We start from the raw sequence: 56,668 nt of genomic DNA, 5'->3' as shown, positions 1-56,668 counted from the left end.
GTGATTTACCTAAAACACCAGCGATTAAGCCTTGGTCTTCCTTCATTTCATCTACGTAATGACCTTCAGTGTAAAGTTTCTTGTAGTTATGAGTCATACTGTGCATCCCAACGTAGTGGCCTTCAGCATCTTCGCGTTTTACAAGATCAGGGAAAGCTTTTACGTTTGAACCAATTAGGAAGAATGTTGCTTTTGCATTTTCTTTCTTTAACATATCTAAAAGCTCAGCTGTGTATTTTCCAGGACCGTCATCAAATGTTAAATAAGCGACTTTTCTAACTTGCCCGTTATAATGTTTTGGAGCTTCTTTCGGAGCAAGAGATGTTTGAATCTCACTTACAAGTTGAACAGATTTTGCTTCATCCTCTGTACTAGCTAGAGCAGTATGTACTGATCCAAAAGCCACTTCGTATGTGAATAATACCCCCGCACAAACTAACATAGCCCTTTTTACTAAAGTTGTCATTCGAATTCCATTGTGCATAATTTTCCTTCTCTCTATAAAAGTTCTACTCTACTATATTAGCAATTATAGGTAGGGAAATGCAAAAAAACTTTTTTACAAGTGTAAAAAAGTTTACTCAAAAGTATGCAAGATTTTATATCAATTGCAGTTTTGAAAAATAGAATGAATTGAAACTTTATTATTTAAACTTTCAATCACCAAATCATACTTTCGTATCACTTCGTTTTCGTTCCAAATATTAATTCGAATATTTTGATTTTTATTAAAATATTGACAAAGAAACAATTACATGAAAAAAGGAGCGGGAATATGAATAATTATATTGGCACTACATGTGAAGTACAGTATTCCGAAAATGAAGAAGCACCTTCTCGCTGTAAAATTTGTAATCAGGAAAGGCCATATGTTAATCAAATTGGGCAGTCATGGATAACATTAGAAACAATGCAAAATAGCAATTTATACTAAAGTCCTATTGTTTATTAACTAATAGGTCTTTCAACTTAGGAAGCTCACACTAATGAGGGATGTTAAAGGGAATATATGTAACTTATACTAATTACTATAAAGCTTTGAAAAATGAAAAGGAGGAGAATTGCATGAAGAATTGGGTTCAATTTAGAATTGCAAGACCAACAGATAAATTTGAAGAAGTGATCAGTTTTTATGAAACAGGATTAGGACTAAAACGTATAGGGGAATTTCACAATCATGAAGGATATGACGGGGTTATGTTTGGATTACCAGATGAAGAGTATCATTTGGAGTTTACTACACATGTTAATGGAAGTCCATGTCCGGCACCGACAAAAGATAATTTACTAGTTTTTTATATGCCTAATAAAGATGAAATTGAAAAGATAGTGAATCGATTAAGTAATATGGGCTATCATGAGGTGGAACCAGAAAACCCGTATTGGATAGAGAAAGGAACCACAATAGAGGATCCAGATGGTTGGAGAATTGTGCTTATGAATGCATCTGAATAAGGAAACTATTTTCATATGAAATAGAGTGTAGCAAAATGATTTAGACATAAATCCCTACAGCGTTTGTAGGGATTTTTATATAAGAAAATCTTATTGAGAGAATTATTAAAATGTAGAAAGTATTTTGGTTAAGAATAAATGTAATCAATATCATTTATGCAGGAGGTATAGAAGTATGACATTAAAACATTTGTATGAGTTTTCTAAAAATGTCGGGAATACACCTCTCATTAAATTAGAATGCGAAGAAACGAAGAACCTTTCTATCTATGCTAAATGTGAATGGCATAACCCTACAGGATCAATTAAGGATAGGGCAGCACTTGGAATGATTAATAAATATTTACAAGAAGCGGACGAAAAACAAAATATTTTATTCTAAGGAAAATTGTTACCATCAAAAAACTGTACATGTTAAACATACAGTTTTTTGATGGTGTAGCTGTGCGATGTTTAGAAATTTCACATACCGTACTTTCAAAATAAATATAGGAAAACCAAAAAGTAATGTAGAATATATCGTACATACATATATACAGTCAACATAAAAGATAAAGAGGTGGGTATATGTTACTTGAGGAAGTAATGCAGCAACTAGAGGAATATGGAACAGAACAAAATCGAAAAACGTATAAAAACCACGGAGCGAAAGAGCCGTTATTTGGAGTTAGTTTTGCGAATTTAAAATTGTTAAAAAAGAAGATAAAAAAAGATCATGATTTAGCAGTTGGATTGTGGGAAACGAAAAATATGGACGCAATGACATTAGCAACTTATATTTTAGACCCGAAAAAAATAACGACAGAACAGCTTAATAGTTGGATTCAGGATGTTGATTATTACTGTTTGATGGATGTTCTTATGAAATCTATATGTACTTCGCCAATTGCAATAGAAAGAATGGAAGAGTGGACAAAGTCTAATGATGAATGGATTGGAAGAGCTGGCTGGTCTTTATTAGCAAATATAGCGATTAAAAATAAAACGTTACATGATGATTTCTTCTCTCCGTACTTAGAAGAGATTAAAGAAAATATACATAATGAAAAAAATAGAAAAAAAGAAGCGATGAATAGTGCTTTAATCGCAATAGGAATTCGTAATGAAGACTTAGAGCGACAAGCGATTGAAATTGCACGTGAAATTGGAAAAGTAGAGGTTGATCACGGTGCAACGTCATGTAAAACACCAGATGCAGAAAGCTATATAAAAAAAGCGAGAGAAAGAGCTGAAAAAAGAAAGTGAAATAAGAAAAGAGGAACAGTTATGAAACCAATTGAAGCAGCACAAAACATAATTATATCACAATTTCCGAATTGTGATGTAGCTTTACTCGGCGGAAGCGTTGCACGAGGAGAAGCGACAAAAACATCTGACCTTGATATTGTAATAATCGATCAAAGTTTAACTTCTTGCTATAGAGAATCTTTCTATAGTAATGGATGGCCTGTTGAGGTGTTTGTTCATAATTTTGAAACATATAAAACCTTTTTCAAAATGGATTGTGATCGAGGGAGACCGTCTTTACCACAATTAGTTTCAGAAGGGATTGCATTAAAAGGGGAAAAGGAAATTATTGAGAAATTAAAAAAAGAAGCGAATGATTTACTACATAAAGGACCAGCTAAATGGTCCGAAGAAACGATTAAGCAGAAGCGATATTTTATTACAGATACTTTAGATGACTTTATTGGTGCAACAAAAAGAGAAGAAGAATTGTTTATCGCTAATTTATTAGCGGATTTAGTACATGAATATGTATTAAGAGTAAATGGTAAGTGGCTTGGGAGTTCAAAATGGTTTATTAGAGTGCTAAGAAGATATGATGAGCAATATGCAAACAAATTTGTAGCCGCTTTTGATCATTTTTATAAAACGGGAGAGAAAAATGAATTAATTCATTTTATAGAAAAGACGTTAGAACAGTATGGTGGAAGAGTGTTCGAAGGATTTTCTATTGGTAAATAAAAAGGGGCGAGAAAAATGAATGTACCATATGTTCAATTAAGAGAATTGACACTAGATGATGTAGAAGATCGCTATCAATGGTCATTAGATAGAGATGTAACAAACCATTTAGTCGTACCAGATCAATATCCTCCGTTCACTCGTGGAGATACGAGAAACTGGATTGAAGCTTGTATAAGCCGAAAAAATGGTTATGAACAAAGGGCAATCGTTACTGAGGCAGGTATACATATTGGATGGGTAGACCTTAAAAATTTTGATAAAACAAATAAAAATGCTGAACTAGGAATTGCGATTGGAAATAAAGACTATTGGGGTAAAGGATTTGGAATGGCAGCTCTAAACAGCATGTTACAAATAGGTTTTTCTCAGTTTGAATTGGAGAAAATTTGGTTACGTGTAGATGAAGATAATACAAAAGCTAAAAAGAGTTATGAAAGTGCCGGATTTGTATGCGAAGGGTTAATGAGAAATGATCGATTGAGACAGGGGAAGTTCATTCATCGCAATCGTTACAGTATATTAAAAGAAGAGTATGAATCAAAAAAGTAGCCTATAAAAATATTATGTAAATTAAAAAGGGGAAGATAAAATGATTCGATTACTTACAAAAGCGGATGCAAAACAATATTGGGAGTTACGTTTACAAGCATTACAAGTAAATTCAGAAGCATTTATAACGACTTATGAAGAAGCAGTACGTCAAGAAAATCCTCTTGAACGAGTTGCTAGTAATCTTTCATCCAATAGTAGTTTTACATTTGGTGCTTTTAATAATGAAAATCGTTTAGTTGGGGTTGTTACTTTATTAACAGAAGAAAAAGACGCATATAAGCATAAAGGACATATCGTTGCAATGTATGTAGATACTGAAAATCGAAGAAGTGGTCTTGCACGTGATTTAATACGTAAAGCAATTGAAAGGGCAAAAGAGATGAAGCTAGAGCAATTGAATTTAGGGGTTGTGTCAACGAACGAACCAGCCAAACGATTATATGAATCAATGGGATTTAAAACATACGGAATTGAAAAAAGGGCTATAAAAATGAATGGTGTGTATAGTGATGATGAACATATGGTGTTGTTCTTTTAAGAGAGGAAGTTTTGTATGAAAGATCTCTATTTAGAAAGAAATATGGACCCTCAAGTAGCGATTTTGTATGCGACGGTTGCTGATACGTTTAATAGATTGCAAAGGTTAGTCGAAGGTACTGAAGAGAACGAACTATCCTATAAAGGGTCTGAAAATAATGAAAATAGTATTGGGCAGTTACTTCAGCATTTAGCAGTTGTTGATTTACATTGGGTGTATCGTTTCAAGGGAGAAGATGTTCCGCCAGCATTTGAAAATAAATATGGTCCTATGTTAAATGAAGTAGGAGAATTACCAAGTTTAAGAAAAAACACATTGCAAGAGTTAATGCAAGATTATGAAGCAGTGCAAAAATTGTTTTATGAAGAATGTATGACACTAACAGAAACTGATTTAATGCTGGAAGTTTTGTATGAAAAAGGGGAAACTGCGACAATAAGATGGGGAATATGGCATATAGCAGATCATAATCGGTATCATCAAGCCCATATAAATCGATTGAAGAAATTATACAGAGAATATAAACTACATATTCTTTAATTTTTGAATGAACGAACGCCCCTAAATAATAATTAAAGGAGGCGTTTGTTTTTATTCGTTCGCTTTTCTTCCCAAGCTATCATTAAATTTTTATGATAATCTTTTGGTTTCTCAATAGAAAACCAGTAAATTGAATGTGCAATAGTTGGTAGCCATCTTTTATAGCGGATGTGTATATTTTCATGGTGAGTATAGTGGGTCGAGATTAAAGTAGATTTTGACCCTTGAAAATTTTGATATGTAATGGCCTCGATTTCATACCAATGCACTTTATTCCCATGTAAATCTACTACAATTCCTTCATCATCCCAAAGTGAAATGTAAGTTTGTATGTAGATTTTTCATCGCGTATACTAAAATATATGTCATAGAGATTAAAAATTAAATACAAGGGGTTTTACAATGAAAGCAATTGTTATAGGGATATTGGCATCCTTTTTCTTTGCCTTTACTTTTGTTTTAAACAGGGCAATGGACTTAGAAGGTGGAAGCTGGATTTGGAGTGCATCATTACGGTATTATTTTATGGTTCCAATGCTATTACTTATTGTTATGTATAGAGGGAACTTAAAGCAACTCTTTCAATATATGAAAAACAATCCGAAAGAATGGTTAGTGTGGAGTATCGTTGGATTTGGTCTCTTTTATGCACCGCTTAGTTTTGCTGGAGCGTTCGGACCAGGTTGGCTTGTTGCATCAACATGGCAAATTACAATCGTTGCAGGGATTTTGTTAACACCATTTTTTGCGGTGGATCCACTACATAAAAAACTTCCGATGAAGGAATTAGTTATGTCGGGCATTATTTTATTCGGTGTTGTTCTTATGCAAGTAGAACATGCTTCTTCATTAGGTATTCGTGAAACCGTTTTATGTGTAGTTCCTGTACTTATTGCAGCATTTGCGTATCCTCTTGGAAATAGAAAAATGATGCAAGTTTGTAAAGGGGAATTAGATGTATTTCAGCGAGTACTTGGTATGACATTAGCAAGTTTACCATTTTGGTTTTTATTATCTGGTTACGAAGTATCAACAGGTGGATTACCGTCAAGTAGCCAAGTTTTTCAATGTTTTATTGTAGCAGTTAGCTCTGGGTTAATCGCGACAGTATTATTTTTCTTTGCAACAGATCTTGTGAAAGATGATCCGCAAAAATTAGCAACAGTGGAAGCGACGCAGTCTGGTGAAGTTTTATTTGCGCTAGTAGGAGAGCTGATCTGGTTATCTGCACCAATTCCGTCATCATTATCTTGGATTGGTATGAGTCTCGTTATTATTGGAATGATACTTCATAGTTATGTGGCTGTCGTTGTAAAAAAAGAAGAAAAAATAACGGCGTAATGAGATTAGCTCTTTTTATTAAGAGCTAGTCTTTTTTCATAGAAAGGGATGAAAGTATGAATATACATCGCGTTGAACAAATTGAAAAAGATTCAATATTAAATGTGCTACAATATGCCGTCGGTCGAAATGAAATAAGCTTAAAGAAGGCAATAATATTTTATCAAAGTAATAAAGGGACTTTGTACAAATATGAAGAAAAAGCTTGTCTAGGTATTGAAATAATCGGAGAAACTAAAGCACGAATATGTCATATAGCAGTGGCGCCAAATTATCGTCAAAAAGGAATTGCACTACAAATGATTAAAGAGATTGTAAGAGTATACCAATTGACTTATATAGAAGCGGAGACAGACGATGGGGCGGTAGAATTTTATAAAAGAATTGGTTTTCAAGTTAAAAGTTTAGGAGAAAAATATCCAGGGATAGAAAGATTTCATTGTTACATGGAAAAATAGCATGAAAATATATAATTGTACATATTGAATATAGTTTGAAAAAAATAATAATTTCATTATATAATATAGGTATCTGGAAAAATATAGATAAAAGAAGATAGGTGTATAACACGTGAGAATGGAGAAAAGTAAGTTTATAAAAATAGCTACTTCAATAGGGGTGTCATCTTTTTTATTAACAGGTTGTGGTGATTATGAAGAAGAAACTGCTCAGCAAGAAAGTACAGCTGTTAAAACAGATGGTGCAAAACAAAGAAATGAACAAGAAACATTAAATTGTGATGATAAAGCCCCAACCAATGAAAATGTAGAGATAGATGAGTTATGCAAGGAAAATAATCCGTCATTTTCATCTTATCATGAAAACTCTAATTTACCGATACTTCCATTTGTAGCAGGATATTTATTAGCGAGTAGAACTTCAAATATGAATTATACAGCAAAACCAAATTTAATGAAGAAACCGTATGCAAATAATGTTATTCCATATCGTGAAAAAGATGAGCGTAGAACAGGTGGCGGTAGTAGCGGTGGTTATTCTGGTGGTTCTAACGGTAACAATAATACTTCCAATAAAGTAGATTTAAATAAACAGCAGCCAAATCCATCCAATAAAGTAACACCAGATACATATACGCCAAAATCATCTACTACGCAAACACCGAAAGTAAACTCTGGTTCAAGTGGAATTGGAAACGCAAAAGCGCCAGCAGGATCCTAAAACGAAAGGGTAATGGAGTAATGTATACAGAACGAGAGCAAGAAGAGTATATGAAAGTATGGTTTTCACTTGCAGAAGAGGCTAGTAGGAATGGTTTCACTTGGCCTAGTCTGTTAGAGAATGAAGAATGGAATCAATATATGGCAACAGGGATGTATCGCATGCCAGCAAAAACTTATACTGCTATCTCAAAAGCGACAGAAGAAATCATGTATGTGTTATATAGAACGTATCAATATATTGTAAATACGACAGAAGATTTTCAAAAACTCGGATTCCCAGCTGAAGCGTGGGAAATGGCGAGAATGAAACATAATGGTTTATTTTCATATTTTACAAGGTTTGATTTTATCGTAAATGGTGACGATATAAAATTAATAGAAGTAAATTGTGATACGCCAACAGGCTATTTAGAACCGTCTGTCGCAAATGAAGTGTTATGCCGTTATCATGATGTAAATCACCCAAACCATATAGAAGAGCATATTGTACAGGCATGGGAACAAATTAAACATGACTATCATATAGGCCCTGAAGAGACGATATATTTTACTAGTTATGATTGGCACGATGAAGATAGTCAAACGGTTCAGTTTTTAAGAACGTATTGCTTAAATCAGTCAACGGACTATGTAGGAATACAAGACATTGTCGTTGCGGAAGATGGTATATATACGCCAAGTGGAGAAAAAATAAAATATTTATATAGACTGTATCCAATAGAGTATTTAGTAACGGACGTTGATAAGAATGGAAAAAGGATTGGTTTGCAATTTTTAGATCATATTGCGCAAGAAAGAGTGAAAATTATTAATCCGCCAGCCGCGTTTGTTATGCAAAACAAAAGTGTACTCGCACTAATTTGGAAGCTTTATGAAGAAAGTGTTTTCTTTACAGAAGAAGAGCAAGACATTATTTATAAATACTTTCTACCAACATATTTTTCAAATAAGCGATTTCTAGAAAGACATGAATCATACGTTTCAAAACCTGTATTTGGTCGTGAAGGTGGCGGAGTATCTATATACGAAAATGATGAATTATTAGCTGAAGATAAAACAGAGTATTACTTTGAACAAAGGAAGATATACCAGCAATACATAGAAATGCCTGACTATACCATTGACACATGGGATGGTCCATATACTGGTAAACTATTAATTGGCTCTCACTGTATAAGTGGAAGAGCAGCAGGCTTATTTTTACGTGTAGGTGAGAAAATAACGGGAAACTTATCAATGTTTACTGGGGTTACAATTGAAGGATAAAATAAACAAAGAGCTCATCATTTGTGATGAGCTCTTTCGTCTATGTATAAAACAGCTTTTTATGGTGGGGATGTAAAATCTTCACTTTCTTTTTGTGTTTTAAATCTGAATATCATAATTCAAATATTTTTTGTGTAATAATATTACTATTTTTTATAGATGTGAAAAATGATTAAGTTAAAAATTAAGAAAAATATGATAATATATTTATATAAAAGTTTAAATTTACGTAGCTAGTGGGGGAACCAATATGAAAATGAATGAAATAGTAGCAAGTACACAATTTCCAAATACAATTGAAACAATAACAAAAGATTTAAAAGCATTAGGAGTCGAAAAAGGAATGACAATTATCGTTCATTCATCACTAAGTTCTATCGGGTGGATATCTGGTGGTGCGGTTGCTGTAGTAGAAGCATTAATGAAAGTTGTTACGGAAGAAGGAACGATAATAATGCCAACGCAATCTTCGGATTTGTCCGATCCGAAACATTGGTCAAGACCACCTGTACCGGAAGACTGGTGGCAAATTATCCGAGATAACGTCCCAGCATTTGATTCACGTATAACCCCAACAAGGGGAATGGGTGAAATAGTTGAATGTTTTCGTACATATCCGAATGTAGTACGTAGTAATCATCCGTTAGGAAGTTTTGCTGCATGGGGGAAACATGCAGTAGAAATAACAATGAACCATTCGTTATCAATGAGCTTTGGAGAAGAATCTCCATTAAGAAAAATATATGATTTAGACGGGTACGTATTATTAATTGGTGTTGGATATGATTCTAATACGTCTGTTCATTTATCTGAGGTGCGTTCTGGTGCATGTGAGTTAATACAAGTAGGAGCACCTATTATAGAAAACGGTGAAAGAGTGTGGAAAGAGTTTTTTGAAATGGATTACGAATCTGAGAAGTTTGTAAAAATTGGTGTGGAGTTTGAGCGAAAAGGAACTGTAAAAAATGGGAAGATAGGGAATGCAACGTGTCGTCTAATGAAACAGCGTGATATAGTTGACTTTGGAACAGAATGGTTTCGTAAGAAAAATTAGTAAGGGATGGTTACAATGAAGGGGAAAAAGGTATTAATTACGAGCGGTGGTTGTCTAGAAAAATGGGATCAAGTACGCGGGCATACGAATATGGCCAAAGGTACAATCGGAAGGATAATCGCAGAAGAACTTCTAGCTAAAGGGGCACATGTTATATATTTACACGGTTATTTTGCGGAAAAACCGAGTGATGTACATAGAGGGTTAGAATTACATCCATTTGAAGGAATTGTTGATTTACAAGATAAAATGAAAAGTATCATATCACATGAAAAGATTGATGCAGTCATTATGGCAGCGGCTGGATCAGATTGGATTGTGGAGAAAATTTGTGATCAAGATGGTAATGTTCTTAATATGAACGGAAAAATTTCAAGTGATATAGCACCGATTATTCACTTTCAAAAGGCTCCAAAAGTATTAAAACAAATAAAAGAATGGGACCCAGAAACAGTACTTGTTGGTTTTAAACTTGAAAGTGATTTAAATGAAGAAGAACTGTTTGAAAGAGCAAAAAATAGAATGAAAGAAGCAAGGGCGAATGTAATGATTGCGAATTCACCACATTCTTTATATTCGCGCGGAGCTGTGCATTATGTAATTGGACAGGATGGTAAAGGGAAGTTGTGTAATGGGAAAGATGAAACAGCGAAAGAAATTGTCAAAAGCTTAGAGTTATTATGTAATCGTGTCACTGCTTTTTAAAATTAAGTTTTTAGATGAGAATGAATCCGCATAGTAATAAGTAAGCGAAACTTTAATTGGTGGGAATTTTACTTTTACACGAATGTGAAGCGTATACCAATCAAGAGCTATACACAGAATAATTGGTGAGGAGTGGATTCTATGGAACATTTATTAAAGCAAGCTATTAAACTTAGAAACGAAAAGAAATATGTGCAGTCTAAAGAGATGCTTATAGGATTAACAAACTTTACAAAGGATGCAGAAGTACTGTATCAGTGTGCGTGGATACATGATGTAATGGGGCTAGAAACAGAAGCAGTTCCGTATTATGAGCAGGCAATCGCAAATGGACTTGATGGCGAATCGCTTTGCGGTGCTTATATTGGTTTAGGAAGTACATATCGTTGTATAGGGGAATATGAAAAGGCAATTACAGTATTAGAAGCTGGGGTGAAAAAATTTCCAGAGAACGCTCCGATGAAAGTATTTTTATCATTAGCAAAATATAACGTAAACGATCACGAATCAGCGATGAAATTATTACTTGAAACTGTCGTGAAAGTAGAGGAAGTAAAAGAATTTGAACGTGCCATTTCATTTTATAAAGACCATTTAAATGAGGTTTTTAAATAAAGGAGTGAACGTATGGAGGTTACACTATCACGAAGGCGAAAAGGTGTTTGGATTGGACTCGTCTCTTTAATTATGCTATCAAACTATTTATTGTATGCCCTTCCAATTGTACCAGTTGCGCTTGGGTCATTATTAGATTGCATGTTTGTCATTCCAATCATCACGTATTTCTTCATTATTCGAAAAAGATACTCGTTAACGTATATAGTTCCTGTTGTAATAGCTGGTTATATTTTTGCAAGATTTATTATTCCAAGTGACTATTTACAAGCTTTTTCATTCATCTCTTATATTATTGTTGCGGCTGAAATTGCATTTGTAGGTCTAGAATTATTCCTTCTCTATAAAATTGTTAGAGTGCTTCCTAAAATAATAAAAAAATATAAAGAATATAGAAGAGAAAATTATTCCTTTTCTTATGCAATTGATGCAGCGTTTGACGCTACTATGAAAAGAAGTAAGTTAGTAGATGTCATTCTAACAGAGTGTAAGTTAATCTATTATGCGTTTTTATCGTGGCGTGAAAAAGTACCAACAGGTAAATCTGTATACTCATATCATAAAAAGACTGGTGCTATAGGTGTGTATATCATGATTATTCATGCAACAGTAATTGAAAGCATTGGTTTTCATTATTTACTACATCAGTGGAATCCAGTAATAGCATGGATTTTACTTATTTTAAATGTATACGCGATGATTTATTTTATAGCTGAAATACAAGCGATGCGCAAAAATCCCCTTGTCGTAACAGAAGAACAAGTAATCATTCAAATCGGATTAGGAAAGAAAATTGTTATGCCATTTACACAAATTGATAGTATTGCGTTCTACAAGGGGGAATTGCTAACGGCAAAAGAAGGGAAACAGGTATTGGATGCAACTGTTATGGAGTTCATAAAAGAACCTGCTACTTTTGAAATAACATTAAAAGAGCCAGTGAAAGCGCAGTTGTTATACGGCTTTTCTAAAACAGTAAGTCGTGTTTACTTAAATGTTGATGAAGAACGAAAATTTTATGATGCGGTTAAGGAAAAGTTAAAACATGAGTAATAGTGCTGTTAGTTACATAAAAACAAATGAGCTTCCGTTAGAAGTGAAAAAATATGAAACATGGATAGTGAAAAACTCTTTCTAAATAAGAAGGAGTTTTTATTATGTACTTGTATAAATCATCATATAAAAAACTACGCACTTCTTTATCACTACATAAATGGATATAATTGAGGATAGAACTAGCATAAGGGGAAACAAAATAATGAATAAGTTACTTACATCGAAAATTGAAATTATAGAAAGAAAAATCCGGTATAACTCAACAATAGTAGATCACAATTGCTTATTACTTGAAAAGCAATCACAAAGTATCGTTTTATTTCACGAGGTGCAGTATTCATTTACAATGACTGCAAATGATACTAAGTTAATAATCCCAAAAGGGAGTTATACAATCGCATATTACTGGAAAGATCGTCCGTACAATTTATACGTATGGAGAGATATAAAAGGAAAGTATTTAGGTTCCTATTTTAATATCGTAAAAAACACACAAATAAAAGATGAAGTGGTTTCCTTTGAAGATTTAATCATCGATATTATGGTACTTCCAAATGGAGAATACTTCATATTGGATGAAGATGAATTACCAGAGCCATTAGGAAATTTCGAAGGTGGTTATGTGAGGAAAGCTCTTTATGGATTAAAAAAAATCATTCAAAAAGAGCTGCCACCAATAGTTTTGGAGACAGCCAGGGTGCAGAGGAAATAAAATTTAATTACATAAATATTTTGAATGGGAATGAGTAGTCTCAAGTTATATAATCTAACTTTTTTAATAAATCTAAGGTTAGTAGCATATTTCTTGAAATTACTCTTTTTTTTGTAGAAATTTCGTCGCTTAGTTATTAAATCCCATCAAATGCATTTAGCGTGTGAGTTTTCTTATTGGTTACAGTGGATTAAAGATCAGAAAAAATAGTAAGTAAACGATATCGTTTAAATAAACAAAAGTAAAATGTTCAAACAAATCATATGTATGTTTTAATAAAACCTAGTTGACTTATCGGAAATATTTGTATAATATGTACTTAATTCCATAACGTATTGCTGATTGGAGAAACCAAAGGCATTTTATCAACAGATAAAATGCCTTTGGTTTTTTTATTGCACAAATACTGAATCTGTTCATTTATATGAATCATTTTAAGGAGGGGAAGAAATGACTGTTTCAATTGATGGGGTATCAAAATATTTTTTAAAACAAACTGGTACGGTTCAAGTGCTAGAGAATATTAATTTTCAATTAGAGAAAGGGGATTTTGTTACAGTAATTGGTCCGAGTGGGTGCGGAAAAAGTACATTACTAAAAATTGTTGCAGGTCTAGATAATGATTTTGAAGGTGAAGTTATTATTGACGGGGAGCCTATCTTAAAAACGAGCAAGAAACAAGGTTTTATTTTTCAAGAACATAGGCTTTTTCCATGGTTAACAGTTGAAGAAAATATAGCGGCAGATTTATCGTTAAAAGATAAGTATGTGAAAGATAAGGTAAGAGAATGGGTTGAAATCGTTCGGTTAGATGGCTTTGAAAAATCGTATCCGAAAGAAATTTCAGGCGGGATGTCACAACGTGTTGCGATAGCGAGAGCGTTATTAAGAGATCCAAATGTATTATTACTTGATGAACCTTTTGGAGCGCTGGATGCTTTTACTCGAAGTCATTTACAAGAAGTATTGCTAAATATTTGGGAGCAGAAGAAAACAACAATGATATTCGTTACACATGATATAGACGAAGCGATATATCTTTCAAACCGAATCATCATTATGAGTGCAAAACCAGGGGAAATACATAAAGTGATTGAAAATAATTTGCCTTATCCGCGAAATAAAACTTCTCAATCGTTCCAACAACTTCGAACGAAAGTATTACAGCAGTTTGAATATGGAGGGTTGATTCAAACAAGTATATAGGAAAAGGGTGATTTTATATGTATAAAAAATTAAAAATTCTTTCTTTTGCTTTAGCTATATCAGTATGTTTGTTAGGATGTGAAAAAAGTACAGCAAGTAGTAAGAAAGAAGATGTAACAATACAAATTGGTATACAACAAGGATTAAGCCCGCTATTACTAGCAAAGAAAAAGGGGTGGTTTGAAGAGGAGTTTAAAAAAGAAGGAGTTAAAGTGAAATGGACAGAGTTCCAAAGTGGACCTCCTTATTTTGAAGCAATCGCATCAAACCGATTAGACTTTGGTGAAGTAGGGAATTCTCCAGTCATTTCAGCGCAAGCAGCAGGTATTGGATTTACCGAAATCGCCAATACAAGTTATGCGAGAAAAGGAACTGGAATTCTCGTTCAAAAAGATAGCAAAATTGCGAGTGTAAAAGAGTTGAAAGGTAAAAAAATTGCAGTAGCAAAAGGAAGTAGTGCTTTTAATTTATTGTATCGAGCACTTGATAAAGAAGGTATTGATGCAAAAGATGTAAATGTCATTCAATTACAACCAGATGAAGCTCAGCCTGCATTCGAATCAGGATCAGTAGATGCATGGGCGATTTGGGACCCTTTCATATCATTACATACGTTAAATAAAGGTGCGAAGGTGATTGCAGACGGTGAAACATTAAATGTCTCTTCACCAGAATTTTTAATTACGAGAACAAAATTTGCGAAAGAACATCCAGAATTAGTTGAGAAATTCCTCAAAGTTTATGAGAAAGCACGTGTATGGCAAGATGCTAACTTAGATGAAGCAATAAAAGTATATACTTCTGTAAAAAAGATAGATGCGAAGATCGTAAAAGAAGTGTTTAATCACGACAAACCAATTTTAGTTCCAGTAACGAAGGAAATAATAGCAGAACAACAAAAGACAGCGGATTTTCAATATAAGCTCGGTTCTATAAAGAAAGAAATTAAGACGGAAAAAGTTGTAGATAATTCTTTCGTAGAAAAAGCATTGAAAGCGAAGTGAAAAGAGGTTTTGTAAAGTGGAAAATACGAAAGCTGTTATTAAACCAGCGAGTATAACGATTGAGAAAAACAACGTCAAGAAGGTGCGAAAGTTAAATGTAAAAGTTTTAGTAAGGGCGATTACTATACCGGTTATTATATTAATAATTTGGCAGTTAGCTGGTGTATTCGGTCTTGTTTCTAAAACAGTTTTACCAACACCATTAGATATTTTTCTAGCTTTCCAAGAGCTTATTAAAACAGGAGAGTTATTCGGCCATTTAAGTATTAGTGTATTTAGGGCTGTGGCTGGTTTCTTTATTGGTGGGGGCTTAGGAATCATTTTAGGAACGATTGTTGGATTTTCAACGAGAAGTGAGCAATATTTAGATCCATCTGTGCAAATGTTAAGAACTGTACCTCATTTAGCTGTTGCACCGCTTTTCGTATTATGGTTCGGTTTTGGTGAAACATCAAAAGTGTTATTAATTGCAGATGGTGCATTTTTTCCTTTATACGTAAACGCATTTTTAGGTATTAGAGGTGTGGATTCAAAGTTATTTGATGTTGCGAGAGTGTTAGAGTTTAGTAAAAGAAAATTAATCACGAAACTAATTTTACCAGCTGCATTGCCTAACCTTTTACTAGGAGCAAGGTTATCGTTAGGTGTTGCATGGGTGAGTTTAGTAGTAGCAGAACTTATGGGGTCTACAGAAGGTATTGGCTATATGATTATGGATGCAAGGCAATTTTCAAATACAGATATCGTATTTGTCGGCATAATTATATTTGCATTTGTTGGGAAGTTTTCTGACTCTCTAGTACGTTTACTAGAAGTGAAGTTTTTAAGATGGCGAGATAACTTTAAAGGTGAGACAGGGAATTAACATATAAATTATTAGGGGTAATTTATATAGAATGTGTTAGTATACGATTCAAAATAAATAAGGGGTGTGTACAGGTATGGAATTATTATGGTTTATTCCGGCTTATGGAGATGGTCGATATTTAGGAACGACAAAACGAGGAAGAGCAGCTGAATATGGTTATTATAAGCAAGTTGCTGCGGCAGCTGATTATTTAGGATATACGGGTGTTTTACTTCCAACTGGTCAAGGATGTGAAGACCCTTGGGTGTTAGCTTCAGCTCTTGCTGCTGAAACAGAAAAACTAAAATTTTTAGTAGCAGTGAGACCAGGACTAATGTCCCCTACAGTTGCAGCGAGGATGGCATCTACATTTGATAGAATTTCACATGGGAGGCTGCTTATTAATGTAGTAGCTGGAGGAGATCCAGTTGAACTACAAGGAGATGGATTATATCTTGATCATGATGAAAGATATGAAGCAGCGGATGAATTTTTAAAAGTTTGGAAATCGACATTGCAAGGTGAAATGATCTCTTTAGAAGGAAAACATATTAAAGTTACAGATAGTAAAGTTGTCTTCCCACCAGTTCAAACACCATATCCTCCTATATATTTTGGAGGATCGTCAGCTGCTGGAAAAGAAGTAGCAGCTGAACATAGTGATGTATATTTAACGTGGGGAGAGCCGCCAGAGCAAGTGAAAGAGAAAATAGAAGAAGTAAGAAAACTTGCAGAAGAGAAGGGGCGTACAGTGCGATTTGGCATTAGATTACACATAATTGTAAGAGAAACAGAAGAAGAAGCATGGGAAGAGGCAGAACGTTTAATTCAATATGTGGATAATGAAACAATTGAGCTTGCTCAAAAGACATTTGCAAGATATGATTCAGTTGGTCAAAAACGGATGACCCATTTAAATAAAGGTACGAGAGAGTCGTTAGAGATAAGCCCTAATTTATGGGCTGGAATCGGACTTGTAAGAGGTGGGGCAGGTACTGCACTTGTAGGCGATCCGCATACAGTAGCAGAAAGGATAAAAGAATATGAATCGTTAGGAATTGATACGTTTGTTTTATCAGGATATCCGCATTTAGAAGAAGCGTATGAAGTGGCAGAATTGTTATTCCCATTATTGAAAGACGAGAAGAAAGAAGAAAATAAAATTGTTGGTGAAATGATTGCTGATGCATATGCATTAAAAAAATAGTGAGAAATAAAGTTTCACTTATTTATTGCTTCATTTTGTTTACTGCCTGTTAACACGAGATAAAAAACCCGCAAGTTATTCGCTTGCGGGTTTTCATCGTAAATTATTAGAAAATATGGTAAAATTAAAGGGTAACTTAAGGTGCGGTTGGTTGTTCAATTATCACTTCTCCGAGTAGGAGGGGGGTGATAATACGTGAGTGAAATAGCGTTGCTACTGCAGGGTGGACTGTTTCTCGTTGCATTGTTAACGTTCGTCGTCGTTTTAATAGACAAGCTCAAAAAATAACAACCCACCTATGCCTATAGAATGTGGGTTGTTTTGTTTGTAAGAAACAAATAGGATAAATGAACAATCCAATCTGCTAAGTTACGTGGACTAGTGTGTAGCCGCACACTAGTCTTTTTTATTTATATACAATTTATAATTGGTTTATGTGATTGTATTGTTCTTTTCATACTCATTATAACACAGTGTCTTTTCATCAAGAAAGGAGACCGTATGTTCTGGTCTCTGTTATATAGTAGGTGCTTTTTCTTTAAACAGCCCATCCATATACTGTTTTAAACTTTGGACATAAAATTTTTGTGTATTCACATTATTTACACCGACAATGGGTGATGGAAGGTCAAATCTTTTTTCTGATAAATGAACGACAACATCAAAAATGTCAAACAAACGAATGAAGCAAAACAGACCGTCTTTATCGCTAAGTAAAATAAAGTAATGATTTTCACTACTTGTATTTAGCGTATTCCATAAAGAACTTTTGCTTAAATCACGTACAATGCTTTTTTCTTTTAGTTCCACGAAATCTGCATTTGAGAGAATGGTAGAGATATCAATCGCATCTTGATCTTCAAAGTAGCCATCAACTGTTTGTACAGCGAATGTATAAGCCATTTTTAATATACTCATTTTATATTTACGGTTATCCAATAGCAATTCACGTTGAATAGAACTGGCTACTTTCGTTACACGTTCCTCTTTCCAAATTTCATTATGTAAGGAAATATCGTGCTTTTTACATAGTTTCATAATTAATGCATTAGAATAAAGAATTTCGTCGCTTACTTCGACAACATCAGTCTCAGCAGCCGCAAGTTCCTCACCGTGCTCATTCGTATAGAGTGGGGAATCAATTTGTCTTTTCATTTGTTCAATCTTAAATTGACTCAATTTATGCCTAATTAAAGGACGATCAATATTTGTTGTCATTTGTTCATGACAAGTATCACAAATTGAGTTTGTGAAATAATATCCACATAATATTTCTGGAATGACATATTGTTCACTAAGTTCTTTCGTATCTTTTCTGCAAATGATGCATTGTGTCATTTTTATCACCTTTACCTGCAAATTTGTATATAATCTCATTGTAGTGTATTTATTGGTATTTTGGAATATTGTAAAGGAAAATATTATGTGAAATTCATACTTATTTTGGTACAATGAAGAGAAGTGCTAGTTTAAAGGAGGCCATTTTTTTGAAATCAAAAGTGCACTTTTGGACATTAGAAGTGCTAATGGTTGTAGGAATCATATTTATTTGCACAAAAATATCATTTTTATTTCAACCGATTGGTATCTTCATATCAACATTATTTTTCCCAATCTTAATCGCGCTTTTTTTATACTTCATATTTAATCCTGTATTAATCTTTTTGGAGAATAAAAAAGTACCTAGAAATTTAGCGATATTGCTGTTATATCTTTTTATCATAACATTAACTGCGGTTGGCGTTGGAGTAGTTGTTCCTACGATTTCACAACAGCTAATGGACTTAGTAAAAAATATGCCAGGCTACATAAAAGAGGGAAAAGTATACATACAAGAATTATCACATCATAGGTTGTTTGAATGGTTATCTACACAAAACTACGTTTCCATTGAAACAATTGAAAAAAATGCGATTGAATACTTAAAAGATATACCAAATACAATTACGTCGAGTGCAACGGCTTTATTTGGTATTATCACGAACGTTGCATTAGTTGTATTTACTGTACCGTTCATTTTATTTTACATGTTTAAAGATGGACATGCCTTTCCAGGAAAAGCGGTAAGTTTATTACCAGAGTCTTACCGTGAAGAGGGGCTTCGTATCATTAAGGAAACGAACGAAACATTATCTGCATATATTCAAGGGCAAGCGCTCGTTTGTATATTTGTAGGTGCGTTTACTTTTATCGGTTATTTAATTATCGATTTACCGTACGCTTTCGTTTTAGGAATTATTGCAGCATTTACAAACATCATTCCTAACTTAGGTCCATTTATCGGAGCAGCACCAGCTGTTATTGTAGGACTGTTCGTATCTCCGATGCAAGCCTTATACGTAATTATTATCGTAACAATTGTACAACAGTTTGAAAGTAATATTATTTCACCACGTATTATGAGCTCGAAATTAAACATCCACCCATTAACAATTATTATCCTAATTTTAGGGGTAGGTAACTTTGCTGGAATCATCGGAATGATTTTAGCAGTACCAGTTTATGCAGTAACAAAAACAGTTGTTTCAAACTTAGTGAGATTGTTTAAAACGAAGAGAAGTAATCGGAAATAGTAAAACCTGAGAAAGATACACCTCTTTTTAAGTGGTGTATCTTTTGTTTATAAAAAAATAATTAAAAGCGGGTTGATTTGATTTTATTATATATTTTTTATACATCAAATTCAGCGATGAACTTGTGTGATATAAGCTCTATAAAACTATGTGGAATCCCTCTGAACTATCCAAATCATTTCCTTACAGCGTGCTATCATCATCATAATCGACTCCTTTCAATTCTATATAGTTAAACGATTAAAGGTGAGTGTAGTATTTGCTTCTACGATCTCGAATTTCATCAATAACTTGTTTATATTGTCTTTCTTGTTTTAATTCATTTTGAGATATTGTTTCTTTTTGAATCGTAATCGTTAAAAAGAATAGGTGAAACTTCATATGTGAATTCCTCCTTTCGAATTGGAATTACAGATGACTACAGTAATGACTTTGTCTTTCTTTTACAGAATCCATAGCCTGATTAATTTGTCGTTCATGAAGCATTTCAGACTCAGAAAATTTATTTTTTTGAATGGTAATGGTTAAAAAGAATACTTTAAATTTCATAAAATAATTGCCCCTTTATAAGTGATTTAGAAAAAACGAGTGTAATAAGAAATTACAGGTGACTACAGTAATGACTTTGTCTTTCTTTTACAGAATCCATAGCCTGATTAATTTGTCGCTCATGAAGCATTTCAGACTCGGAAAATTTATTTTTTTGAATGGTAATGGTTAAAAAGAATACTTTAAATTTCATAAAATAATTACCCCTTTATAAGTGATTTAGAAAAGACGAGTGTAATAAGAAGATTGAAGCTCTTTTACTTCGTCCATAATATTTTGAATGTGTTGTTCACGTAAAATCTCTTTCTGTGAGAGCTTACGTTTTTGAATAGTGATTGTTAAAAAGAATGCTTTAAATTTCATGAATATATTACCCCTTTAAAATATATTTTTAATACATTTGAGTGTAGTATGAACTTTTAATGTCAGTTATTTTATCAGTCAGTTGTTTTAACTGTTGTTTACGATTGATTTCATTTTCAGATAAATTATTTTTTTGAAGTACAGTCGTAAAAAAGAAAATATGAAAAGTCATAAATGAATTCCTCCTTTCGAAAAGGAATTACAGGTGATCACAGTAAAGTGCTTGGCGCTCCTTAACATCATTCATAGCTTTTTCAATTTGCTCATTATGAAGAATTTCATCTTTGGAAATTATATTTCTTTGAATCGTAATACTTAAAAACAATACGCTAATAGTCATTGAATGTTGCTCCTTTCTTAGAAAAATAATGTAAGAGACTAAAAAATCGCGCAAAAAAACCACAGGAAGATACAGTTCTCCTATGGCTGGGCGTGAAAAAGCCACAGGAAAGTATACGGCCTCCTGTGGCGAATTTATGAATTAAATGAAATAAAGTACGATTTTCAATTCTCCATTAGGGTGGTCGAATTCATATTTAATTGTCCAGAAAACACAGGTGCAGTTAACGCTAAAGTTAATGCATGTAATTGTAATTTCATCATTTCCTTCGACCTCCTTTTAGAATTTTTTTCTTACGTTAGTAAGTATATACAATTAATGGATAATTGTAAACATAAAAAATGAAAATTTTTAATTTTGATTAAAATGCGTATATTTAAAAAGGGATTTGAAAGTAAATATTGTAATTAACGAAATATCGATAAAAATGGGGGATGCTAAATGAAATATATGCATCATAACATAATCGTTATGCTAACAATTTTTTTATTTATTACGGCTTGTTCTAATGGAGAAAGAATAAAAGATATATATGATGTTAGTTCAGATGATTTTAAGAAATATACTGGGACATACGTTGGTAATAATTCAGATGTGGTTGCAATTATTAATCATTTACCCGGTGGTGGAACAGTTCAAAGTATAAGTTTAGAAAATGAAAATATAAAAGTGAACTATGGCGCAAAAGAGAGTGGGGCTCTTACAGAAGAAATGATTGAGACGTATTGGTTTGATGAGAAAGATACGATGAAGAAGAATTTTCTCTTTAACATTATTTATCTTGTAGTTTTAGTGCCAAATGCAAACAGTTACGAGTTTCAGGTAGAGAATATAAAATTTATGATGAAAAGGGAGGAAATCCTATCAATCTTGCATGGAAAATTTGATGATTTTCCAAAAAAAGATGATATATGGGATAAAAAGAAAGTAGTAAAGTTTCTTAACGATAATAATGAAAAAATTAAAATGCTTGTGGAAGATAAAGATTTTCGGAAATCTTTATTTGCTAAATATCCAGTGAGCCAGTTGAAATAATGGAGGGGAGAAGATGGAGTTAGTATACAAAATTTCTTATCATAGAATGCAGGATCATTATTTACCTAAATTAGTACAGGCAATTAGGCTCGTTAGTGAAGAAGATTTGTGGAAAAAAGAGACCTCTGTTAATTCAATTGGTGGAATCGTACTACATATTTGTGAACATTTACAGAGAAATACAAGGCGTTATAAGGATCCAAATATAGTTTTTGAAAATGGAATTGAAGAATATTTTCCAGTGAAACAAATAAGATCTGAAGCTTTGTTAAAAACTGTTGAAGAAATATTTGATGAGTGGGGCAAAGCATATATACAGGTCTGGGAAGAAAAAAGGCATATTGATCTTCAAAGTCTATTACATTTGGTTGAGCATACAAGCTATCATTTAGGGCAAGTAGTAGATCGTACAAAATGTATTGAGGGACAACAGTTTAATTTTTGTCAAAATGGTATAAATGAAAAGAATTTGAGAACAAGAGTTGAAACTTCGAATTTTTAGAAAGAGAGACATTCTTAATTGAATGACTCTCTTTTTTGTAAAAGAAATTTATGGGAAAAAATAATTCTATGTGATATGGTTAATTACATAAGTAATAAACCTATGAACCTAAGGTGGTGAAAATGTGAAGCCGACTCTAGAACAAAATAAATTAATATACATACAAATTGCAGAAACGATTGAATCTGATATTTTAAAAGACATATTGCTTGAAGAAGAACAAGTTCCATCGACAAATCAATTTGCGAAGATGTTACAAATAAATCCGGCTACCGCAGCTAAAGGGGTGAATGTATTAGTGGATGAGGGGATTTTATATAAAAAGAGAGGGATCGGGATGTTTGTTGCAAAAGGAGCAAAAGAAGTTGTACTAAAAAAAAGACAAAATACTTTTATGACTGAATATTTACCTAAAGTGTGGGAAGAAGCGAAAGTACTAGAAATATCAAAAGATGAATTGATGGATATGATTCAAAAGATTACGAAGGAGGGGAAAGAGGGATGATTGCACTTGAAACGAAAGATGTAACGAAAAAGTATAAAAAGAAAATAGCTGTAAATGAAGTAACGATTTCATTGGAAGAGAATAAAATATATGGTTTGCTTGGAAGGAACGGAGCAGGGAAAACGACTTTATTAAATTTACTAGCAGGACAAATTACTTCAAGTAGTGGAAGTGTATCAATATTTGGTGAAGATGTTTTTGAAAATAGTAAAGCGATGCAAAATATTTGTTTCGTTAGAGTAAAAGAAGAGTCTCATTTAAGTTATAGCGTAAAAGAAATTTTTAAGATATGTAACATGTTTTATAAAAATTGGGATCAGAAGTTTGCTGAAGAACTGGCGGGTAAATTTCAGCTTAATATAACAGAGAAATACCATAAACTATCTCATGGCATGCAAACAGTTGTAGGAATTATTAAAGGGTTAGCAAGCAGAGCGACAATTACTATTTTTGATGAACCAACTACGGGATTAGACGCAGCACATCGTGAGTTATTTTATAGTTTACTACTAGAAGATTACGGGGAGTATCCCAGAACAATTATATTATCAACACATCTGGTAGAAGAAGTAACCCATGTTATTGAAGAAGTAATTATCATAAAAGAAGGTGCACTTGTTGTTCAATCAACAGTGGAAGATTTATTGCAACAAGGTCATATTATTTCAGGGCAAAAAGGTAAAGTGGAGGAGTTCTTGATTAATAAAAAAGTTATAAATAAAGAAATTTATGGGAATAAAGGTATTGCTGTTATATGGGAAGAGCTTTCTAATGAAGATTGTTACTCTCTTGAAAAAGAAGGTTTAGTAATTGATAGAATTACATTACAAAAACTATTTATTCACATGACTGGTGGTGAAGTGGAATGACGACGTTAATGAAACAATTGAGGTTACATATAAATTTTCATTATAAAGCAATTTTAATATTTTGGATTGTAGCTTTATTAATAAAAGGAGCTTTATATGCTGCTCATTTAAATGAAGCGAAAGTTGGTTATTTACCCGAAATTATCAATAATCCTTCAATTGCAATTATGATTTTTATAGTAGGGAGTGTTTTCATTGTTCAAGATGATGTATTTCGTTTAGCAGTTTCATTTGGTATAACGAGAATACAATATTTTATCGGAGCGATTTGTTATATCGTGTTGCAATCCGCATTGTTTTCATTCCTTCAAATACTGTTTTTACAAGATATAAAATATAACTTAGTAAATGTTAACTTTGGAGAGCAATTAATACAACAGTTTATTTTACAATTTTTATTTTATGTTACGATAGCATGTTTCTTTCAAGTAGTAGTAATTTTTAAGCAAAGATTTCAATGGATTGGTCTCATGATTGGTGGGTCGCTTTTCCTTTCAACAAATAGTGTGCTGTATGGAGAAGTAGGGATAAAAGGATTGTTATTTACAAATGATGTATCTTTAATAGATATCCCTTATTTTATTGTTATTTCAATTGGATTAACAATTCTTTATATCATAACTAGTAGTATATTTATTCGTAAAGTATCATTTGAACGAACAGTTTAAAATAGTGATAGATTATTCTTTTAGGGAGAAGGAAAATATATGGGAGACACGTCCTCACTAATAACCGTCTTTTTATGCATTGCACTACTAATATTTTGGCGTCGTTATCGCTCCATGCATAAGCCAATAAAGGGATCGGGAAAACGTATTTTATGGCCATTACTATTTTTAACACCAGGTATTGTATGGTTTTTAGGTCCCGTACATCCAGCTATATTACAAGTAATTATAGCGGTATTCATTGGTGTACTTTTTGCTGTACCGCTTATAGTATTAACAAATTATGAACGAAGAGATGATGGGAATATTTATACGAAAAAAAGTGCAGCTTTTTTAATTACTTTTATTGCACTTGTCTTTTTAAGATATGGTTCAAGACAATTTATCGTTGATTTAGATCAACAAACGATTGGTTTATTATTTTACGTTGTTGCAGTATCGTATATTTTTCCTTGGAGAATTGCCTGTTATATAAAGTTTAGGAAAGTTTGGCTGGAAAATAATAATCATGCTATATGAAAACTTCTCATTTGAGAAGTTTTTTTATTTTTACAGGTAAGCAAAACAAGTTGTTGAAGGGCAGGCTGTCATAGAATATGATACATATTATAATGAGGAAAAGTTGAGGGGGATAAAAATGCGTACAATTTTACTTTTTCTAAACAACATGTTCATTAGCGAAATCGAGGACATTAGGCAAAAACATGATCCTTTATTTGGATTAATTCCACCGCATATTACAATTGTATTCCCATTTGAAAGTTCGATTTCAAATGATGAGCTGAAATTACATATTATAAATGTATCAAAACCGATACAGAATATAGAAATTGAATTTAAGAATCAAATTACAAGTGAAAGAGAATATTTGTTTTTACGAGTTGAAAAGGGGAAAGAACAAATAGAGGAACTACATAATATTCTATATACAGGACCTTTATTACAATTTTTGAAAGAAGACATTCCGTACATCCCGCATGTAACAGTCGGAAGAAAAGAAAGTGCCGAATTAGCTGCTGAAGTAGTGAAGGAGATTCCTAGTTTTCATGGGAAGTTAAATTGTGTGATTGATAGAATAAGCGTGGAGCGAATTGGAGAGAATGGAGAATCAATTATTGAATTTGAAGTGCCATTTTTAAAAAGCTGACAAAAGTCAGCTTTTTATTTCGTAACATGAAGTAATGCACCAATTGCACCGCTATTACCACCATCTTGTAAAAAAATTGGTGTTTTATTTTGATATTCGGTGTAGCTACTAATAATATGTTGAAGTTGTACGTTATTACATAAAGTCGAACCAATATAAATAATATGTTCAATGTTTTTTGTTTCAGCGAATTGAAGGCTTAATGCAGTAACGACTTCACCGACAAGTCCTTGCACAGTAGCTAGTATATCGGAGCTACTATTATTTGATCCTGTAACGGCTGCTTTTCCGAAGTTGCTAGCAGTTAAGTTATTATCGATAGGGGAAAGAATACCACCATAAATATCTCCAACCGTAATATCTAGTTCTTTTCTAGATCCTACTTTTGTTAGAGGGATTACATCTTCAAAATGATTTGTATTTGTTAACAATTTTGAAAGTCCCATAATAGTCCCACCGCCAACTCCGGTTCCACCAGCGCGAATATATTGTTCATTATAAACATAATGGATAGAAGTACCTGTACCGATATTGGTTAAAATAAAATTGTTTATAGTGTGTTTTTCTTCTTTTAATATGTATTGGACACCTGCAAGAGTAGATTCAAATTCGTTTAGCTCTATTATTTTATATGAACCTGTAAGCAGATGCTGTAATAGTTTCGATTTACCACCCGTAATACATATTTGTTTTATGCCATTGTTGTTTTTAATCCAATCTATTATTTTATGTTGTTCATGCGAATAAAATTTTTCAAAAGTTAATAGCTTTTTTTCGTTAAAATAAGCTATTTTCGTTAATGTGCCTCCAGCATCGATACCGATAGTACGTTCCATTTTCCTGCTCCTAACTACGTAATATGTTTTCCTATTTACTTAATTGGTTGAGAATAGATATTTCCAACTGATATAAGGAACACTTTAATCTGCTTGATATATTAATAGTTTTTCTATAGTTACAATAGGCTGGTCGTTTACAGTTGCAATACCTTTACCAAGAATAAAACCTCGGCGATTGCGCGTTAGCTCATAATGTAAATCAAGTTTATCACCGGGATATGCTTTTCCGTGGAATTCAACTCCATCTAAAGAGGAGAGGAATCCTAGTCCTTCAGAATCACTTGTATGTACAAATGCACTAAGCTGGGCAAGTGATTCTACAATTAACATATGAGGCATATGTTTTTGACTATCATTTATAAACCATTCGTTATTTGTAATGAGTTTATATCCTGTAACGGATTCACCTTGTTTTACATTTGTTACTTTATCAATCATTAAAAATGGATAACGATGGGGAAGCGTGTCTTTAATATGCATATGAAAGTACCTCCAATTAATAATACCCCTGCTAAAGTTAAGCAGGGGAGTGGGAACTAATTTTTAACTAATTCATCTACTTTTTCAAGAACGAAAATGCCGCTATTTCTAATATTTTCAACAACTTGTTGCAAAACTTCTTTATCTTGAACGAGTGCAATACGTACGAAGCCTTCTCCATGAGGTCCAAATGCATGACCAGGTGTAACAACGACATTCGCACGATCCATTAATGCATAAGCGAAGTCTAGAGAAGTCCATCCTTGTGGAATTTCAGCCCAGACAAACATACTACCAGCTGGCTTATCGACATTCCAGCCAAATGTTCGGAATCCATCGACTAAAGTATCTCTCCGTTCTTGATAAATATCGCGGTTTTTCTCACAAAATGCAGCGCCATTTCTTAGTGCTACAGATGCCGCTTTTTGAATTGGTAAAAATACACCGTAATCGGTATTAGATTTAAATTGAGTAAGTGCACGAACAATTTCTTCGTTTCCAATCATATATCCAATACGGCTACCTGCTAAACTATAACTTTTTGACAAAGAATTGATTTCTACACCAACTTCTTTAGCACCAGGTACAGAGAGAAAGCTAATTGGCTTATTACCATCGAAATAAAATTCAGCATAAGCAAAATCATGGACAACGATAATATTATGCTTTTTCGCGAATGCGATTACTTCTTTAAAGAAATCTTCATGAGCTATTGCTGGAACGGGATTCCCTGGGAAGTTTAAAATCATCATCTTCGCTTGATCGGCAATTTCTTCAGGGATGACTTCTAAGTCTGGTAAGAAATCATTCTCTTTCGTTAAAGGCATGTAGTAAGATGTTGCACCGGCCATTTGAATACCTGTTTCATAAGCTGTATATCCTGGATCAGGAACTAATATAATATCACCTGGATTTGCATAAACCATAGGTAAATGAACGAGCCCGTCTTGTGAACCCATTAATAATAAAACTTCTTTATCCGCATTTAATAAAACGTTATGAGTGTTGTTGTAATATTCAGTTACAGCTTCGTGAAATTCTTGAATACCGGATAATGTATACCCGTAGCTCTCTTTTTCACTCGCTGTATGTACCATTGTTTCTCTTACAAAATCAGCGGGCGGCATATCAGGATTTCCGATGCTCAAATCAATCATGTTATGACCTGCTGCAATTTTTTCTTTTTTATAGGCTCCTAATTCACTAAATATAGAAGATTGGAATGCTTTCATTCTAGTTGCTAACGTGTAAGTCATCAAAACCCCTCCTAAAAACAGTGCTTTCATTCTGCGTTTTTAATTATTCTGAAAACACATGTTTACATTTTATCATTTTTTTATGAAAATTAAAACGATTGACAAATTTAGAGGGAGGATTAGCCTATTTTGAAAAGTAACGATGTAAATAGCGTAGATATATTAATTGAAATGTGTATTATATAATTCATTTTATATAACTTAAGGTATTTTCTAGCTTTTATTAAGTATATTTCTCATGTTTTGAATGAAAAAGAATACGAAAACAAGGGATATTTTTGTGGACGATTTCTAAAGTGAAATAACGCAGAAAATTTTTTCTGCGTCTCCTCTGAAATGTAATCATTTCTTTTTATATGTGCATAATTTTTCGGCTGTCAAAAAGTATACATTTAATGTACCGTCGGCAACTTTTAAAGTTTGGTCCGATGTAAATGAATTACCATAATCAATGTGATATACATTAGAATTTTTGACAAATGAGCCTTTATATAAATCGTCTTTATTCTTTGTTGTTTGCATTTCTACTAAATTTTGCACAATTTCCTCTTTATTTTCTTTTTTGACAACTGTTTCAAATTTATAATATACAGGGCATTCACCTTTTTTATTGTCAACGACTTCCCAAGAACCGTATATATCGTTATTGCTGCATCCACTAAGTAGGATGATTAGTATAGGAATTGTAAGTAGAACCTTTTTCATTTTGTGCTCCTTTCTTTTAAATTTGAATAAACGTGCGAATACGATAGGGATATTATAATAAATAAAGTTTAAATTTTTTTAAAGAATTATTTAATTTCATATAAAAATTTAGGAGAAATTAAATAAGCATGAATCTAGTTTAAAGTCAGATTCATGCTAGTACTATAGCCTATGTTATGTCTTTTTTGAGGATAAATAAAGAGGAAAGCAGAATTACTATTCCATTTAATATATATACGCTTGCGATCATAAAGGCTAACGTACCTGCGCCAAATCCTGCTTTATCGAATATAGAAGCAAATGTTGCGATAGTCAAAAAGATAATGGGAGTCAGTAGTAAAAATATGAAACCTGCCACGATTCTTTTTTTAAAACTATGTCCAGATAAGGAAATGGCTAAAAAGTTTAGGATGCTAAACAGAGCAATTGCAAAGAGCAGGACAATAAATACTTGGATGCCATCAGACATTTTACCACTCCTTTTATAAAGAGTACTTTTTATAATCTATTCGAAATAAAAGGGGGATACTCCTTTAGGTAATTTCAATAAACGTAATAAATAGGCGTATTATAAAACAAAGAAGTATGGATTCAATATTAGATCCATACTTCTTTGTTTATTTTATAAATTCGCAGATTGTGAATGCTGTTTTTCATAATGTTTCTGCTTAGAAAGGGAAATAGAAATAATCAATAATGAAACGACTCCGAAGATGAGAACCATATATTGTAACCCAATTGTATCTAAGAAGAAGCCTGTTCCAAGTAAGACGATTTGGAACATAACCCTCTCAAACATATTACGGAATGAGAAGAGGCGACCGTGATAACTTTTTTCCACTTTCGTTTGGAAAATCGTCGACATAATAGGGAAGAAGCAGCCAACACTAAACCCAAATAAACCAAATGATGTAAGAGCCATCCATTTTATATCGCTAAAGAACAATGACAGATGTGCAAAAGCAGTACAAACTGCGAAGAAATATAGTAATTTTTCAGGTTTGAAATGATCAGATAGACGTTTAATTACGAAGGCACCTAACATAAATGCGACACCTTCAATTGTATATATGAACCCTTTAATCGTAGGATCATGTTGCATTTCGCTAATGTTAATAACCATTAAATTAAACCCAGCTATAAATAATAGAGGGATGATACTTAATATAAGTGCTGTAAAAGCAATAGGAATTCCTTTTAAAATACGAAATACTTTCATAAAGCTATTATCTTTTGCAGCTTGTTTACTTGGTGTTGTTGATTTCTTGTCTTCGAATTGTAGGAAGAAAGTCGAGAGGAATAATAAGGCGTATGCTGCCATTGAGAAGGCATACATGTACTGTAAACTCATCACAACTAAAAGAATTCCACCTAGTGAAGTACCTGCAATACGAGCGATTGTACCAACATTCATATGTACACCATTCATTTGTAATAACTCATGCTCACGTACGATGAGTGGAATTACAGATTGTAATGCAGGGAAATAAAATGCTGCTGAAATTTGAAGAGCAACCATAAATGCAATCATAAATGCGATACTTTCAAATTGAATAGCAAAAAACATGAAAATAACACTTAAAACTCGACCAAACCCAGCGTAAAGAAGAACTTTTTTCTTTTCATACTGATCGATGACACGGCCAGCCATAGGTCCAACTAGAACACCGGCTAATAGTCCGATAAATAATATAACTGATTTCATGAAATCAGAAGGGACATATTTTTGCATAAATTCAAGGTTGCCAAGAATACCAAGCCATAATCCTAGACCTGCAATAAACTCCCCAATTAAAACAATCCAAACGTTTTTATTACGCCACATAACATAAAACCTCTCCGTCTTTTAAAATGAAAAACGCGTATATAAAACCTCCTTATTTATGTAGTATTTTTATACGAACTTTTTTAGAGTCAGAGTCTATATTACGTGTTTCATAATTGGATTTCAATCTTTTTGATTTGTCAAAAATTTGATGTGTTAATTGATGAAATAAGTGAATCAAAACGTGAAAAATTTATGATTAAAGCTAATAGAAAGTAAGGGGACATATAAAAAAGCAAGAACGTATAACTACGCCTCGCTTTTCTCAAGTACAAAATTAAATATTAGATTCACTTAGCAACATTTACGCTCTTGTCCAATAGCTAAAGCGCTAAAAGATAGTGGGCCAACAACTTCTGCGCTTGCACCACTAGTAAGGTTTTCTACAGTTAATGAATATTCGTGTGTTCCACTGCTAACGTTTTGATCTATAGCTTGAAATGTTTGTACATAGAATTGTTCAGAATCTGTAGATTCAATACCTACTTGTGCATTAAAAATTTCAATATTATCACGGGAAATTCGGAATAAAACTTGTGAAGTCTCAGTTATACCTTCTACACCAATTGTAGCGATTAATTCTACTCGATTATTACGTGAATCTCTACTTGAAATTCGCAATTTCAAATTTGCTAAAATTGCTTTATTTGGAGAAGTTGGGATTGCAAAAGTTGTTTCACCAGTTTTACTAATAGGTTGAGTAGCTTGGTAATCAATGATATGAGTCATATTCTTCACCTCCTCATATACTAGAATATGAAAATAGTGAATAATTAGTTTGGACAAATACTAGATTATTTAATAGAGTCAACAATAATTATTGAAAAGAAGAAATTCACATAAAAGCATTAAGAATATATCACAATAAGATGATATTTTTCTTAATGCTTTTTGTAATTAAGCAGAATATTCTTCTTTACGTACTTCAAAAAATTCATTACGTCGTAAGTAATTATAAATTTTCTCTGAAACCTCTTCTTCTTCAGACACTAAGAAACGATGATCAAAAGCGTAGAAAGATTGACCTTTAATTAATTTTACGTAATACATATTAAACGCCTCCTGACACTAGATTATTACTTGCTTCATATTATGATGGCCTATATGTCTGCTAAAAATACTTGGAGTTTCAAAGGGGATAAGTAAAGAAATGAAAGAGCTTACAATTCTGTAGGGTTTATGTCACCTTTTTCGATAGTTTGTATTTACCAGTTTCTTCTATAATGCAAATAGGTTACATAAAATAAGGGGGTAAAAAGATGGATGAAATAATTGGAGAAGTTGTGGCTGGTATTTGTGAATTTGTAGTGGAAGTAACAGCAGATGCTATAGGAAATTTAGTTTCTGGAAATGATGAGGAAAAAGAAACATTATAATAATTTGTAAAAGAATAAAGTTGATCAAATTATAAAGGCTGATTTCTAAAGGGAAATCAGCTTTTTTATTTTTTACATTATATTAACTTAATTTGAATATTCATTTGTTATCATATTTAAGAAGCCTATATAAGGAGGTGAATAAACAAATATGTCGAATTCAGGGCCTGATTTATCTGTTTCTCGTTTGATTGTGGTAAATATAGAGGAAAAAGAATATCATTTTATTGTTCGTGAACATCCGATTGTAGGGAAATTTATATCGCTATTTGAAAATGGGAAAGAATACGGTTTAATAGATAAACAAATTGCTAATAAAGATAAATTTATTACATCGGAGCTTACTAAGTTAGATTATTTTAATATAGATGTTTTATATCTTACACCTGGGTGGATATGGATTGGTATGGATCAATTTAGTTTACATGCTCGTGAGGCTACTTATAACGAAGTAGATGTTATTATGAAGTTGAAAGAGGATTTATATTATATAGATATATACGAAGAAATAAAAATGTAGTAAATATTTATTCAGGTTAGGGGGGAAGTTCCCATAGCCTTTTTTTTGTTTAATAATAAAATGCAAAATTATATTATTTTAATGAAAGGTAAATATGATAAGAAGTGAGATGAAAAGAGGATTTGAAAATACATTAAGAGAATTGTAATAATTATATGAGTCGTATATGTAAATAACAATAGAAAGAAGATGATAATATGAGTAAAGAAGAGCTTGTGAAAAAACAGTTTGGCAGCAATGCAGATAAATATGTAAATAGTAAAATACATGCTAAAGGACTGGATTTACAATATGTAGTTCAACAAGTTGAGTCTCGTCATAATAATCGTCTTCTTGATGTTGCTACTGGTGGCGGGCATGTGGCAAATATGTTAGCACCTATGTTTGAAGAAGTAGTTGCACTTGATTTAACAGAACAGATGTTAGAAAAAGCAAAAGTTTTTATAAAGCAGAATGGTCATGAAAATGTATCTTTTGTAGCAGGAAATGCAGAGAATTTACCATTTGTAGACCATTTTTTTGATACAATTACATGCCGGATTGCAGCCCATCATTTTACGAGTCCGGCTCAATTTATTTATGAAGTACATCGTACGTTGGAGGATAATGGATTATTCATCTTAATAGATAATGTTTCGCCAGAAAATAATGAATATGATACATTTTATAATTTTATAGAAAAAAAGCGTGACCCAAGTCATGAACGAGCTCTAAAAAAGACAGAATGGCTTACTTTATTAGAAAAAAATGGCTTACAAATGCAGTCATGTCTTACTTTTGATAAGAAGTTTGATTTTGACTGGTGGTGTAATATGATGGATGTCCCTTTACAAAAGCGTAAAAAATTAACAGAATGTATGATGAAAGCACCAAACGAAATGAAGGGATATTTTAATATTCAATTTAAAAATAATAAAGTAGAATCGTTCTATACTGAAATGGCTATGTTTATATGTAAAAAAAGTACAACGTTAAAAAGATAAATGTGTTGCAGTCTTTCTGAAGTACGATATACTTAGTACAGAGAAACTGAGAATTGAGGAATAGTTATAATGATTCGTGTACGCATTGAAGGTACTGAGGAAGAAATGCTTGAATTTATGGGGAAAATGCCAGACATTCCTGGATTTGAAAAGACACATATGAGAGAGCCGAGAAAAGGAAATAACCCGAAATACGATTCAAGTAAAAATGTACTTGCATATTTGTCTTATAAAAAGATTGAAGTCGCCAATAAATAGGCGGCTTTTTTAGTTTGCGCTGTTTCACCGCCTTGTCTTTTTCACATAATAATAATAGTAGATTATGCTCAAGAGGGGTGAGAATAGTTAATAAGAAAATTATCTTTTTTGGAGACTTTGGTATTGATGACGCCGTAGCGTTAATTTATGCAAATAAAACATGTAAATTAGATATTCTAGGTATTGTTGCTGAGTACGGGAATGTATCACGAGATATTGTTACGGAAAATGTTTATTTTTTAGAAAGGTACTATGCTACACAAGTGAAAATTATTGAAGGTGCGAGTAGACCGATGACAGCTGAAGAGCCTTTGTTTTTCCCTGAAATCCACGGGGATCACGGTTTAGGTCCTATTATTCCACCTGAGATGAGAATTTGTAAACGAGAAAATTTTTGTGAATTAATCAAATTAATCGAACCTTGTCCAGAAGATATTATAATTGTGGCGACAGGGAGACTAACGACGCTTGCTACGTTATTTTTATTGTATCCAAATATAATGGATCGTATTTGTTCGTATTATATAATGGGCGGCGCTTTCCTATTTCCAGGTAATGTTACACCTGTATCTGAAGCGAATTTTTATGGTGATCCAATTGCAGCAAATATTGTTATGAAATATGCGAAAAACGCTAGCATATACCCGTTAAATGTAACACAGGGCGCGCTTATAACACCTGAAATGGCCAATATAATAGATAAACAAGGAACTGGACAGGCGAAACTCATTAAACCAATGATTGATTTTTATTATGAGAACTTTTATAAAAAAGAATATCCGGGTATTGGTGGAAGTCCTATACACGATTTACTACCGTTTATCTCGTTTATAAATGACAGTATTTTCGAATATAAAAAATCGGCAGTGTGGATTAGTACGACAAATGATGTGACTAGGGGCCAAAGTGTAGCAGACTTTAGAAAAATAGCTGAGCCAACAAGGTTTGATGATCGGCCGATTCAAAGAATTGCTGTTGGTTTTAACTATGCAGCTTTTAAAGAAGAGTTTATGCGAACAATATTGAAGCCAGATTGTCCTTAATGTGTGTAATAACAAGTCGGATAAATCGTTAGTTCAAAAAAGGTTTAATCTGTGTGTATTATTCTCAAAAATCTTAAAGTTGAACAACATGAATAACTTATGAAAAATGTCACATAACTAATGGTAAGCAATTGTTTCTAATTATATTTTGATTGGTGAAATGTAAAGGAGGTTATTATATGATTTGGTCTTTAATCGTCGGTGGTATATTAGGGTGGCTTGCGAGCTTAATTACTGGAAAGGACGTACCTGGTGGTGTAATAGGTAATATTATTGCTGGTATTATCGGTTCTTGGGTTGGTTCGAAATTACTTGGTAGTTTTGGTCCAGTCATTGGCGGATATGCAATTATTCCAGCTTTAATCGGTGCGATCATTTTAATTTTCATCGTAAGCTTCTTATTACGAGCAATGCGAAAATGAATGTAAGGACTGTTTACATTTGTAAGCAGTCCTTTTTATATGTTATGCTAGTATTATACAATCAGGAGGTGTCAGCATTGAAAACATTCACAGTAAATTTCCATCAAGAAGATAATGCTAAAGCGACAACAGTACATAAATTAAGTGAAGAGGACTTTAACAAAGCAACAGAAAAAGGCACTCGTCATCTATTTGATTTAGATACAAACGTTGGATTCTTCGTATTCTTTGATGCAGAAGATGCAGAAGGAAACGATCAATACTTAATGTTACAATACGAAGGTGATCATGAAGAGCCAACTGCGTGCTACGGATTTGATTTAAAACTATACTATCAATTTTTAGCACTGTACTTAAACGATCTTGAGTTCCAAGGTGAAACAGATGAGGAAGAGGAAGAATACGGTCCAATTCATCATTTAGCGCATTTACTTTATCATATTGTTGAAGATGGTAAATCAATCGAAGTGTAATATACATATTTGAAGCTGCCCTTTTTGGGCAGCTTTTTTATATGACATTGGAATGGTGTACTGTGAGCTAAATAAAGTGAAACTTTAATCAGTGGGGTGTTCATCCCCACTGATTATCAGCCCTCACCAAGCGGGCTTTTACGGACAGCAGGGCCCCCACCTAACTTCTTTGTTTCCGCTGAATTTTGAGGTGGGGATCTTACTGCCCGGCAAATAGCGGGATAAATTAATAATAGAAATTTATTTATTACTTTCATGTTAGCATCGTAAAACACCTGTTATAATGATTGTAATTAAATTCATGGAGGCTAATTTTATGCTTGTAGATGTAAAAGCTTTTATTAAAGCTGCAGGTTTAACATGTATTTCATCATTAAGTGGAGATAACACGTTTGCTTATAATTTTGAAACTGTAAAAAATACTATCGCTACATTTTTTAAGAAGCTAAGATTTACCGTATAATTTTATTTTAACCAGTAGGAAAAGAGTAATCACTTCCTACTGGTTTTTTTCTGTTTCAAGGAGCTGTTGTGAGAGCATGTTTTAAGTTATAGATAGAGGATATTATCATTGAGAAGAGAAGGTTTAAATAAGGAGATGAAAATGGTTTCGTTTATCAGGAGGTAGTTACTTCGGATATAACAGACTTGGTTACTTTTTAGAAACAGCTTTTGTAATATATTTTGTACAAGCTTTTGGAGAGAGTGAAGCACTGACTTTTTTGGAACAAACATAATTTGAAAAGTAGTGTAATGGGTTGGTTAACGAAATGAATAAGATGCAATAGGGGGTAAAGATGATGAAAATATATTTAAAAATAGTTATGTTATTTTTGGTGTTTACATGTATGTTTGCGCTAGCCGCATGTAAAGAGACAGACGAAAAAAAGGAAACAAATCCAACCTCGGAAAATAATAAAAATGAACAAAGTAATTTTTCAGAAGAACAGAAAAATCCTGAAGCAAAACCAAGCAATGAAAAAACAACAAAACCATCGCCTGACCCAGATTCGAAAAATAGAACACTTAATCAAAAATCAATTAACCACGTTAAAGATTTGTTTGAACTCGCAAAAGAAGGAAAAGTACCTAATGTACCATTTGGAGCCCATACAGGGGATATTGAAGAAATTGAAAAAGCGTGGGGGAAAGCAAATAAAACCGAATATGCAGGGAACGGAATGTACGCAACTTTTACAAATAAAAATATTGTTTTCGGATTTAATAAAGGGTCACAAGTTTTTGATGTACGCTCATATCATGCAGAACTAAAATTGATTACATTACAAGAAATTGAAAAAGCATTAGGAAAACCATCTTCAGTTAAAGAGAATGGTGAAGATAAAATATATGTATACAAAGTAAATAACCAGTATGAGCTGAAATTTGTCATTCCAAAATCGACTGGTAAGGTAGATCATATTTCTGTATTTTCACCAGAGGATAGTATTAATAAAATGGCAGGATAAGAAATTAAGTGATTTCAAAAACACCTCACTTTACTTAAATGAGGTGTTTTTAGTTGTAAATAAGGAACGTCTCTTGCCATATAAAACATACTTTCATACGCGAAATACTTCACTTTTGTTTTTTAATATTCATCCAATAAGAAATATTGATCTACTGAAAAAGTAGTAACCTATAAATTATGTGTAGGCTGGTTCGTGATTTTTTTACGTTCTAAATTTTGAACAAACAGTGCTTGAACAATACCTCCAATTAATAAGAAACTAGCACAAATATAAAACAGCATACTTCCATTTAACTTACTTAATAAAACTGCACCAATAACTGGTCCGCACGTTCGAGATATATCCCAGTGTATACCGTAAATTGAAAAATATAAACCACGTTTATTGTGAGGTGCAATTTCTGAAACGAATCGTAATAAGTGGTTTAGAGCAATACTTTCTCCGATGACTAAAAAGAGTAAGGTGAAGAATAACGACAATATCGTCGTTGAATAACTAAAGCCAACTGCAGCTATTGTATAGCAGGCGTAAGAAATAAGGATGATTTTCGCCATAGAAAATCGTTCAGACCATTTTACGAGGAAGATTTGTAGTATGATTTCCAAAATGGCTTTGCATGTTGAAATAAATGCGAGTATGAATACGAGATTAGGAAATACATGTTCTGCAAAAATACGATAATTCGTCTCAGTTTGTGCATAAAAAAAGCTAATAGGAAGTGTAGAAACCATAAGACCGAATATAGCATAGTGTTTAAAAATAAATTGCTTTGGTGAACTTGCCTCAACTGTTTGTTTCGACTTACTCATAGGTGGAACGGTTTCTGGGAGCTGGGTCCAAACAACAACGGCATATATCGTAAGGGTTACACTTTGCACGATAAATAAATATTCTGGGTGAGTATTATAAAAACATGCACCGATTAAAGGGCCGACTACGGATCCAATTGCTCCCATCGTTTGTAGGAGAGCAAAAATTTCTGCTTGCTGCTCTTGTTTTGTTAAATCAGCAATTTGTGCACGCTGAGCTGGAATGTATAAGGAACGGCCAATACCATTAATGACATATAACAGTGCAAATATAAAAACAGATTGAGCGAAAACGAAACTGCCGATTGCAACACCTTGTAGTAATAATCCGAGTAACATAATCTTTTTTCGGCCATATTTATCAGTAATTCCTCCAGCAATAAGTGTAAATAAAATGTCTGAAAGTGGCTGTAATCCGAAAATTAGCATAGTTATTATTACATTGCCGTTTAACATTTTATTGACGTAAATAATCATAATGAGAGCTAACATAGATTCAGTCGTTCGGGTTAATAATTCACCACACAATCTAATAAAAATAGGTTTATTGTAACGAAGTAAGAGATAATTCAATATTAATTCCTCCTTTCTATATTGAAATGATAAGATGAAAGGAGAGTTGGAAAAAGGGTAGAGACTATAGGGAGGATTTTTCACCTTTTAGGGGGAGTATGATGTTTATTTTAGATCAATACATTGAACTATGGATTGCTTATGGAAAAGGAAAAAAAGAGGGAGAACGATTGGAAGTAACAGTGCAAAATATATCTGGTACATTATTTTGTACAGAGCGCAATAGTAAGTTAATTATAAAAAAATTAGATGAGTTAAATTGGATCAAGTGGTTTCCAGGTCGCGGCAGAGGAAATCGGTCTAAGTTAATATTTCAAAAGCACCCGATATCTTTAATTTTAGATAGAGGAAAAGAAATAACGAAAAAAGGGGATGTGAAAAGCGGAAGTATATTTGTGGAACGCTATAGCTCACATTTTCCATCAGTAAAGGGAGAATATCATTCCTGGGTGGATTCAATATTTGGTCATAAGGTTGAAATGACATCTGAAGGGAGAAGAGATGTACTCCGGTTGCAAGTACAAATGAATTTAGATATCACATTAGATCCTGTATACGCTACAATGCGCTCAGAATGCCATATGGTAAAACATATATTCGACACACTCGTGTATGTAGACGGTAATACAAACATTATAGAGCCAAGACTTGCATTTCACTGGGAATATAATGACGCTGAAAAAATATGGACGTTTTACTTACGAAAAGGAGTTCACTTTCATAATGGAAAACAACTTACTGCACATGATGTTATATACTCGTTGAATCGATTTATAAAGCTGGAAAATAATGCACACGCATGGATGTTACAACACGTTGAAAGTATCCGTTCAGTGGATGACTACGTTTTCGAAATTCAATTACATACAGAAAATCGAATGTTTTTACATATGCTAAGTGCAGAACAGTGTTCTATCGTGAATGAAGATGAAGCAGGAGGGCTAATTGGAACCGGGCCTTTTCAATTATATAAAAGTAATGAAAATCTGTTCATTTTAGAAGGACATCCTTTATATTTTCGTGAAAGACCTTTTTTAGATCGTGTTGAGTTGTGGAATGTAGAACAAGGTGTAGGTACATACGATGTTTTAGTAAAGGCGCAGTATAAAGATAAAGAAAAACATAATAAAGAATTGTCTCGGCTTGAGTCGAACGTGACATATATAACATGTAATCTTACGAAAGAAGGACCAATGCAAGATGAGTTATTTCGGAAAGCGTTATATAACATCATTCATGGTTATACAATCGTTCAAGAACTCGGCGGAGAACGTGGAGAAGTGGCAAAAAAACTAATATTAGCAGGTGAAAGCATTGTAGAGATTGAGGAAGATGTAGAAAGTTTAATTAAAAGGAGTACTTATCATAATGAAGTGCTACAACTCTACACATTTACAGGACGAGATCATGTTGAAGATGCACAGTGGATACAAAAAGAGTGTGCGAAATATGGGATTCGTGTAGAAAATAATTTTCTTGATATAGAAGAGCTATTGGAAGTAAGTACGATACAAAAGGCCGATATGATGCATGATAGTGCCACAATTAGTGAACGAATAGAAGATAGTCTATTATATATGTTTCTTACAAAAAATAGTTTTATTCATGGACAAAGCAGCATGGACTTTCATGAAAAGTTGTCTCCTTATTTTAGACAAGAAGAATTAGAGAAAAGAGTTACACTGTTAGGTGATATCGAGGATACTTTGTTACGTCAAATTCATATTATTCCTTTATATCGTAATAAACAAGAGGTAAGTACACATGAAAAAGTTCAAAATATAATGATTAATTCACAAGGTTGGATTGATTTTTATAATATTTGGTTTAAGTCTTGATATATAAGGACTTTTGCACATTTTCATAAGGTGTGTAAGAGCCTTTTTTGTATGTAGGAATAGGTTTGTTTTACACATTGTTACGCTACTTGTGATAAAAGTTTATTTACAGCGTAACAGTGTTATGTTACATTATTATCAGGAAGGAGTGTTATACAGTTGAGTACAGATTTAATTTCAAAAAAAGATTTATTAGAACTAACTGGTATTTCATATGGACAGTTATATAGGTGGAAAAGAAAAAATTTAATTCCGGAAGATTGGTTTGTACGAAAATCAACGTTTACAGGTCAAGAGACATTTTTTCCGAAAGAAAAGATATTAGAGCGTATCGATAAAATCCAAACGATGAAAGAGGATTTATCACTTGATGAACTAGCTAACATGTTTTCACCGAGTGTGAGAGAAATTCTTTTAACAAAGGAAGACATTTTACGCAAGGGGATTGCATCAGAACCAGTTTTACAATTTTTCATAGAACAAACGAATAAAAGAGCAGATTTTCAATTTGTAGATATTCTTTATGTGTACATGTTAGAAGAATTACTACAATCAGGAGAGATTAGTTTAGAAGAAGGAAAAATGGTCTTGCAAGTTTTACGTGAAAATTATGAAGCAATTAAACATAAAACTTGTGACTTAATTATTGTCCGAAAGTTAGGGATTTCTACATGTTTATTAGTTTCAAACGTGGACGATTTAATTTTTGAAAAAGGCACCAAAATCGTTTTACGCGAAGCGATTATGAAATATACCGAAGCATTAAAAACTAAATTGTTGTAGTGGAGGAGAAAGTATGCGTACAGATAATTTGATTATAAATGGTTACGGTTCATCGAATGGTGGCGAGTTTCATAAAGTGCAATTAAACGGAAAAGGAACTGTGAATGGAAATGTTGAATGTGAGCAATTTGAATGTAACGGTTACGGTGCAGTTACTGGCAATTTGAAAAGTAGTAGTGCACGAATTAGCGGATCTGGTAAAGTTGATGGCACAGTTCATGCTGAAACGATGCGAATTGATGGAAAAGCAACAATTACGCAAAATGTAAAAGCAAACAGTTTGAAAATTGCAGGAAAAGGTACGATAGGTGGAAATGTCACTGGTGAAGAATTTAAAGTCAATGGTCAAGCTACAATTGACGGTAATTGTGAAGTGGATACTTTTTCTTCAGAAGGCCAATTTACAATCGGTGGTTTATTAAACGCAGATGAAATTAATATAAATATTCACGGTACATGTCGAGCGAAAGAAATTGGTGGTCAAACGATTAAAGTAAGACATAGATCAGGTACATTTAGTAGACTATTTAAAACAGTGTTTGGCTTGCAGTTAGAAGCTGAACTATTAGAAGGTGACAATATCGATATTGATTATGCTCACATAAGAACGGTAAGAGGAAACAATGTTACAGTAGGAGCAAACTGTGAGATTGAACTGATTGAATATACCGGTGTTCTTACTGTTGATAAAAATGCAAATGTAAAAGAAATTAAGCAGGTTTAACGGAAGGGAGAAATCAGTATGGAACATCCACATAGTCTCACAGTAAATGGTTCTGGTAATTCAGCAGGCGGAGATTATAATAAAGTGAAGATTCGCGGTGAAGGAACAATTACGAATGATATGAGTTGCAATGAGTTTAAAACGTACGGAACGAGTGATGTACACGGTAATGTGAAAGTGAAAAACTATGTCGTGTATGGAGATAACGAAGTACAAGGAAATGTAGATGCGGAATATGTAAAAGTATATGGTAATACACAAATTCATGGTGATGCTCATATTGAAAAAACAAAAGTTAGAGGTATGATAGATATTGAAGGAAAGTTTTCAGGTGATTTCGTAGATGTAAAAGGTGCTTTAAATGTAAAGGGAGATATTGAAGTAGAAGATTTATCATTAAATGGTGGTCTTGAAAGTGATGGATTACTTAATGCTGAAAATATTCAAATCTCACTTCGTTATGAAGGCAGTAAGGTAAGAGAAATTGGTGGTAAAAAAATTACCGTTCGTAAAAAAGCGAGATTTATTCCTTTTACTAGTCATGCTGGAAACCTCCAAACTTCGATTGTTGAAGGAGATGATATCTATTTAGAACATACGATTGCTGAAGTTGTAAGAGGCAACAACGTCACAATTGGTCCTGGATGTGAAATTAGTGTTGTAGAATATCATACTAGTTTTAATCAAAAAGGTAATGCAGTCGTAAAAGAACATAAACAAATATAAATAGTATGAGGGAGAGCAAGAGATATGGTTGAGAAGAATAATAAGCTCGGCTTTGTTGTGGCGGGCTTATTGCTAGGTATTTTAATGGCATCGATGGATAATACCATTGTCGTAACGGCGATGGGAACAATCGTTGGTGACTTAGGAGGCCTGGAAAACTTTGTATGGGTCGTTTCTGCCTATATGGTCGCAGAAATGGCAGGCATGCCGATTTTCGGTAAGCTATCAGATATGTATGGTAGAAAGAGATTCTTTATTTTCGGTTTAATTGTCTTTATGATTGGTTCGGCACTTTGTGGTACTGCTGAAAATATTACACAGTTAGGTATTTATCGTGCCATTCAAGGTATTGGTGGCGGGGCATTAGTGCCGATCGCGTTTACTATCGTTTTTGATATTTTTCCACCTGAAAAACGCGGGAAAATGGGTGGTTTATTCGGAGCTGTATTTGGATTATCTAGTATTTTCGGGCCATTACTTGGCGCATATATTACCGATTACATTAGCTGGCACTGGGTATTTTATATTAACTTACCACTTGGCATTTTAGCACTTATTTTTATTACATTCTTTTATAAAGAATCACGCGTTCATAGAAAGCAAAAAATTGATTGGTTTGGCGCAATTACTTTAGTTGGTGCAGTAGTTTCTTTAATGTTTGCGCTTGAACTAGGCGGACAAAAATATGATTGGGATTCTAGCTTTATTTTAAGTTTATTTGGTGGATTCGCTATTTTAATCATCGCATTCATTTTTATTGAACGAAAAGTAGAAGAACCAATTATTTCATTTGAGATGTTTAAGCAGCGCTTATTCGGAATGAGTACAATTATTGCATTATGTTACGGTGCTGCATTTATGTCAGCAACTGTTTACATTCCGTTATTCATTCAAGGTGTATACGGCGGGACTGCAACAAACTCAGGATTATTACTTTTACCTATGATGCTAGGATCAGTCGTAACAGCGCAGTTAGGTGGATTTTTAACGACTAAGCTGAGCTACCGAAACATTATGATTATTTCTGCTGTTATTATGTTAATCGGATTATTCTTATTAAGTACATTAACGCCAGAAACAAGTCGTGCATTATTAACGGTTTATATGATTATTATCGGATTTGGAGTAGGTTTCTCATTCTCTGTACTAAGTATGGCTTCAATTCATAACTTCGGTATGGAACAGCGTGGATCTGCGACTTCAACGAGTAACTTCATTCGTTCATTAGGAATGACACTAGGTATTACAATCTTCGGAATGATCCAAAGAACAGGTTTCCAAGATCAATTAGAAGAAGCATTTAAAGGGATGAGCGGGGGAATGAATACAAAATTAGGGGATTCAAGAGCCATTTTATCAGAATCGGCAAGATCTCAAATCCCTCCGCAAATATTAGATAAAATTATTGACGCTCTTTCTAGTTCAATTGTTCAAACATTCATGTGGGCATTGGTACCAGCTGGATTAGCATTCATATTCATTTTCTTTATGGGAAATGAGCGTATGGTAATTAAGAAAGAACAAATGAATAAAAAGAGTGAAACATCAAAAGCGTAATGAAAAAGCTCCTTTCCAATTGGAAAGGAGCTTTTTCGTATGTACGGTGTTAGATTAGCCTTCGATAATTTCGTATTCTTCGTCTGCAAGTAATAAAATTTGCGTTTTCTTGCCTTTGTTTTGAACTTCAATTACATCGTATGCGCCTAAGTCTCTTACTTTGCTTTGAGAAGCGTTAACCATAACTTCAATAGAATCAATTAAGATATCTTCTTCAATATATGATTCAGGCAATGCCATATCTTCAGTATCTAATACACACGCATATAGATTTTGTAAATTTTCAGTAGTTGGGTTTTGTTCCTCAACATCAATGATATTTTTTACTGCATCCATATTTTCTTCTTTTGCTTGGTACACTTTAATTTTAGCCATAATTTTAATCTCCTTTATAACGTAATCGTAGAGGCTACACCTCATTATAACGTTTTTTTTATGAAAGATGAAATTGTTATATGTATTTATAGTAAAAATTATGTGTCCTTACTCAAAATTGGTGTAATTTCCATATAAATGTACGAGTAGGTAACGATAATGTTACGTTAAAGTTATATTGTCCAAGCTTTTCTTATTTTCTTCTCATATATATGTAGTAGCAATTCTATATAGAGAAGGGATGGAGTGTAAGTGGGTTGTGAACCGAGAGTTTCTAGAGATTTTGTTCAAGTACCTGAACTGGTAGGTTTTCGATTACTTTTATCACATCCAGCTGGAGACCCTTTAAACTACGGATTATTATTTATTAATTTTCCTGATACGATTTTTATTTTTATATTGGCATCAAGCGGATACCTTTCCATTTCGAACTGTTTAAAAATAGAGGGCGGAACTGGTGATGCCGAAATAGAAGAGATAAAAAAATGATAGAGGATGACGTTAACACGTACAAATCAGTTGTTAAATTGACTAAAGTATATAAGAACGGTGAGACGGAATCTTTTATTTATAAAAATGAGTTATAATACATGTATTTAAATGCACCCTCAAACTATTGTTGAGGGGTTGTTACATAATTAATTATGTTGGTCCTTCAAACCGTTTGTTAACGGGTAAGAAATATATTTATTGTTGACTTATTTTATATGTTGATCATTTCATAGTTAGTAGATGTTATAATCATTTTATGTTTACTGATATTTTATAAATATTAGAATTTTTAATTTAATAGTCAATTGCTTTTATGATGAACAGGTGGGTATGTATATGAATACGAATTATGGAGCGCTCATGAAAATGTTAAGAATAGTTGATTCTAAAGAAGGCGGGAATGTAAATGATATATGAAGCGAATATACATACAAGAAAAAAACTAGTTTCTATGTTTGAGGATTTCAATAACGTTGTTTTACTTTCTTATTTACAAGGGCATATGGGTACTGCTTGGGTAAATGACCTTGAAAATCCAACAGTAGCACAAGTTATGGTAGGGATTTTTACATTTTACGCTGGAGACCCAAATACGAAAGAAACAGAAGAGTTATTACGTAATATTCCAGAAAGAATTTTAGTTATCGTAAATAGTGAAGAGTGGAAACAACGCTTAGAAACATTCCATGAAAGAAAAATAGATAAGTTTTTACGTTATAAATTCAAACGAAACCCAGAAGTTTTTAATCGTTCAAAATTACAATCTTTTATATCAACACTTCCAAAAAAATATGAGTTAAGAAGAATAGATGAGCATATCGCAAATAGCCCTACATTACATAAGATATCTGAAGATTTTACAAGTCAATTTCATTCGGTAGAAGATTATATAAACCGTGGTATAGGTTATAGCATTTTATATAATGGAGAAGTTGTATGCGGCGCATCCTCGTATAGTATTTATAATGACGGGATTGAAATTGAAGTTGCGACTGATCACAATCATAGAAGAGAGGGCTTGGCAACTGTAGTTAGTGCAGCTATTATATTGGATTGCTTAGAAAATGGAAAGTATCCAAACTGGGACGCAGCGAATACTACATCTGCTAAACTAGCAGAAAAGTTAGGATATGAATTTGATAAGGCATATGATACTTATTTTATAGATAATAGATGAGTGAAGGAGTTACATACTAAAAAATAAATACGCCCTAGTACGTAAGTCTAGGGCGTATTTATTAGTTGGTAAATATCTTCATAACAATTTTATCATATTTTATCTTTTGAATGTTTGGAATTAAAGATATTTATGTGACTTTTTGAAAAAATAAAAGAGCAGCTAGCAAAAGCTAACTGCTCTTCTCCAAGGGGGAATGGAGAAATACAATCATGTTACCTATAGTATTGACAGAACATTGAGTTTTAATCAGCCATTTATAAAAGGAGAGATAAAATATCTTTGATTAATCCTTAGCTCGGATTAGGAGTACTGATAGAAAAACGATTGAGAATATATTTTTTTATTATATTTACAATTTGAAGAGTAGAAAGTGTATTTAAGTATGGGTCTTTTATATAAATGTGAAATAAAAGAGGGTTGTCTTCTTATTAGAAGGCAGCTTTTTGTTATTACAAAAAAGAATTAGAAATAAAATATAAATTCAGTTACTTGTCCAAACAATTTTTAAAAAAATACATAAAATGCTAGTAGTTAGCCAATATTTTTATATTGCTAATTTTTTAGACTAAAAGGGGTGATTTTATGTGTGATTGTGAAGTTTGTAGAAGAAAGAAAAAACGTGATCCATTAAATCGGGGTTCTGAACCAAAAAAACAGGATTCCGAATCAGTGAATTCTTATTCATTTAGTAAAAATGCAAATTTTTTAGAAGAAGCTATACAAACAGATGAAATCGATCAAGTTTCTGAGGAATATATTGAAATAGTAGATTCAGCAGATGTACAAGTTACGACTACAGATACAAAAGCTGCACTATCTATCCAAGCGGCGTTACAAGCAGCTATTGTGGTTGTAGTAAGTATTTCTATAGCAGATAGTGAAAAGGCAGATAAAATAACACAAGAATTGTTTCAAAAATCATCTATTAAACAAATTAATAGACAAAAAACATTTATTAAAAATTCCAGAAACGTAACCGTAACAACTACTGATACAGATATTGCAGTGAATATTCAAATTCTGCTTCAAATTTTATTAGCGTTACTAGTTAAACTAAACATTTTATAAAGTGTCTATCCTATTTATATTTATATTTAGCTATAAGGGTTCACACTAAGTAAATATTTTTTGTTGTAATATGTGGTACAAGCTTGGACTTTCTCATTATGACCGAATTAATATTCAAGATTGATGGGAAATTAAGTGTGGAAAACTACACAATAACAAAGGTGAACCTATTATTTAACAGTGAATAAAACTTATATATGTGAAGTAAAGGAAAGCTGTCTTCGTATTAGAAGACAGCTTTTTGATTTTATTAGTAAAAAGCCGTGAAAATAAAAGATTAAGTTACTTGTCCAAGCATTTTTTATTTAAATACATATAATGCTGGTAGTTAATCTAAATTTTTATAGAAAACTGATAGGAGTGAATATTGTAAATGGATGATTTAAATAAGTTTTCTTCCTTTAAGTTTGATAAGGATCAAAAGAATATAATTATAGACCTTTTACTCTCAGATATTTTTAATAGGCATGGGATAAATGAAGAAAAACTAAAAAATTTATCGCCAGAAAAAAAGCAGCAAATTAAAAGTATTGTTTCTGAAATACAATCACAAGTTAATAATTATTTAGATTGAAAGGGGGTGAATGTATGAAAAAAACATGTCATTCAGATGAAAATAAAAAGTGGAGTGCATTAGACTCCTCAAATCCTCATCCATCTTTTAAAAATGCTACCGTTTCAGAAGCTGCAGCACAAGAAAGTAAAACTTACCAAATTTCTGAAGAATCTATTACAATAGTTGATTCAGCAGATGTAGAAGTTACTACTACAGATACAAAAGCTGCGTTATCTATTCAAGCTGCATTACAAGCAGCTATCGTGGTTATAATAAGTATTTCTATAGCAGATAGTGAAAAAGCTGACCGTGTAGCACAAGAATTGTTTCAAAAATCATCTATTAAACAAATTAATAAACAAGAAACTGTTATTAGAAATTCTAGAAATGTTACAGTTACGACTACAGATACAGACATAGCAGTAAATGTTCAAATTCTTCTCCAAATTTTATTAGCTTTACTAGTAAAATTAAATATTTTATAAAATGTTTAACCTTTTTTAGATATAGTGCATCTTACAGGTAAATATTCACTGTTTTAATTATAGTACAGGCTATAAATATTCATCATAACTGGACTAATATTCAACATCACCAAAGTATGAATGTAAACAAACAATGTGATGGAAAATAAAGTTTGGTTATTTTATGAAAATTGAAAAGCCATTTCCTTTATTGGATTTGGCTTTTCAATTTTAAACAGTATGAATTTGAAAAGATAATATTAAGTTAAAGAAGTAAAATATACTGATACAAAATACTTATAAAATTACTCGTGTTATAGAAAAATAATAAGAAAAAGGTGTTTAAAATAGAATCATTTTCGTTAATAGTTCAAGTTTTGAAGAATAGTGCATACAATATAAAGTGTTTTCCTTTCTTCATTTAAGTTTTACGTATATAATTTAAAAGTACTATTTTTATTTTATTATTTTATATTTATAACAGAATAGAGGTTTAAAAATGAGTGTTAAAATCATTACGGATAGTGCGGCGGATTTACCAGTAGAATTGCTGCAAGCATATGATATTGATTTAATTCCACTCCGTGTATATGATGAAGCAGAAACAGAGTATTTAGATGGAGTAACATTAGAGTCAGTTACATTATTGCAAAAAATGAGAGAAGGCGCTGTTTATAGAACGTCATTGCCTTCGCTTGAAACTTTCCAAGAAAAATTTGTTTCTTATGCAAAAGAAGGTAATCCTTGTATATATTTAGCTTTTTCATCTGAACTGTCTGGTACATATCAATCATCAGTTGTCATTAAAGAGGAAGTAAAAGAAACATATGCAGATTTAGATTTAGAAATTATTGATACAAAATGCGCTTCGCTTGGTCAAGGTCTTGTCGTTTTAGAAGCTGCTAAAATGGCAAAAGACGGCGCATCAAAAGAAGATATTTTAAACCGTGTCGCTTTTCTAATGAACCATATGGAGCACATCTTCACTGTAGCTGACTTACAGTACCTTGTTAGAGGTGGACGTTTAAGTAAAGTAGCTGGTTTTATCGGTGGTTTACTAAACATTAAGCCTATCTTAAACGTGGAAGAAGGAAAACTTGTACCACTTGAAAAGGTAAGAGGGAAAAAGAAAGTATTAAGCCGAATTGTTGATATTATGGAAGAGCGTGGTAAAGACCTTAAAGGTCAAACAATCGGTATCACTCATGGTGATGACTTAGAAACAGCGGAAGCATTAAAATCATTAATTACGGAAAGATTCGGTTGTGAAGTATTTATCGTAAATACAATTGGTGCAGCAATCGGAGCACATACAGGACCTGGCGTTATAACTTTATTTTTCTTAAATGAAGTAGAGTAAAGGATTGATCATTTGATCAATCCTTTTTTCTTTAATCTGTGATTACCGGTCGATATGGTATTGGTGAAGATAAAATCTTTGAAGTTTTCCTATATGAATTGCTCTCTTGTAGAGGGAGTATTTTTTATATGTGGAATGATACTTAATGGTAGAAGAAAAGAGTATAAATAAGAATGTATTTGTAGGAATTTAAATATTTGAAGATATCAAAATTTTGCCATTTCATATATAATTGTGTGGGGAGAAATATCTGTAACTATTTGTAAAAATAGGGGGTGGCTATAAAAATGCAAGAAATTGCTAGATGGGATTTAAATCGATTGTATTCGAATGAGGATATTCTATTTCCGATTTTGGAGTTGAAAGAGAAATATTTTGTAACAAAAGATGTAGAGGTTCTTTCAAAGCTAATACAAGCTATTGAAAAAGCAGAATACTATTTGTACTGTAGATCAGTTGAAGAAAGTGTACCATCTGACCTTACTAAATTGACCGTGAAAGTGAAGGAACTAAAAAATGAATTACAGCAAGTAATAAAACATAATGAAGTGGAAACTTCAGATAATACTAAGTTAATAAAAGATGAGCTTAATGCGTGGGAAAATATGTACATACAATTACGGGATAGGATAGAAATAGAGCGCAATAATAGACAATTATCCTTTGGACAAGCAAATACTATTGCAATGAATAGTGATAATGAAAAGGAAAGATTAGAAGTATTCGAGTTGCTTACAAGTACTTTACATAAGGAAAAAGAAATCTTTGCTACTGTATTAAATCAAATAGGGAGATTGCGTAATGCAAAGAGTAATGAAATAGAAGATAGAGAGATTTTAACACAATCTTTTCATGCGAATGGCATTTCAGAAACTGTATTATTCCAAATGTGGAATGCGACAGAAGAAAACCTTGATAAATTAGTAAGTGCTTTAAACTTGTATAAGAAAGGAAAAGCTTCAATTACATGGCATGAACTTATGACGGTAAAGGAAAGTAATGAGATCATGATTCCTTTTTCAGTAGCAATACAAAACGTTTATGATGCATGTAAGAATATTGATGAAGAATTAGCAGAATTTGCACGTAATGCGATAGAAAGTGGTTGGGTAGATGCTGAACCGAGAGAGAATAAACCACCAGGTGGGTTTTGTGCTCCATTTTTCAGTGAGAAAGAATCGAGAATTTCCATTCGTTATGATGGGAGTATAGATAGTGTAAGAGTGCTCGCTCATGAATTAGGACATGCTTGGCATTTTTATAATATGAGTTTTGAACAATCTACATCTTTTTTAGATGATTATTTGCCAATGAGTACGGCTGAATCAGCATCTATTTTCTTTGAAACGGTACTCTTAAATTATCTAATTGAAACAACGGATAGTAAAGATACGAAAAAGTCATTACTTAGCTGGAAAATAAGAAATAGTTTTAATTATGTAATGGCAATACGAGCATCGTATCAGTTTGAAAAAACATTTTATGAAAAATGTAAAGAGGGTCCTTTAAGTGCTGATGAAATTGAGAAATTATCTATAATTGCACAAAAAGAAGCTTATGGAAAAGCTTTAAGTGAATACCAGCCGTTTGTATGGATGAAATATATTCAATTTTATATAGCAGATGTTCCTTTTTACAATTATCCATACACATTTGGATATTTAGTAAGTTTTAGCTTATTAGAAATAGCTCAAGAAGGTAAAAGTACTTTTCATTCGAAATATAAAGAGTTCTTACGAGAAACAGGAAAGGCTCCAGTAGAGGAGCTTATGAAAAAACATTTTGAAATAGATATAAGAAATTATGAATTTTGGAATAAAGCTTTTATTCAAATTTCTAAAGACATTGATGAATATTTGCAGCTTATGTAAGGGGAGAGTACAGTGGATCAGCAGTTTATAAAAGGTATACCTTTTTCAACTTTAGAATATGCAAAAGCTATAAGTTTATTAAAAGGTTGGCTACATGAACAACAAGGGAAACCAAGGTTTGTAGTAACTGCAAATCCTGAAATTGTTATGTCTGCAAAGGAAAATACGGAAAAATCAAAGGAATTTAAAAAGATGTTACTATCTGCGGATTTAATAACAGCGGATGGGATTGGTGTCATAATTGGCTCGAAAATATTAAAAGGAACTTTGAAAGAACGTGTTACTGGGGCGGATTTAACTCACGATTTAATAAAATATTGTAACGACAATGAATATCGTGTCTTTCTTTTTGGAGCTGCGCCAGAAAGTAATAAAAAGGCATTAGAAAAATTAAATGAGCAGTTCCCAGGAGCACAATTTAAAGGACAGCATGGATTTGTAAATGGTGAAGAAATAGAAGAAATAAAAATGAAAATTAAGCAGTTCAAGCCGCATTTACTACTCGTAGGACTAGGTTCACCAAAACAAGAAGAGTTCATCTATGAAAACATACAAACATTAAACGTTCCGCTATCTATTGGTATCGGAGGCATGATTGATATAATATCTGGTACTGTAAAAAGAGCACCAAAAATAATGAGGGATACTGGAACTGAATGGCTGTATAGGTTACTCTCACAGCCGAAAAGATTAAAGCGACAACTTGTACTTCCGAAATTTTTATTATCGGTTATGTCTGAGAGGATTAAAGGGATTAATTAATAAAGGGGATTACATACATGAACAGAATCGGCATTATTGGAGCAATGCAAATTGAAATAGATTTACTTTTAGAAAAACTAGTTATACAAGAGGAACAGACAATAGCGGGAATGCCTTTTTATATTGGAGAATTCATGGGAACAGAAGTAATTATTACACGTTCTGGTGTAGGGAAAGTAAATGCAGCTGCATGCGCGCAAACATTAATTCATAAATTTGATGTAGACTCTATCATTAATACGGGCGTTGCTGGCGGATTACATTCAGATGTAAAAGTCGGCGATATAGTTATTTCAACGAATGTTACTCATCATGATGTAAGTAAAACTCAAATGAAAAACTTATTTCCGTTCCAAGAGGAATTTATTGCAAGTAAGGAATTGGTAGAGTTAGCACGTAAAGCTTGTATTAGTAGTAGTTTACAGATTGCAGTTCATGAAGGAAGAATTGTCAGCGGTGAATGTTTTGTTGAAGATTCAAAGTTAAAGGCGAAATTAATAGACGAATACGCACCTCATTGTACAGAAATGGAAGGGGCAGCAATTGGACATGTTGCCTATATAAATGATATACCGTTTCTCATTATAAGATGTATTTCTGACAGCGCAGATGATGAAGCTCAAATTTCTTATGATGACTTCGCGAAAACTGCTGCGAATTATTGCTCAGAAATTATTATTGAGATGCTTAAAAATATATCTGGTAAAACCATAGTCCAAAAGGAGAGATAGGAATGTTACAAGCATTAATTTTTGATATGGATGGTACGTTATTTCAAACAGATAAAATTTTAGAATTATCATTAGATGATACTTTTGATCACTTAAGATCATTACAATTATGGGATACAGTAACACCAATTGATAAATATAGAGAAATTATGGGTGTGCCGTTACCGAAAGTTTGGGAAGCTTTATTACCGGACCATTCTATTGAAATAAGAGAACAAACAGATGCATATTTTTTAGATAGACTTATTGAAAACATAAAAAGCGGAAAAGGCGCTTTATATCCAAATGTAAAAGAAATATTTACATATATAAAAGAAAATAATTGTTCAATTTACATTGCTAGTAATGGTTTGAAAGAATATTTACGAGCAATCGTAACTTATTATGCTTTAGACAAGTGGGTGACAGAAACGTTTAGTATTGAACAAATACAATCGCTAAATAAAGGTGACTTAGTTAAAAGTATTATGAACAAATATGATATAAAAGAGGCAGCGGTAGTTGGTGACCGGCTATCTGATATAAATGCAGCGAAAGACAACGGTTTACTTGCAATTGGGTGTAATTTTGATTTTGCGCAAGAAGATGAACTTGCTCAGGCTGATGTAGTAATAGATGATTTAATGGAGTTGAAGGGGATATTACCTGCTGTACAGAGGTAAATAAAGTGTGTGCGTTTTTTCCAAGTCCTATATGTCTTATTTTATGGAGGGAGTATGCTTAAAAATAATTTTAAAATTAGTAATATTCCTGCGGTTTTGTGGGGAGAGAAGAGTGAAAAAGTTTTTATTGCAGTACATGGAAATATGTCAAATAAGGAAGATGCAGTTATTCAAATATTAGCTGAAGAAGCCAATCGAAAAGGTTATCAAGTATTAAGCTTTGATTTACCTGAGCATGGAGAGAGAAAAAATGATAACACTCCTTGTAAAGTACAGTTTTGTGTTAATGAATTATCTATAATTATGAACTACGGAAAAGTACATTGGAAAGAAATAAACGTATTTGCATGTAGTATGGGGGCGTATTTTAGTCTTTTAGCTTATCAAAATGATGTGCTAGAAAAGGCATTATTTTTATCACCAGTAGTTAATATGGAACGAATTATTGAAAATATGATGAAATGGTTTAATGTAACACCGGAGCTTTTGCAAAAAGAAATGACTATAGAGACACCTATTGGTCAAAAGTTATATTGGGATTATTTATGCTATGTAAAAGAGCATCCTATTCATACATGGAATACAGATACATATATTATGTACGGAGCCAAGGATGAACTGTGCGAATTTGAAACTATTAACTATTTTACAAAAAAACATCGTTGTGAATTAGAAGTTATGGAGACGGGTGAACATTACTTTCATACTGAAGAACAGTTAAAGATATTTGAACAGTGGTTACACAAACATATCGATTAATAAATGGTGAATGTATACACTTAAACAAACACATGCTTTAATTCGATAAGAATTAAACAACTTTAAAGAGCCTTATCACACACTAGATTGTAGCAAGGCTCTTATATTTTCATAATAAAATTAATCAACTGTATTATCGGTTTACATATGAAGTGAAGAATACGCACGCTATAAATTACATAAAGTAACAACCATAAAAATGCTCAGAATAAATGATTCTCGAGCATTTTTATGTATTTTCATACTTAGGGGGAATGGACTTGAAAGATATACATATTCAACAAATAGAAAATTTAATGGAATATGAATTCAGTCATCTCGTTCAAGACAGTGAAGAAGAAGGTTTTAATTTCCTTATAAGGCTAATAAATGAATATAAAAACAAAATAAATGTATTCAATAAAACTGGAGAATGTTTATATGGTGTTTTCCAAGGTGATATGTTAATTGGAGTTGGAGGTTTAAATGAGGATCCGTACACAAAAGACAATAAGATTGGGCGGTTAAGGAGATTTTATATTTCAAGGGATTATCGGCGTTTAGGGTTAGGGAACTTATTATTAAACCAACTATTATGTCATGCGGAAAAGTATTTTGAAGTGATTGTTTTACATACTGACACGAAGCAAGGGGAGGTGTTTTATACTGCGAATGGATTTGTAAAAGGGGGATTATATAAGGGATCGAGTCACTACAAACTATTATAGAGATTGCTATCCAAATAATAGCTACGAACAGGTTTTTTGTTGGTAAATCGATATATCTTAAAAATCGCTGATATATGAAGTTGCGATCCTTATATTAAAAAACAACTTTTATAATTTCATTTACTAAATTGTTATTATAAAAAAGAGCACCTTAGCTTTTAAAATTTAGCTTATAAGGTGACTCCTTTTCAGTCAATTATGTTTTAACGTTCATTTGTTTCAATAATAATCCTGGTTTACCTTTTACATAATAAAAATGCGGGTTATTTTCATCATCATAAAGCATAATATAAGGCTTTTCTTTTAGTGGGAGTAGTATAAGTACTTCGTCTATTGTAGTGTGTAACCATTGATTAGTAATAGAAACCGGCTTAGATAAAGGGATTTTTATCATATAGCCATCTTTTGGAACGACATTTAAGTTTTTAAATGGACCAGTAATTGATTTAGCGTATTGAACTGCTTCTTTTTGGATTACTGGATCTAAAGATTGTTTTTGAATGACCATTTCTTTTTGACAATCAAATACTTCAATTTGTTGATTTGTATTTGCGAACGCATTTGTTGATAATAGAAATAGAAGAAGAGAAATGACCCCGATTTTTTTTATCATAGTACAACACCTCACCATTACTATCCCCTCAAAAGCTTTAAATATTTTTCTGTCACATTCATGTAACAAAGATGTTGTATGATACAATTGGTTTTTGTTTAAAAGCAATGGAGGAAAAAATATGAAAGTTTTAATTGCAGATGACGAACAAGATATGTTAAGGATTTTAAAAGCTTATTTTGAAAAAGAAGGCTTTGAAGTATTATTAGCGAAAGACGGAGAGGAAGCACTTCAAATATTTTATGATGAAAAAATTGATTTAGCTATTTTGGATTGGATGATGCCGAAACATAGTGGTATTACTGTCTGTCAGGAAATAAAAAAGAATTCAAGCGTAAAAGTATTAATGCTTACGGCGAAAAGTGAAAGTGAAGATGAATTAGCAGCGCTTCAAAGTGGGGCAGATGAGTACGTAAAAAAACCATTTCATCCAGGAGTACTAATTACACGAGCGAAAAAACTTATTCAGCATGATAATATTATTCAAGTACAAGATGTAAAGATAAATTTCGCCAAAAATAAAGTATATAAAAATGATATAGAGTTAGAAATTACAAAAACAGAGCTCGAATTAATAAAATGCTTTTTAAATCATAAAGGAACTA

72 protein-coding genes and 4 pseudogenes (2 of these 76 cut by a window edge) are annotated in these 56,668 nt (G+C 32.6%); 57 read left to right on the top strand and 19 right to left on the bottom strand.

Annotation, left to right across the window (positions count from 1 at the left end; all coding sequences use genetic code 11):
* Positions 1-484 carry the 5' portion of a peptidoglycan-N-acetylglucosamine deacetylase gene (locus tag NST27_RS14155; protein WP_000551452.1) on the bottom strand. The gene continues 344 nt to the left of window position 1, outside the view, so the window shows 484 of its 828 coding nt (coding positions 1-484); it begins with the start codon at positions 482-484; its stop codon lies off the left edge, out of view.
* 291 nt (positions 485-775) lie between these two features.
* Here NST27_RS14155 and NST27_RS14150 point away from each other — a divergent pair.
* The 22 genes and pseudogenes from NST27_RS14150 to NST27_RS14045 form a co-directional block, all read left to right on the top strand.
* Positions 776-931: pseudogene (locus tag NST27_RS14150) on the top strand (hydrolase); the annotation flags it as partial.
* Positions 932-1,065: 134 nt separating this feature from the next.
* Complete coding sequence (locus tag NST27_RS14145; RefSeq protein ID WP_000800670.1) at positions 1,066-1,455, top strand: VOC family protein; 390 nt, start codon at positions 1,066-1,068, stop codon at positions 1,453-1,455.
* Positions 1,456-1,630: 175 nt separating this feature from the next.
* Positions 1,631-1,831, top strand: a pseudogene (locus NST27_RS14140) (pyridoxal-phosphate dependent enzyme); the annotation flags it as partial.
* A 191-nt stretch (positions 1,832-2,022) separates the two neighbouring features.
* A complete protein-coding gene (locus NST27_RS14135; RefSeq protein ID WP_000923453.1) occupies positions 2,023-2,700 on the top strand; it encodes a DNA alkylation repair protein in 678 nt (225 codons plus the stop codon).
* 21 nt (positions 2,701-2,721) lie between these two features.
* Complete coding sequence (locus tag NST27_RS14130; RefSeq protein ID WP_000802421.1) at positions 2,722-3,423, top strand: nucleotidyltransferase domain-containing protein; 702 nt, start codon at positions 2,722-2,724, stop codon at positions 3,421-3,423.
* Between the two features lie 15 nt (positions 3,424-3,438).
* On the top strand, positions 3,439-3,975 hold the full coding sequence (locus tag NST27_RS14125) for a GNAT family N-acetyltransferase (RefSeq protein ID WP_001102502.1): 537 nt from the start codon (positions 3,439-3,441) through the stop codon (positions 3,973-3,975).
* A 40-nt stretch (positions 3,976-4,015) separates the two neighbouring features.
* Positions 4,016-4,516: a GNAT family N-acetyltransferase gene (locus NST27_RS14120; protein WP_000620325.1), complete on the top strand. Its 501-nt coding sequence runs from the start codon at positions 4,016-4,018 to the stop codon at positions 4,514-4,516.
* A gap of 15 nt (positions 4,517-4,531) precedes the next feature.
* Positions 4,532-5,056 carry a DinB family protein gene (locus NST27_RS14115; RefSeq protein ID WP_047386366.1) on the top strand — a complete coding sequence of 175 codons (525 nt, stop codon included), beginning with the start codon at positions 4,532-4,534 and terminating at the stop codon, positions 5,054-5,056.
* A gap of 402 nt (positions 5,057-5,458) precedes the next feature.
* Positions 5,459-6,397 (top strand): DMT family transporter, encoded by a 939-nt coding sequence (locus NST27_RS14110; RefSeq protein WP_000644594.1) that lies wholly within the window; start codon positions 5,459-5,461, stop codon positions 6,395-6,397.
* 56 nt (positions 6,398-6,453) lie between these two features.
* Positions 6,454-6,855 (top strand): GNAT family N-acetyltransferase, encoded by a 402-nt coding sequence (locus tag NST27_RS14105; protein WP_001020847.1) that lies wholly within the window; start codon positions 6,454-6,456, stop codon positions 6,853-6,855.
* Positions 6,856-6,967: 112 nt separating this feature from the next.
* The gene (locus NST27_RS14100) at positions 6,968-7,576 is read left to right on the top strand and encodes a hypothetical protein (protein ID WP_001987497.1); all 609 of its coding nucleotides are present in this window, start codon (positions 6,968-6,970) and stop codon (positions 7,574-7,576) included.
* 20 nt (positions 7,577-7,596) lie between these two features.
* Positions 7,597-8,844 (top strand): glutathionylspermidine synthase family protein, encoded by a 1,248-nt coding sequence (locus NST27_RS14095; RefSeq protein ID WP_000287883.1) that lies wholly within the window; start codon positions 7,597-7,599, stop codon positions 8,842-8,844.
* Between the two features lie 250 nt (positions 8,845-9,094).
* A complete protein-coding gene (locus NST27_RS14090; RefSeq protein WP_000783345.1) occupies positions 9,095-9,898 on the top strand; it encodes an aminoglycoside N(3)-acetyltransferase in 804 nt (267 codons plus the stop codon).
* A 15-nt stretch (positions 9,899-9,913) separates the two neighbouring features.
* Positions 9,914-10,603, top strand: coding sequence for a phosphopantothenoylcysteine decarboxylase domain-containing protein (locus tag NST27_RS14085; RefSeq protein WP_000676724.1), 690 nt, complete (start codon positions 9,914-9,916; stop codon positions 10,601-10,603).
* Positions 10,604-10,744: 141 nt separating this feature from the next.
* Positions 10,745-11,218 (top strand): tetratricopeptide repeat protein, encoded by a 474-nt coding sequence (locus tag NST27_RS14080; protein ID WP_000400646.1) that lies wholly within the window; start codon positions 10,745-10,747, stop codon positions 11,216-11,218.
* Between the two features lie 12 nt (positions 11,219-11,230).
* Positions 11,231-12,271 carry a hypothetical protein gene (locus NST27_RS14075; RefSeq protein WP_000454148.1) on the top strand — a complete coding sequence of 347 codons (1,041 nt, stop codon included), beginning with the start codon at positions 11,231-11,233 and terminating at the stop codon, positions 12,269-12,271.
* Between the two features lie 205 nt (positions 12,272-12,476).
* Positions 12,477-12,986: a DUF402 domain-containing protein gene (locus NST27_RS14070; RefSeq protein ID WP_001037876.1), complete on the top strand. Its 510-nt coding sequence runs from the start codon at positions 12,477-12,479 to the stop codon at positions 12,984-12,986.
* 450 nt (positions 12,987-13,436) lie between these two features.
* A complete protein-coding gene (locus NST27_RS14065; protein WP_000218577.1) occupies positions 13,437-14,192 on the top strand; it encodes an ABC transporter ATP-binding protein in 756 nt (251 codons plus the stop codon).
* Positions 14,193-14,209: 17 nt separating this feature from the next.
* Complete coding sequence (locus NST27_RS14060) at positions 14,210-15,196, top strand: aliphatic sulfonate ABC transporter substrate-binding protein (protein WP_000277090.1); 987 nt, start codon at positions 14,210-14,212, stop codon at positions 15,194-15,196.
* A gap of 16 nt (positions 15,197-15,212) precedes the next feature.
* Positions 15,213-16,061, top strand: coding sequence for an ABC transporter permease (locus NST27_RS14055; RefSeq protein WP_000432107.1), 849 nt, complete (start codon positions 15,213-15,215; stop codon positions 16,059-16,061).
* Positions 16,062-16,137: 76 nt separating this feature from the next.
* Positions 16,138-17,250 (top strand): FMNH2-dependent alkanesulfonate monooxygenase, encoded by a 1,113-nt coding sequence (gene ssuD, locus NST27_RS14050; RefSeq protein WP_000422257.1) that lies wholly within the window; start codon positions 16,138-16,140, stop codon positions 17,248-17,250.
* Positions 17,251-17,445: 195 nt separating this feature from the next.
* Entirely contained in the window at positions 17,446-17,538 is a 93-nt protein-coding gene (locus NST27_RS14045) for a putative holin-like toxin (protein ID WP_001289320.1), read from the top strand.
* 228 nt (positions 17,539-17,766) lie between these two features.
* Here the strand turns inward: NST27_RS14045 and NST27_RS14040 are convergent, their stop codons facing one another.
* Complete coding sequence (locus NST27_RS14040) at positions 17,767-18,588, bottom strand: HNH endonuclease (RefSeq protein ID WP_000189710.1); 822 nt, start codon at positions 18,586-18,588, stop codon at positions 17,767-17,769.
* A 149-nt stretch (positions 18,589-18,737) separates the two neighbouring features.
* Between NST27_RS14040 and NST27_RS14035 the strand changes: the two genes are divergently transcribed.
* A complete protein-coding gene (locus tag NST27_RS14035) occupies positions 18,738-19,823 on the top strand; it encodes an AI-2E family transporter (RefSeq protein ID WP_000837892.1) in 1,086 nt (361 codons plus the stop codon).
* A 240-nt stretch (positions 19,824-20,063) separates the two neighbouring features.
* Here the strand turns inward: NST27_RS14035 and NST27_RS14030 are convergent, their stop codons facing one another.
* Genes NST27_RS14030 through NST27_RS14005 form a run of 6 tightly spaced genes read right to left on the bottom strand, consistent with a single transcriptional unit; the run spans position 20,064 to position 21,075 of the window.
* Positions 20,064-20,204: a YrzI family small protein gene (locus tag NST27_RS14030; RefSeq protein ID WP_000668497.1), complete on the bottom strand. Its 141-nt coding sequence runs from the start codon at positions 20,202-20,204 to the stop codon at positions 20,064-20,066.
* A 27-nt stretch (positions 20,205-20,231) separates the two neighbouring features.
* Positions 20,232-20,372: a YrzI family small protein gene (locus NST27_RS14025; RefSeq protein WP_000669805.1), complete on the bottom strand. Its 141-nt coding sequence runs from the start codon at positions 20,370-20,372 to the stop codon at positions 20,232-20,234.
* A gap of 52 nt (positions 20,373-20,424) precedes the next feature.
* Entirely contained in the window at positions 20,425-20,565 is a 141-nt protein-coding gene (locus tag NST27_RS14020; protein WP_000669805.1) for a YrzI family small protein, read from the bottom strand.
* Positions 20,566-20,591: 26 nt separating this feature from the next.
* Positions 20,592-20,735: a YrzI family small protein gene (locus NST27_RS14015; RefSeq protein ID WP_000668961.1), complete on the bottom strand. Its 144-nt coding sequence runs from the start codon at positions 20,733-20,735 to the stop codon at positions 20,592-20,594.
* A 28-nt stretch (positions 20,736-20,763) separates the two neighbouring features.
* On the bottom strand, positions 20,764-20,907 hold the full coding sequence (locus NST27_RS14010) for a YrzI family small protein (protein ID WP_000142715.1): 144 nt from the start codon (positions 20,905-20,907) through the stop codon (positions 20,764-20,766).
* Positions 20,908-20,934: 27 nt separating this feature from the next.
* Positions 20,935-21,075, bottom strand: coding sequence for a YrzI family small protein (locus NST27_RS14005; protein ID WP_000156176.1), 141 nt, complete (start codon positions 21,073-21,075; stop codon positions 20,935-20,937).
* Between the two features lie 441 nt (positions 21,076-21,516).
* Between NST27_RS14005 and NST27_RS14000 the strand changes: the two genes are divergently transcribed.
* From NST27_RS14000 to NST27_RS13970, 7 genes are all read left to right on the top strand, one after another.
* Positions 21,517-22,110: a DUF4825 domain-containing protein gene (locus NST27_RS14000; RefSeq protein ID WP_000876532.1), complete on the top strand. Its 594-nt coding sequence runs from the start codon at positions 21,517-21,519 to the stop codon at positions 22,108-22,110.
* 13 nt (positions 22,111-22,123) lie between these two features.
* The gene (locus tag NST27_RS13995) at positions 22,124-22,612 is read left to right on the top strand and encodes a DinB family protein (protein ID WP_000424636.1); all 489 of its coding nucleotides are present in this window, start codon (positions 22,124-22,126) and stop codon (positions 22,610-22,612) included.
* A gap of 124 nt (positions 22,613-22,736) precedes the next feature.
* On the top strand, positions 22,737-23,117 hold the full coding sequence (locus NST27_RS13990; protein WP_000805185.1) for a GntR family transcriptional regulator: 381 nt from the start codon (positions 22,737-22,739) through the stop codon (positions 23,115-23,117).
* Positions 23,114-23,986, top strand: a complete 873-nt coding sequence (locus NST27_RS13985; RefSeq protein WP_000560921.1) for an ABC transporter ATP-binding protein — start codon at positions 23,114-23,116, stop codon at positions 23,984-23,986. The genes NST27_RS13990 and NST27_RS13985 overlap by 4 nt, the downstream gene beginning before the upstream one ends.
* On the top strand, positions 23,983-24,654 hold the full coding sequence (locus NST27_RS13980) for a DUF4052 domain-containing protein (protein WP_000209601.1): 672 nt from the start codon (positions 23,983-23,985) through the stop codon (positions 24,652-24,654). Before NST27_RS13985 ends, NST27_RS13980 begins: the two co-directional genes overlap by 4 nt.
* A 39-nt stretch (positions 24,655-24,693) precedes the next feature.
* A complete protein-coding gene (locus tag NST27_RS13975) occupies positions 24,694-25,173 on the top strand; it encodes a CcdC family protein (RefSeq protein WP_000502962.1) in 480 nt (159 codons plus the stop codon).
* 118 nt (positions 25,174-25,291) lie between these two features.
* Positions 25,292-25,801: a 2'-5' RNA ligase family protein gene (locus NST27_RS13970; RefSeq protein WP_001259197.1), complete on the top strand. Its 510-nt coding sequence runs from the start codon at positions 25,292-25,294 to the stop codon at positions 25,799-25,801.
* A gap of 14 nt (positions 25,802-25,815) precedes the next feature.
* Here NST27_RS13970 and coaW read toward each other — a convergent pair whose 3' ends face one another.
* The 8 genes from coaW to NST27_RS13930 form a co-directional block, all read right to left on the bottom strand.
* Positions 25,816-26,637: a type II pantothenate kinase gene (gene coaW / locus NST27_RS13965; RefSeq protein WP_000442494.1), complete on the bottom strand. Its 822-nt coding sequence runs from the start codon at positions 26,635-26,637 to the stop codon at positions 25,816-25,818.
* An 84-nt stretch (positions 26,638-26,721) separates the two neighbouring features.
* Positions 26,722-27,120: a 3-hydroxyacyl-ACP dehydratase FabZ family protein gene (locus tag NST27_RS13960; protein ID WP_000547659.1), complete on the bottom strand. Its 399-nt coding sequence runs from the start codon at positions 27,118-27,120 to the stop codon at positions 26,722-26,724.
* Between the two features lie 56 nt (positions 27,121-27,176).
* Positions 27,177-28,376, bottom strand: a complete 1,200-nt coding sequence (locus NST27_RS13955; protein ID WP_000222708.1) for an LL-diaminopimelate aminotransferase — start codon at positions 28,374-28,376, stop codon at positions 27,177-27,179.
* A 342-nt stretch (positions 28,377-28,718) separates the two neighbouring features.
* Entirely contained in the window at positions 28,719-29,081 is a 363-nt protein-coding gene (locus NST27_RS13950; RefSeq protein ID WP_000757017.1) for a hypothetical protein, read from the bottom strand.
* Between the two features lie 169 nt (positions 29,082-29,250).
* Positions 29,251-29,550, bottom strand: a complete 300-nt coding sequence (locus NST27_RS13945) for a hypothetical protein (RefSeq protein ID WP_001279473.1) — start codon at positions 29,548-29,550, stop codon at positions 29,251-29,253.
* Between the two features lie 153 nt (positions 29,551-29,703).
* Complete coding sequence (locus NST27_RS13940; RefSeq protein WP_000269262.1) at positions 29,704-30,906, bottom strand: MFS transporter; 1,203 nt, start codon at positions 30,904-30,906, stop codon at positions 29,704-29,706.
* Between the two features lie 294 nt (positions 30,907-31,200).
* Positions 31,201-31,635, bottom strand: coding sequence for an exosporium protein ExsC (gene exsC, locus NST27_RS13935; RefSeq protein ID WP_000148811.1), 435 nt, complete (start codon positions 31,633-31,635; stop codon positions 31,201-31,203).
* Positions 31,636-31,803: 168 nt separating this feature from the next.
* A complete protein-coding gene (locus tag NST27_RS13930; protein ID WP_000291905.1) occupies positions 31,804-31,956 on the bottom strand; it encodes a YqbF domain-containing protein in 153 nt (50 codons plus the stop codon).
* A gap of 477 nt (positions 31,957-32,433) precedes the next feature.
* Between NST27_RS13930 and NST27_RS13925 the strand changes: the two genes are divergently transcribed.
* The 9 genes and pseudogenes from NST27_RS13925 (at position 32,434) to NST27_RS13885 (ending at position 37,450) form a co-directional block, all read left to right on the top strand.
* Complete coding sequence (locus NST27_RS13925; protein ID WP_098289687.1) at positions 32,434-32,802, top strand: hypothetical protein; 369 nt, start codon at positions 32,434-32,436, stop codon at positions 32,800-32,802.
* Positions 32,803-32,999: 197 nt separating this feature from the next.
* Positions 33,000-33,785, top strand: coding sequence for a class I SAM-dependent methyltransferase (locus NST27_RS13920; RefSeq protein ID WP_000031309.1), 786 nt, complete (start codon positions 33,000-33,002; stop codon positions 33,783-33,785).
* Between the two features lie 69 nt (positions 33,786-33,854).
* Positions 33,855-34,043, top strand: coding sequence for a DUF3970 family protein (locus NST27_RS13915; protein ID WP_000621885.1), 189 nt, complete (start codon positions 33,855-33,857; stop codon positions 34,041-34,043).
* Between the two features lie 77 nt (positions 34,044-34,120).
* Complete coding sequence (locus NST27_RS13910) at positions 34,121-35,086, top strand: nucleoside hydrolase (RefSeq protein WP_001223681.1); 966 nt, start codon at positions 34,121-34,123, stop codon at positions 35,084-35,086.
* A 179-nt stretch (positions 35,087-35,265) separates the two neighbouring features.
* Positions 35,266-35,508: a GlsB/YeaQ/YmgE family stress response membrane protein gene (locus NST27_RS13905; RefSeq protein WP_000638306.1), complete on the top strand. Its 243-nt coding sequence runs from the start codon at positions 35,266-35,268 to the stop codon at positions 35,506-35,508.
* 77 nt (positions 35,509-35,585) lie between these two features.
* A complete protein-coding gene (locus NST27_RS13900) occupies positions 35,586-35,981 on the top strand; it encodes a hypothetical protein (protein ID WP_000847587.1) in 396 nt (131 codons plus the stop codon).
* A gap of 316 nt (positions 35,982-36,297) precedes the next feature.
* On the top strand, positions 36,298-36,444 hold the full coding sequence (locus NST27_RS13895; RefSeq protein ID WP_000959548.1) for a hypothetical protein: 147 nt from the start codon (positions 36,298-36,300) through the stop codon (positions 36,442-36,444).
* 139 nt (positions 36,445-36,583) lie between these two features.
* Positions 36,584-36,755, top strand: a pseudogene (locus NST27_RS13890) (aminopeptidase); the annotation flags it as partial.
* Between the two features lie 23 nt (positions 36,756-36,778).
* Positions 36,779-37,450, top strand: coding sequence for a YjgB family protein (locus tag NST27_RS13885; RefSeq protein WP_001987496.1), 672 nt, complete (start codon positions 36,779-36,781; stop codon positions 37,448-37,450).
* Between the two features lie 170 nt (positions 37,451-37,620).
* Here the strand turns inward: NST27_RS13885 and NST27_RS13880 are convergent, their stop codons facing one another.
* The gene (locus NST27_RS13880) at positions 37,621-38,835 is read right to left on the bottom strand and encodes an MDR family MFS transporter (RefSeq protein WP_001108458.1); all 1,215 of its coding nucleotides are present in this window, start codon (positions 38,833-38,835) and stop codon (positions 37,621-37,623) included.
* 101 nt (positions 38,836-38,936) lie between these two features.
* Between NST27_RS13880 and NST27_RS13875 the strand changes: the two genes are divergently transcribed.
* The 5 genes from NST27_RS13875 (at position 38,937) to NST27_RS13855 (ending at position 44,463) form a co-directional block, all read left to right on the top strand.
* On the top strand, positions 38,937-40,673 hold the full coding sequence (locus NST27_RS13875; protein WP_000470197.1) for an ABC transporter substrate-binding protein: 1,737 nt from the start codon (positions 38,937-38,939) through the stop codon (positions 40,671-40,673).
* Positions 40,674-40,832: 159 nt separating this feature from the next.
* Positions 40,833-41,456: a YhbD family protein gene (locus NST27_RS13870; protein WP_000102244.1), complete on the top strand. Its 624-nt coding sequence runs from the start codon at positions 40,833-40,835 to the stop codon at positions 41,454-41,456.
* Between the two features lie 13 nt (positions 41,457-41,469).
* The gene (locus NST27_RS13865) at positions 41,470-42,180 is read left to right on the top strand and encodes a bactofilin family protein (protein WP_001258387.1); all 711 of its coding nucleotides are present in this window, start codon (positions 41,470-41,472) and stop codon (positions 42,178-42,180) included.
* An 18-nt stretch (positions 42,181-42,198) separates the two neighbouring features.
* A complete protein-coding gene (locus NST27_RS13860) occupies positions 42,199-42,906 on the top strand; it encodes a polymer-forming cytoskeletal protein (protein ID WP_047386352.1) in 708 nt (235 codons plus the stop codon).
* Positions 42,907-42,930: 24 nt separating this feature from the next.
* Positions 42,931-44,463 (top strand): MDR family MFS transporter, encoded by a 1,533-nt coding sequence (locus NST27_RS13855; protein ID WP_000229618.1) that lies wholly within the window; start codon positions 42,931-42,933, stop codon positions 44,461-44,463.
* Between the two features lie 54 nt (positions 44,464-44,517).
* Here the strand turns inward: NST27_RS13855 and NST27_RS13850 are convergent, their stop codons facing one another.
* Positions 44,518-44,838: a hypothetical protein gene (locus NST27_RS13850; RefSeq protein ID WP_001062731.1), complete on the bottom strand. Its 321-nt coding sequence runs from the start codon at positions 44,836-44,838 to the stop codon at positions 44,518-44,520.
* 261 nt (positions 44,839-45,099) lie between these two features.
* Here NST27_RS13850 and NST27_RS13845 point away from each other — a divergent pair.
* The 12 genes and pseudogenes from NST27_RS13845 to NST27_RS13790 all read left to right on the top strand — a co-directional run.
* Positions 45,100-45,425, top strand: a pseudogene (locus NST27_RS13845) (BC_2878 family exosporium-associated protein); the annotation flags it as partial.
* Positions 45,426-45,736: 311 nt separating this feature from the next.
* Positions 45,737-46,507: a GNAT family N-acetyltransferase gene (locus tag NST27_RS13840; RefSeq protein ID WP_000638733.1), complete on the top strand. Its 771-nt coding sequence runs from the start codon at positions 45,737-45,739 to the stop codon at positions 46,505-46,507.
* Between the two features lie 585 nt (positions 46,508-47,092).
* Positions 47,093-47,578, top strand: coding sequence for a spore coat protein (locus tag NST27_RS13835; RefSeq protein ID WP_000332786.1), 486 nt, complete (start codon positions 47,093-47,095; stop codon positions 47,576-47,578).
* 373 nt (positions 47,579-47,951) lie between these two features.
* A complete protein-coding gene (locus NST27_RS13830) occupies positions 47,952-48,152 on the top strand; it encodes a spore coat protein W (RefSeq protein ID WP_000342253.1) in 201 nt (66 codons plus the stop codon).
* 14 nt (positions 48,153-48,166) lie between these two features.
* Entirely contained in the window at positions 48,167-48,619 is a 453-nt protein-coding gene (locus NST27_RS13825) for a spore coat protein (protein ID WP_000750485.1), read from the top strand.
* A gap of 478 nt (positions 48,620-49,097) precedes the next feature.
* Positions 49,098-49,958 (top strand): DegV family protein, encoded by an 861-nt coding sequence (locus NST27_RS13820; RefSeq protein WP_000111645.1) that lies wholly within the window; start codon positions 49,098-49,100, stop codon positions 49,956-49,958.
* A 287-nt stretch (positions 49,959-50,245) separates the two neighbouring features.
* Entirely contained in the window at positions 50,246-51,829 is a 1,584-nt protein-coding gene (locus NST27_RS13815; RefSeq protein ID WP_001155368.1) for a M3 family metallopeptidase, read from the top strand.
* A 12-nt stretch (positions 51,830-51,841) separates the two neighbouring features.
* Positions 51,842-52,591, top strand: coding sequence for a WecB/TagA/CpsF family glycosyltransferase (locus NST27_RS13810; protein WP_000372662.1), 750 nt, complete (start codon positions 51,842-51,844; stop codon positions 52,589-52,591).
* A gap of 17 nt (positions 52,592-52,608) precedes the next feature.
* Entirely contained in the window at positions 52,609-53,322 is a 714-nt protein-coding gene (locus tag NST27_RS13805; RefSeq protein ID WP_001079722.1) for a 5'-methylthioadenosine/adenosylhomocysteine nucleosidase, read from the top strand.
* Positions 53,323-53,324: 2 nt separating this feature from the next.
* Positions 53,325-53,984 (top strand): HAD hydrolase-like protein, encoded by a 660-nt coding sequence (locus tag NST27_RS13800; protein WP_000938415.1) that lies wholly within the window; start codon positions 53,325-53,327, stop codon positions 53,982-53,984.
* Positions 53,985-54,038: 54 nt separating this feature from the next.
* Complete coding sequence (locus NST27_RS13795) at positions 54,039-54,743, top strand: alpha/beta hydrolase (RefSeq protein WP_000916867.1); 705 nt, start codon at positions 54,039-54,041, stop codon at positions 54,741-54,743.
* Between the two features lie 212 nt (positions 54,744-54,955).
* Complete coding sequence (locus NST27_RS13790) at positions 54,956-55,450, top strand: GNAT family N-acetyltransferase (protein WP_138920186.1); 495 nt, start codon at positions 54,956-54,958, stop codon at positions 55,448-55,450.
* Between the two features lie 196 nt (positions 55,451-55,646).
* Here the strand turns inward: NST27_RS13790 and NST27_RS13785 are convergent, their stop codons facing one another.
* Positions 55,647-56,063 (bottom strand): hypothetical protein, encoded by a 417-nt coding sequence (locus NST27_RS13785; protein ID WP_000591773.1) that lies wholly within the window; start codon positions 56,061-56,063, stop codon positions 55,647-55,649.
* Positions 56,064-56,184: 121 nt separating this feature from the next.
* Between NST27_RS13785 and NST27_RS13780 the strand changes: the two genes are divergently transcribed.
* Positions 56,185-56,668 carry the 5' portion of a response regulator transcription factor gene (locus NST27_RS13780; protein ID WP_000865981.1) on the top strand. The gene runs 164 nt beyond the window's last position, so 484 of the gene's 648 nt are visible here — the first part of the coding sequence; it begins with the start codon at positions 56,185-56,187; its stop codon lies beyond the right edge, outside the window.

It is taken from the genome of Bacillus sp. FSL W8-0770, from assembly GCF_038008705.1.
In the GTDB taxonomy this organism is placed as follows: Bacteria; Bacillota; Bacilli; order Bacillales; family Bacillaceae_G; genus Bacillus_A; species Bacillus_A cereus.
The sequence above is the reverse complement of the archived record's forward strand: the minus strand, read 5'-3'. Positions and strand labels throughout refer to the sequence as shown.

Coding starts and splice junctions, on each gene's coding strand:
- NST27_RS14125 (WP_001102502.1), top strand. CDS start 3,439: ATGAATGTACCATATGTTCAATTAAGAGAATTGACACTAGATGATGTA.
- NST27_RS14120 (WP_000620325.1), top strand. CDS start 4,016: ATGATTCGATTACTTACAAAAGCGGATGCAAAACAATATTGGGAGTTA.
- NST27_RS13905 (WP_000638306.1), top strand. CDS start 35,266: ATGATTTGGTCTTTAATCGTCGGTGGTATATTAGGGTGGCTTGCGAGC.
- exsC (WP_000148811.1), bottom strand. CDS start 31,635: ATGACTCATATCATTGATTACCAAGCTACTCAACCTATTAGTAAAACT.
- NST27_RS13790 (WP_138920186.1), top strand. CDS start 54,956: ATGATTCTCGAGCATTTTTATGTATTTTCATACTTAGGGGGAATGGAC.
- NST27_RS13970 (WP_001259197.1), top strand. CDS start 25,292: ATGCGTACAATTTTACTTTTTCTAAACAACATGTTCATTAGCGAAATC.
- NST27_RS13955 (WP_000222708.1), bottom strand. CDS start 28,376: ATGACTTACACGTTAGCAACTAGAATGAAAGCATTCCAATCTTCTATA.
- NST27_RS13830 (WP_000342253.1), top strand. CDS start 47,952: ATGGATGATTTAAATAAGTTTTCTTCCTTTAAGTTTGATAAGGATCAA.
- NST27_RS13860 (WP_047386352.1), top strand. CDS start 42,199: ATGGAACATCCACATAGTCTCACAGTAAATGGTTCTGGTAATTCAGCA.
- NST27_RS14075 (WP_000454148.1), top strand. CDS start 11,231: ATGGAGGTTACACTATCACGAAGGCGAAAAGGTGTTTGGATTGGACTC.
- NST27_RS13950 (WP_000757017.1), bottom strand. CDS start 29,081: ATGAAAAAGGTTCTACTTACAATTCCTATACTAATCATCCTACTTAGT.
- NST27_RS14060 (WP_000277090.1), top strand. CDS start 14,210: ATGTATAAAAAATTAAAAATTCTTTCTTTTGCTTTAGCTATATCAGTA.
- NST27_RS14085 (WP_000676724.1), top strand. CDS start 9,914: ATGAAGGGGAAAAAGGTATTAATTACGAGCGGTGGTTGTCTAGAAAAA.
- NST27_RS13945 (WP_001279473.1), bottom strand. CDS start 29,550: ATGTCTGATGGCATCCAAGTATTTATTGTCCTGCTCTTTGCAATTGCT.
- NST27_RS13915 (WP_000621885.1), top strand. CDS start 33,855: ATGATTCGTGTACGCATTGAAGGTACTGAGGAAGAAATGCTTGAATTT.
- NST27_RS13855 (WP_000229618.1), top strand. CDS start 42,931: ATGGTTGAGAAGAATAATAAGCTCGGCTTTGTTGTGGCGGGCTTATTG.
- NST27_RS14095 (WP_000287883.1), top strand. CDS start 7,597: ATGTATACAGAACGAGAGCAAGAAGAGTATATGAAAGTATGGTTTTCA.
- NST27_RS14025 (WP_000669805.1), bottom strand. CDS start 20,372: ATGAAATTTAAAGTATTCTTTTTAACCATTACCATTCAAAAAAATAAA.
- NST27_RS14030 (WP_000668497.1), bottom strand. CDS start 20,204: ATGAAGTTTCACCTATTCTTTTTAACGATTACGATTCAAAAAGAAACA.
- NST27_RS13940 (WP_000269262.1), bottom strand. CDS start 30,906: ATGTGGCGTAATAAAAACGTTTGGATTGTTTTAATTGGGGAGTTTATT.
- NST27_RS14110 (WP_000644594.1), top strand. CDS start 5,459: ATGAAAGCAATTGTTATAGGGATATTGGCATCCTTTTTCTTTGCCTTT.
- NST27_RS14020 (WP_000669805.1), bottom strand. CDS start 20,565: ATGAAATTTAAAGTATTCTTTTTAACCATTACCATTCAAAAAAATAAA.
- NST27_RS14130 (WP_000802421.1), top strand. CDS start 2,722: ATGAAACCAATTGAAGCAGCACAAAACATAATTATATCACAATTTCCG.
- NST27_RS13785 (WP_000591773.1), bottom strand. CDS start 56,063: ATGATAAAAAAAATCGGGGTCATTTCTCTTCTTCTATTTCTATTATCA.
- coaW (WP_000442494.1), bottom strand. CDS start 26,637: ATGGAACGTACTATCGGTATCGATGCTGGAGGCACATTAACGAAAATA.
- NST27_RS14080 (WP_000400646.1), top strand. CDS start 10,745: ATGGAACATTTATTAAAGCAAGCTATTAAACTTAGAAACGAAAAGAAA.
- NST27_RS13805 (WP_001079722.1), top strand. CDS start 52,609: ATGAACAGAATCGGCATTATTGGAGCAATGCAAATTGAAATAGATTTA.
- NST27_RS13925 (WP_098289687.1), top strand. CDS start 32,434: ATGTCGAATTCAGGGCCTGATTTATCTGTTTCTCGTTTGATTGTGGTA.
- NST27_RS13920 (WP_000031309.1), top strand. CDS start 33,000: ATGAGTAAAGAAGAGCTTGTGAAAAAACAGTTTGGCAGCAATGCAGAT.
- NST27_RS13930 (WP_000291905.1), bottom strand. CDS start 31,956: ATGTATTACGTAAAATTAATTAAAGGTCAATCTTTCTACGCTTTTGAT.
- NST27_RS13825 (WP_000750485.1), top strand. CDS start 48,167: ATGAAAAAAACATGTCATTCAGATGAAAATAAAAAGTGGAGTGCATTA.
- NST27_RS14065 (WP_000218577.1), top strand. CDS start 13,437: ATGACTGTTTCAATTGATGGGGTATCAAAATATTTTTTAAAACAAACT.
- NST27_RS14015 (WP_000668961.1), bottom strand. CDS start 20,735: ATGAAATTTAAAGCATTCTTTTTAACAATCACTATTCAAAAACGTAAG.
- NST27_RS13795 (WP_000916867.1), top strand. CDS start 54,039: ATGCTTAAAAATAATTTTAAAATTAGTAATATTCCTGCGGTTTTGTGG.
- ssuD (WP_000422257.1), top strand. CDS start 16,138: ATGGAATTATTATGGTTTATTCCGGCTTATGGAGATGGTCGATATTTA.
- NST27_RS13960 (WP_000547659.1), bottom strand. CDS start 27,120: ATGCATATTAAAGACACGCTTCCCCATCGTTATCCATTTTTAATGATT.
- NST27_RS13885 (WP_001987496.1), top strand. CDS start 36,779: ATGATGAAAATATATTTAAAAATAGTTATGTTATTTTTGGTGTTTACA.
- NST27_RS13875 (WP_000470197.1), top strand. CDS start 38,937: ATGTTTATTTTAGATCAATACATTGAACTATGGATTGCTTATGGAAAA.
- NST27_RS14070 (WP_001037876.1), top strand. CDS start 12,477: ATGAATAAGTTACTTACATCGAAAATTGAAATTATAGAAAGAAAAATC.
- NST27_RS13895 (WP_000959548.1), top strand. CDS start 36,298: ATGCTTGTAGATGTAAAAGCTTTTATTAAAGCTGCAGGTTTAACATGT.
- NST27_RS13820 (WP_000111645.1), top strand. CDS start 49,098: ATGAGTGTTAAAATCATTACGGATAGTGCGGCGGATTTACCAGTAGAA.
- NST27_RS13835 (WP_000332786.1), top strand. CDS start 47,093: ATGTGTGATTGTGAAGTTTGTAGAAGAAAGAAAAAACGTGATCCATTA.
- NST27_RS13985 (WP_000560921.1), top strand. CDS start 23,114: ATGATTGCACTTGAAACGAAAGATGTAACGAAAAAGTATAAAAAGAAA.
- NST27_RS13800 (WP_000938415.1), top strand. CDS start 53,325: ATGTTACAAGCATTAATTTTTGATATGGATGGTACGTTATTTCAAACA.
- NST27_RS13840 (WP_000638733.1), top strand. CDS start 45,737: ATGATATATGAAGCGAATATACATACAAGAAAAAAACTAGTTTCTATG.
- NST27_RS14010 (WP_000142715.1), bottom strand. CDS start 20,907: ATGACTTTTCATATTTTCTTTTTTACGACTGTACTTCAAAAAAATAAT.
- NST27_RS13850 (WP_001062731.1), bottom strand. CDS start 44,838: ATGGCTAAAATTAAAGTGTACCAAGCAAAAGAAGAAAATATGGATGCA.
- NST27_RS14135 (WP_000923453.1), top strand. CDS start 2,023: ATGTTACTTGAGGAAGTAATGCAGCAACTAGAGGAATATGGAACAGAA.
- NST27_RS14105 (WP_001020847.1), top strand. CDS start 6,454: ATGAATATACATCGCGTTGAACAAATTGAAAAAGATTCAATATTAAAT.
- NST27_RS14005 (WP_000156176.1), bottom strand. CDS start 21,075: ATGACTATTAGCGTATTGTTTTTAAGTATTACGATTCAAAGAAATATA.
- NST27_RS13975 (WP_000502962.1), top strand. CDS start 24,694: ATGGGAGACACGTCCTCACTAATAACCGTCTTTTTATGCATTGCACTA.
- NST27_RS14115 (WP_047386366.1), top strand. CDS start 4,532: ATGAAAGATCTCTATTTAGAAAGAAATATGGACCCTCAAGTAGCGATT.
- NST27_RS14090 (WP_000783345.1), top strand. CDS start 9,095: ATGAAAATGAATGAAATAGTAGCAAGTACACAATTTCCAAATACAATT.
- NST27_RS13865 (WP_001258387.1), top strand. CDS start 41,470: ATGCGTACAGATAATTTGATTATAAATGGTTACGGTTCATCGAATGGT.
- NST27_RS13815 (WP_001155368.1), top strand. CDS start 50,246: ATGCAAGAAATTGCTAGATGGGATTTAAATCGATTGTATTCGAATGAG.
- NST27_RS14145 (WP_000800670.1), top strand. CDS start 1,066: ATGAAGAATTGGGTTCAATTTAGAATTGCAAGACCAACAGATAAATTT.
- NST27_RS13980 (WP_000209601.1), top strand. CDS start 23,983: ATGACGACGTTAATGAAACAATTGAGGTTACATATAAATTTTCATTAT.
- NST27_RS13995 (WP_000424636.1), top strand. CDS start 22,124: ATGGAGTTAGTATACAAAATTTCTTATCATAGAATGCAGGATCATTAT.
- NST27_RS14000 (WP_000876532.1), top strand. CDS start 21,517: ATGAAATATATGCATCATAACATAATCGTTATGCTAACAATTTTTTTA.
- NST27_RS14040 (WP_000189710.1), bottom strand. CDS start 18,588: ATGACACAATGCATCATTTGCAGAAAAGATACGAAAGAACTTAGTGAA.